The 57,214-nt window shown below is 72.7% G+C and carries 51 protein-coding genes and 1 rRNA gene (1 of these 52 cut by a window edge); 15 read left to right on the top strand and 37 right to left on the bottom strand.

Annotated features, from left to right (window positions below):
• From ACIBJE_RS27655 to ACIBJE_RS27645, 3 genes are all read left to right on the top strand, one after another.
• Positions 1-357, top strand: partial view of an enoyl-CoA hydratase family protein gene (locus tag ACIBJE_RS27655; RefSeq protein ID WP_396753201.1) — the 3' end only. It extends 435 nt beyond the left edge of the window; the window shows 357 of its 792 coding nt (coding positions 436-792); its start codon lies off the left edge, out of view; the stop codon is at positions 355-357.
• A gap of 157 nt (positions 358-514) precedes the next feature.
• Positions 515-1,369: a hypothetical protein gene (locus tag ACIBJE_RS27650; RefSeq protein ID WP_396753200.1), complete on the top strand. Its 855-nt coding sequence runs from the start codon at positions 515-517 to the stop codon at positions 1,367-1,369.
• Between the two features lie 177 nt (positions 1,370-1,546).
• The gene (locus tag ACIBJE_RS27645; RefSeq protein WP_396753199.1) at positions 1,547-2,449 is read left to right on the top strand and encodes a phytanoyl-CoA dioxygenase family protein; all 903 of its coding nucleotides are present in this window, start codon (positions 1,547-1,549) and stop codon (positions 2,447-2,449) included.
• Positions 2,450-2,528: 79 nt separating this feature from the next.
• On the opposite strand, the gene ACIBJE_RS27640 is transcribed toward ACIBJE_RS27645, so the two are convergent.
• A complete protein-coding gene (locus ACIBJE_RS27640) occupies positions 2,529-3,179 on the bottom strand; it encodes an MOSC domain-containing protein (RefSeq protein ID WP_396753198.1) in 651 nt (216 codons plus the stop codon).
• Positions 3,180-3,307: 128 nt separating this feature from the next.
• On the opposite strand from ACIBJE_RS27640, the gene ACIBJE_RS27635 reads away from it, so the two are divergent.
• Entirely contained in the window at positions 3,308-4,033 is a 726-nt protein-coding gene (locus ACIBJE_RS27635; RefSeq protein ID WP_396753197.1) for a hypothetical protein, read from the top strand.
• 64 nt (positions 4,034-4,097) lie between these two features.
• Here the strand turns inward: ACIBJE_RS27635 and ACIBJE_RS27630 are convergent, their stop codons facing one another.
• The 6 genes from ACIBJE_RS27630 to ACIBJE_RS27605 all read right to left on the bottom strand — a co-directional run bounded on the left by ACIBJE_RS27630 (position 4,098) and on the right by ACIBJE_RS27605 (position 10,612).
• The gene (locus ACIBJE_RS27630; RefSeq protein WP_396753196.1) at positions 4,098-4,943 is read right to left on the bottom strand and encodes a carbohydrate ABC transporter permease; all 846 of its coding nucleotides are present in this window, start codon (positions 4,941-4,943) and stop codon (positions 4,098-4,100) included.
• Positions 4,943-5,926 carry a carbohydrate ABC transporter permease gene (locus ACIBJE_RS27625; protein WP_396753195.1) on the bottom strand — a complete coding sequence of 328 codons (984 nt, stop codon included), beginning with the start codon at positions 5,924-5,926 and terminating at the stop codon, positions 4,943-4,945. The genes ACIBJE_RS27630 and ACIBJE_RS27625 overlap by 1 nt, the downstream gene beginning before the upstream one ends.
• Positions 5,923-7,212 carry a sugar ABC transporter substrate-binding protein gene (locus ACIBJE_RS27620; protein WP_396753194.1) on the bottom strand — a complete coding sequence of 430 codons (1,290 nt, stop codon included), beginning with the start codon at positions 7,210-7,212 and terminating at the stop codon, positions 5,923-5,925. Before ACIBJE_RS27620 ends, ACIBJE_RS27625 begins: the two co-directional genes overlap by 4 nt.
• 157 nt (positions 7,213-7,369) lie before the next feature.
• Complete coding sequence (locus ACIBJE_RS27615) at positions 7,370-7,654, bottom strand: GlsB/YeaQ/YmgE family stress response membrane protein (protein WP_396753193.1); 285 nt, start codon at positions 7,652-7,654, stop codon at positions 7,370-7,372.
• A 315-nt stretch (positions 7,655-7,969) separates the two neighbouring features.
• On the bottom strand, positions 7,970-9,853 hold the full coding sequence (gene lepA, locus ACIBJE_RS27610; RefSeq protein ID WP_396753192.1) for a translation elongation factor 4: 1,884 nt from the start codon (positions 9,851-9,853) through the stop codon (positions 7,970-7,972).
• Between the two features lie 225 nt (positions 9,854-10,078).
• Positions 10,079-10,612 carry a DUF4240 domain-containing protein gene (locus tag ACIBJE_RS27605; RefSeq protein WP_396753191.1) on the bottom strand — a complete coding sequence of 178 codons (534 nt, stop codon included), beginning with the start codon at positions 10,610-10,612 and terminating at the stop codon, positions 10,079-10,081.
• Between the two features lie 216 nt (positions 10,613-10,828).
• On the opposite strand from ACIBJE_RS27605, the gene ACIBJE_RS27600 reads away from it, so the two are divergent.
• Together ACIBJE_RS27600 and rpsT are read left to right on the top strand one after the other, a co-directional pair.
• Positions 10,829-11,842 (top strand): phosphotransferase, encoded by a 1,014-nt coding sequence (locus ACIBJE_RS27600; RefSeq protein WP_396753190.1) that lies wholly within the window; start codon positions 10,829-10,831, stop codon positions 11,840-11,842.
• A 234-nt stretch (positions 11,843-12,076) separates the two neighbouring features.
• The gene (gene rpsT / locus ACIBJE_RS27595) at positions 12,077-12,343 is read left to right on the top strand and encodes a 30S ribosomal protein S20 (protein WP_396753189.1); all 267 of its coding nucleotides are present in this window, start codon (positions 12,077-12,079) and stop codon (positions 12,341-12,343) included.
• Between the two features lie 145 nt (positions 12,344-12,488).
• Here the strand turns inward: rpsT and ACIBJE_RS27590 are convergent, their stop codons facing one another.
• The 10 genes from ACIBJE_RS27590 to pepN form a co-directional block, all read right to left on the bottom strand.
• Positions 12,489-13,052, bottom strand: a complete 564-nt coding sequence (locus ACIBJE_RS27590) for a hypothetical protein (RefSeq protein WP_396753188.1) — start codon at positions 13,050-13,052, stop codon at positions 12,489-12,491.
• On the bottom strand, positions 13,049-14,029 hold the full coding sequence (gene holA, locus ACIBJE_RS27585; RefSeq protein WP_396753187.1) for a DNA polymerase III subunit delta: 981 nt from the start codon (positions 14,027-14,029) through the stop codon (positions 13,049-13,051). Before holA ends, ACIBJE_RS27590 begins: the two co-directional genes overlap by 4 nt.
• A gap of 184 nt (positions 14,030-14,213) precedes the next feature.
• The gene (locus tag ACIBJE_RS27580; protein ID WP_396753186.1) at positions 14,214-16,616 is read right to left on the bottom strand and encodes a ComEC/Rec2 family competence protein; all 2,403 of its coding nucleotides are present in this window, start codon (positions 16,614-16,616) and stop codon (positions 14,214-14,216) included.
• Positions 16,613-17,494, bottom strand: coding sequence for a helix-hairpin-helix domain-containing protein (locus ACIBJE_RS27575; protein ID WP_396753185.1), 882 nt, complete (start codon positions 17,492-17,494; stop codon positions 16,613-16,615). Before ACIBJE_RS27575 ends, ACIBJE_RS27580 begins: the two co-directional genes overlap by 4 nt.
• A gap of 103 nt (positions 17,495-17,597) precedes the next feature.
• Complete coding sequence (locus tag ACIBJE_RS27570; protein WP_396753184.1) at positions 17,598-18,449, bottom strand: DegV family protein; 852 nt, start codon at positions 18,447-18,449, stop codon at positions 17,598-17,600.
• A 136-nt stretch (positions 18,450-18,585) separates the two neighbouring features.
• A complete protein-coding gene (locus tag ACIBJE_RS27565) occupies positions 18,586-19,254 on the bottom strand; it encodes a histidine phosphatase family protein (protein ID WP_396753183.1) in 669 nt (222 codons plus the stop codon).
• Entirely contained in the window at positions 19,251-19,664 is a 414-nt protein-coding gene (gene rsfS / locus ACIBJE_RS27560; protein WP_396753182.1) for a ribosome silencing factor, read from the bottom strand. Before rsfS ends, ACIBJE_RS27565 begins: the two co-directional genes overlap by 4 nt.
• Positions 19,665-19,771: 107 nt before the next feature.
• Positions 19,772-20,371, bottom strand: a complete 600-nt coding sequence (gene nadD, locus ACIBJE_RS27555; protein ID WP_396753181.1) for a nicotinate-nucleotide adenylyltransferase — start codon at positions 20,369-20,371, stop codon at positions 19,772-19,774.
• An 81-nt stretch (positions 20,372-20,452) separates the two neighbouring features.
• The gene (locus tag ACIBJE_RS27550; protein ID WP_396753180.1) at positions 20,453-21,475 is read right to left on the bottom strand and encodes a threonine/serine dehydratase; all 1,023 of its coding nucleotides are present in this window, start codon (positions 21,473-21,475) and stop codon (positions 20,453-20,455) included.
• Entirely contained in the window at positions 21,472-23,985 is a 2,514-nt protein-coding gene (gene pepN / locus ACIBJE_RS27545; RefSeq protein ID WP_396753179.1) for an aminopeptidase N, read from the bottom strand. Before pepN ends, ACIBJE_RS27550 begins: the two co-directional genes overlap by 4 nt.
• 67 nt (positions 23,986-24,052) lie before the next feature.
• On the opposite strand from pepN, the gene ACIBJE_RS27540 reads away from it, so the two are divergent.
• Complete coding sequence (locus tag ACIBJE_RS27540; RefSeq protein WP_067312494.1) at positions 24,053-24,271, top strand: DUF397 domain-containing protein; 219 nt, start codon at positions 24,053-24,055, stop codon at positions 24,269-24,271.
• Between the two features lie 87 nt (positions 24,272-24,358).
• On the opposite strand, the gene ACIBJE_RS27535 is transcribed toward ACIBJE_RS27540, so the two are convergent.
• Complete coding sequence (locus ACIBJE_RS27535) at positions 24,359-24,706, bottom strand: hypothetical protein (protein ID WP_396753178.1); 348 nt, start codon at positions 24,704-24,706, stop codon at positions 24,359-24,361.
• Between the two features lie 346 nt (positions 24,707-25,052).
• On the opposite strand from ACIBJE_RS27535, the gene ACIBJE_RS27530 reads away from it, so the two are divergent.
• Entirely contained in the window at positions 25,053-26,300 is a 1,248-nt protein-coding gene (locus tag ACIBJE_RS27530) for a cytochrome P450 (protein ID WP_396753177.1), read from the top strand.
• A gap of 63 nt (positions 26,301-26,363) precedes the next feature.
• On the opposite strand, the gene ACIBJE_RS27525 is transcribed toward ACIBJE_RS27530, so the two are convergent.
• Both ACIBJE_RS27525 and ACIBJE_RS27520 read right to left on the bottom strand, forming a co-directional pair.
• Complete coding sequence (locus ACIBJE_RS27525) at positions 26,364-27,539, bottom strand: zinc-dependent alcohol dehydrogenase (RefSeq protein WP_396753176.1); 1,176 nt, start codon at positions 27,537-27,539, stop codon at positions 26,364-26,366.
• Positions 27,536-28,186 (bottom strand): cyclase, encoded by a 651-nt coding sequence (locus tag ACIBJE_RS27520; RefSeq protein WP_396753175.1) that lies wholly within the window; start codon positions 28,184-28,186, stop codon positions 27,536-27,538. The genes ACIBJE_RS27525 and ACIBJE_RS27520 overlap by 4 nt, the downstream gene beginning before the upstream one ends.
• A gap of 275 nt (positions 28,187-28,461) precedes the next feature.
• On the opposite strand from ACIBJE_RS27520, the gene ACIBJE_RS27515 reads away from it, so the two are divergent.
• Complete coding sequence (locus ACIBJE_RS27515) at positions 28,462-29,196, top strand: class I SAM-dependent methyltransferase (RefSeq protein ID WP_396753174.1); 735 nt, start codon at positions 28,462-28,464, stop codon at positions 29,194-29,196.
• Complete coding sequence (locus ACIBJE_RS27510) at positions 29,193-30,287, top strand: glycosyltransferase (protein WP_396753173.1); 1,095 nt, start codon at positions 29,193-29,195, stop codon at positions 30,285-30,287. The genes ACIBJE_RS27515 and ACIBJE_RS27510 overlap by 4 nt, the downstream gene beginning before the upstream one ends.
• A 127-nt stretch (positions 30,288-30,414) precedes the next feature.
• Here ACIBJE_RS27510 and ACIBJE_RS27505 read toward each other — a convergent pair whose 3' ends face one another.
• The 10 genes from ACIBJE_RS27505 to ACIBJE_RS27460 form a co-directional block, all read right to left on the bottom strand.
• Positions 30,415-31,098: a DUF3618 domain-containing protein gene (locus tag ACIBJE_RS27505; protein ID WP_396753172.1), complete on the bottom strand. Its 684-nt coding sequence runs from the start codon at positions 31,096-31,098 to the stop codon at positions 30,415-30,417.
• Positions 31,095-31,595 (bottom strand): phage holin family protein, encoded by a 501-nt coding sequence (locus ACIBJE_RS27500; protein WP_396753171.1) that lies wholly within the window; start codon positions 31,593-31,595, stop codon positions 31,095-31,097. The genes ACIBJE_RS27505 and ACIBJE_RS27500 overlap by 4 nt, the downstream gene beginning before the upstream one ends.
• A gap of 70 nt (positions 31,596-31,665) precedes the next feature.
• Entirely contained in the window at positions 31,666-32,532 is an 867-nt protein-coding gene (locus tag ACIBJE_RS27495; RefSeq protein WP_396753170.1) for a hypothetical protein, read from the bottom strand.
• A gap of 235 nt (positions 32,533-32,767) precedes the next feature.
• Entirely contained in the window at positions 32,768-33,217 is a 450-nt protein-coding gene (locus ACIBJE_RS27490; protein ID WP_396753169.1) for a GNAT family N-acetyltransferase, read from the bottom strand.
• 70 nt (positions 33,218-33,287) lie between these two features.
• Positions 33,288-34,793 carry a GTPase ObgE gene (gene obgE / locus ACIBJE_RS27485; RefSeq protein ID WP_396753168.1) on the bottom strand — a complete coding sequence of 502 codons (1,506 nt, stop codon included), beginning with the start codon at positions 34,791-34,793 and terminating at the stop codon, positions 33,288-33,290.
• 102 nt (positions 34,794-34,895) lie between these two features.
• Positions 34,896-35,153, bottom strand: coding sequence for a 50S ribosomal protein L27 (gene rpmA, locus ACIBJE_RS27480; protein ID WP_396753167.1), 258 nt, complete (start codon positions 35,151-35,153; stop codon positions 34,896-34,898).
• Positions 35,154-35,164: 11 nt separating this feature from the next.
• The gene (rplU, locus tag ACIBJE_RS27475) at positions 35,165-35,479 is read right to left on the bottom strand and encodes a 50S ribosomal protein L21 (RefSeq protein WP_088982529.1); all 315 of its coding nucleotides are present in this window, start codon (positions 35,477-35,479) and stop codon (positions 35,165-35,167) included.
• A gap of 281 nt (positions 35,480-35,760) precedes the next feature.
• Positions 35,761-38,733, bottom strand: a complete 2,973-nt coding sequence (locus tag ACIBJE_RS27470; RefSeq protein ID WP_396753166.1) for an Rne/Rng family ribonuclease — start codon at positions 38,731-38,733, stop codon at positions 35,761-35,763.
• Positions 38,734-38,869: 136 nt separating this feature from the next.
• A complete protein-coding gene (locus ACIBJE_RS27465; RefSeq protein ID WP_396753165.1) occupies positions 38,870-39,676 on the bottom strand; it encodes a TIGR03936 family radical SAM-associated protein in 807 nt (268 codons plus the stop codon).
• Positions 39,677-39,772: 96 nt separating this feature from the next.
• A complete protein-coding gene (locus ACIBJE_RS27460; RefSeq protein ID WP_396753164.1) occupies positions 39,773-41,764 on the bottom strand; it encodes a TIGR03960 family B12-binding radical SAM protein in 1,992 nt (663 codons plus the stop codon).
• 101 nt (positions 41,765-41,865) lie between these two features.
• On the opposite strand from ACIBJE_RS27460, the gene ACIBJE_RS27455 reads away from it, so the two are divergent.
• On the top strand, positions 41,866-42,516 hold the full coding sequence (locus tag ACIBJE_RS27455; RefSeq protein ID WP_396753163.1) for a hypothetical protein: 651 nt from the start codon (positions 41,866-41,868) through the stop codon (positions 42,514-42,516).
• Positions 42,517-42,626: 110 nt separating this feature from the next.
• A complete protein-coding gene (locus ACIBJE_RS27450) occupies positions 42,627-44,339 on the top strand; it encodes a hypothetical protein (RefSeq protein ID WP_396753162.1) in 1,713 nt (570 codons plus the stop codon).
• 71 nt (positions 44,340-44,410) lie between these two features.
• Here ACIBJE_RS27450 and ACIBJE_RS27445 read toward each other — a convergent pair whose 3' ends face one another.
• Entirely contained in the window at positions 44,411-45,088 is a 678-nt protein-coding gene (locus ACIBJE_RS27445) for a lysophospholipid acyltransferase family protein (protein ID WP_396753161.1), read from the bottom strand.
• Between the two features lie 162 nt (positions 45,089-45,250).
• Positions 45,251-48,490 (bottom strand): isoleucine--tRNA ligase, encoded by a 3,240-nt coding sequence (gene ileS, locus ACIBJE_RS27440; RefSeq protein WP_396753160.1) that lies wholly within the window; start codon positions 48,488-48,490, stop codon positions 45,251-45,253.
• A 396-nt stretch (positions 48,491-48,886) separates the two neighbouring features.
• Here ileS and ACIBJE_RS27435 point away from each other — a divergent pair, with 396 nt between their 5' ends.
• Positions 48,887-49,327 (top strand): carboxymuconolactone decarboxylase family protein, encoded by a 441-nt coding sequence (locus tag ACIBJE_RS27435; RefSeq protein ID WP_396753159.1) that lies wholly within the window; start codon positions 48,887-48,889, stop codon positions 49,325-49,327.
• Positions 49,328-49,414: 87 nt separating this feature from the next.
• On the opposite strand, the gene ndk is transcribed toward ACIBJE_RS27435, so the two are convergent.
• Positions 49,415-49,840: a nucleoside-diphosphate kinase gene (gene ndk / locus ACIBJE_RS27430; RefSeq protein WP_396753158.1), complete on the bottom strand. Its 426-nt coding sequence runs from the start codon at positions 49,838-49,840 to the stop codon at positions 49,415-49,417.
• A 176-nt stretch (positions 49,841-50,016) separates the two neighbouring features.
• On the opposite strand from ndk, the gene ACIBJE_RS27425 reads away from it, so the two are divergent.
• Positions 50,017-51,675 carry a VOC family protein gene (locus tag ACIBJE_RS27425; protein ID WP_396753157.1) on the top strand — a complete coding sequence of 553 codons (1,659 nt, stop codon included), beginning with the start codon at positions 50,017-50,019 and terminating at the stop codon, positions 51,673-51,675.
• 160 nt (positions 51,676-51,835) lie between these two features.
• On the opposite strand, the gene ACIBJE_RS27420 is transcribed toward ACIBJE_RS27425, so the two are convergent.
• The 3 genes from ACIBJE_RS27420 to ACIBJE_RS27410 all read right to left on the bottom strand — a co-directional run bounded on the left by ACIBJE_RS27420 (position 51,836) and on the right by ACIBJE_RS27410 (position 56,225).
• On the bottom strand, positions 51,836-52,252 hold the full coding sequence (locus ACIBJE_RS27420; RefSeq protein WP_396753156.1) for a DUF4233 domain-containing protein: 417 nt from the start codon (positions 52,250-52,252) through the stop codon (positions 51,836-51,838).
• The gene (locus tag ACIBJE_RS27415; RefSeq protein WP_396753215.1) at positions 52,249-53,520 is read right to left on the bottom strand and encodes a bifunctional folylpolyglutamate synthase/dihydrofolate synthase; all 1,272 of its coding nucleotides are present in this window, start codon (positions 53,518-53,520) and stop codon (positions 52,249-52,251) included. Before ACIBJE_RS27415 ends, ACIBJE_RS27420 begins: the two co-directional genes overlap by 4 nt.
• An 86-nt stretch (positions 53,521-53,606) precedes the next feature.
• Complete coding sequence (locus ACIBJE_RS27410; protein ID WP_396753155.1) at positions 53,607-56,225, bottom strand: valine--tRNA ligase; 2,619 nt, start codon at positions 56,223-56,225, stop codon at positions 53,607-53,609.
• A 69-nt stretch (positions 56,226-56,294) separates the two neighbouring features.
• On the opposite strand from ACIBJE_RS27410, the gene ACIBJE_RS27405 reads away from it, so the two are divergent.
• Complete coding sequence (locus tag ACIBJE_RS27405; RefSeq protein WP_396753154.1) at positions 56,295-56,981, top strand: hypothetical protein; 687 nt, start codon at positions 56,295-56,297, stop codon at positions 56,979-56,981.
• Positions 56,982-57,126: 145 nt separating this feature from the next.
• Here the strand turns inward: ACIBJE_RS27405 and rrf are convergent.
• Positions 57,127-57,214 (bottom strand): 5S ribosomal RNA (gene rrf, locus ACIBJE_RS27400); the annotation flags it as partial.

The following is a 57,214-nucleotide window of genomic DNA, read 5'->3' as shown; positions in this document are numbered from 1 at the left end:
GCGACCGTCCTGCCCCGGCTGACCTCCCGCGCGGCGGCCGAGCTGTACCTGACCGGGGAGACCTTCGACGGCCGCCGGGCCGCCGAGGTCGGTCTGGTCACCACGGCGGTGCCCGCCGCCGAGCTGGACGAGGCGGTGGCCCGCTGGTGCGAGGCACTGGTCAAGGGGGCCCCGGGGGCGCTGGCCGGCGCGAAGGAGCTGCTGCGTCGTACGGCCGAGACGGATCTGCGTCGCGAGCTGGACCACCTGGCCGCCGTCTCCACCGGCTACTTCCTCTCCGAGGAGGGCCGTGAGGGGGTGCTGGCCTTCCGGGAAAAGCGGCCGACGCGGTGGGTGGCCGCCCTCGACGCCGGGTAGGCGGACGCGCAACGGTCCCCGGCCGCGACGACCGCGAACGCCGACGTCCCGGCCGGTCGGACACCGGCGGTGAGATCGGGACACCGCCCGCGGAATCGGTCGGGAGCGCGGACCGGTGGCATGCGGGACGTACGCTTGGCTGACTGTCGTTCAGGGGGTGTGGGTGCGAACTCGGGCAATTGTGGCGACCAGCCTCGTCCTCGCCATCATCGCCAGTATCGGGATCTACCTGGCTATCCGGAACGTCGGCGACAACATACGGTTGCCGATCGCAGGACGCAGTTGCACGGTTCGGGCCGACGGGCACGTCCGGCTCAACGCCGAGCAGATGGCGAACGCGGCGACCATCGCGGCGATCGGCATCCAGCGCAAGATGCCCGAACAGGCGGTCGTGGTCGCGCTCGCCACCGCGTTCCAGGAGTCCGGGCTGGAGAACCTGGCCGGCGGCGACCGGGACTCGATCGGGCTGTTCCAGCAGCGACCCAGCCAGGGCTGGGGCACGCCGGAACAGATCCGCGACCCCCGCTACGCGGCCAACAAGTTCTACGCCGGGCTCAAGAAGGTCCGGGGCTGGCAGGAGATGCGGGTGACCGACGCCGCCCAGGCGGTCCAGCGGTCGGCGTTCCCCGAGGCGTACCAGAAGTGGGCCGACGAGTCGGAGGTCCTCACCCGGGCGCTGCTCGGCGACGCCACCGCCGCGGTCGCCTGCACCGTCGGTCGCACGCCGGTGATGCGCGGCGCCGCCGCAACGGCCGCGCTCACCCAGAACCTCACCCTGGACTGGGGGCTGCCGGGCGCGGTCAGTCCGGCCGAGCTGACCGTTCCCGCCGCCGACCCGCGCGACGGCTGGCGGTACGCCCACTGGCTGGTCTCGCACGCCCACGACCACGGAGTCAGGCGGGTCCGCTTCGCCGACCTGGAGTGGACGGCCGACCGGGGCACCTGGTCCCGGGTCTCCGACCGGGAGCGGCAGGACGCCCGAGTGGTCGCCGAGGTCTTCGACGAGGCGTGACCTCCGTCTCTCTCCGTGACGACCTACGGGTCCGTCCGCACCGCCCAGTCGCTGGGACGTCCGCCATCAGGCCAGTTCCCGGTGGTCGGGTGTCGGACGCCGGCCTTGGCGACGGCGCGTTACCATCGGCGATCTGTGCCAGAAATGGCGGATTCCTTTCGGGGAGGGGTGACAGCGGTGTTCGACTACGGTGGCCGGACCGGTTACGAGCCGATCAGCGATGTTGATCGCAAAGAGTTCCACGAGCAGGGTTTCCTTCTGCTGCGCAACGTACTGACGGAGGATCACCGGGCCGCCCTGGAGGCCGCGGTCGACCGCGTCTACGAGGAGGAGAAGGCCAAGGGCAAGACCACCAAGGACGGGACCCTGCACCTGCTGGGTTTCCTGGAGCGGGACGAGCTCTTCGGTGACCTGCTCACCCACCCGATCGCCTTCCCGTACATGTGGGGGCTGGCCGGGTGGAACATCTACACGCACCACAACCACCTGGACGTGACCCCGCCGGCGCTCGAGCCGGAGAAGCCGTACTGGGGTTGGCACCAGGACGGGTACCGCCAGAACTCCGACCCGGAGACGATGGACCCGAACGTGCCCCGGCCGATGTTCTCGCTGAAGGTCGCCTACGTGCTCTCCGACCTGTCGGAGAAGGGCCGCGGCGCGACCAAGGTCATCCCGGGCAGCCACCTGTGGAACTCGCTGCCCCGGCCGGACGACCTGACCGTGCACAACCCGGACCCGGATGGCACGGTGGAGATCACCGCCAACCCGGGTGACGCCTTCATCTTCGACCGCCGCCAGTGGCACTCCCGGTCGACGAACCTGTCCACCATCACCCGCAAGATGCTCTTCGTCGGCTACACCTACCGGTGGATCCGCCCGCTGGACGAGCTGCACATCGACCCCGACGGCGAGTGGTGGGCCAACCGCACGCCGGTGCAGCGCCAGCTCTGCGGTGAGGGCACCCACACCGCAAACTACTGGGGCATCAACTGGAACGGGTACATCGACGACGAGATCCCGCTGCGCAAGGAGCTGAAGGAGCGCGGTCTGCTGGACCGCAACATCCCCTGGCTCCGCTGACCGCCGGCCGCCCCACCGGCCACGGGTGACTGCAGGGGCCCCCTGTTACCGCTTTCTGCGTAACAGGGGGCCCCTGCAGTCACCTCGGGTCGGGGGTGGTGCCCAGCCGGCGGCGGACCTTCTCCCGGATCGGCTCGGGCAGGTCCGGCACGTCGAGCAGCCGGGGCAGTAGCTCCGGCTCCCGGTGCAGGGCCCGGAACACCTCGCCGATGGTGACCCCGTGCGCCGGGCGGTCCCGCACCTCGACCGGGTCGTCGGCGCCGAACTCGCCCTCCCGGAGCACCCGGAGGTACGCCCCGGGGGTCGCCCGCGCCGCGAACCGCTTGATCAGATCCGGTACGCCCCAGAAGCCGGCGAACGTCCGGCAGGGCGTGCGCGGCTTGGTGACCTGGAGCAGCGCGGACCCGATCGCCCACTGCTCCCCGATCACCGCGCCGGTCACGTCCACCCCGCCGGTGGTGAGGTTCTCCCCGAAGCGTCCCGGTGGCACGGCCCGGTCAAGCTCCGCCGCCCACCACTCGGCGTCCTCGGTGGCGTACGCGTAGACCGCCTGTTCCGGGCCGCCGTGGTGGGCCCGTTCGGCGATGAAGTCACCGACCACCCCGTCGACCCGGACGGGCACCCGCCCGGCCGCCGGTCGCTTGTCGATGCCACTGCGGCCGCTGGCGTCACCGGCCCACGCCGCCTCGGTGACCACCGCGAGGTTCACCGAGATCACTCTCCCCGTCATACCGGCCAGCCTACGACCGGACACCGGGCGGCTGGCGAGTCGTCTCCGGCGTCGGGCTCCGCGTGGCCGAGAATGCGCACGTGGCGATGTCCCGTACCGAAGGCGACGGAGCGGCAGACCGACCGTCGGTGTCCGTCCGACGGCCCCGGCCCACTGCGCCGGCGTTGGACTACTACCTGGTCGATCCCCGACCGACGGGCGACCGGTGGGACGCGCCGCCCGAGGGCATCGTCGTCGAGGAGTTCCTGTTCGGCGTGGACCACACGGTGCTCCGGGTGGACAGCGCCGCGTGGACGCCGGGCGAGCCGGGTTGGTGGACGTCACCCGCGCTGAGCAGGAACATCCGGGCCGACCCCGAGCTGCGCGGACGGGTCGTCGGGGTGCCTCGCCACCGGGCCGAGGTCGTCTACCGCCAGCTCGGCGGGGCCGCGCTCCCGGACGAGGCGACCCTACGCGGTCACCTGCGCGCGGGCGACACCCGCGCGGCGTCGGCTCCGCTGCTGCTGTCCCCGGAGCGGGTCACCCCTGGCTTCCACAGCACCCGGACCTACCGGGTGCTGTTCGCCAACGAGCTGGCACCGGACGACCTCGTCCAGCTGGCGGCGGTGTGGCCGATGACCTGCCCCGATCCGAGCCGCTCGGACGGGGTGATCGGCACCGCCCGCCGTCGGGTCGGGGCCGACGCCTTCCGCTGGGACCTGCGCCGCATCGGCATGGTCGGGGCGTACTGCCTGGACCTGACCGTTGACCTCGCGACCGGACGGGACGACGGCGTACGGCCGGTGCTGCGCGAGCTGACCACGACGCTGCGCCTGCGGGGCCTGATCCCGGTCACGGTCGAGCGCTTCTCCTGAGACCCTGGGCGGTTCACCGGGCGGCCCGTAACAAGGCTCCCCTGCTACCACCGACCACCGAACCTCAGCCCTTGACGGCGCCCACGACCAGGCCGGAGACCATCCGGCGCTGGACCACCAGGAAGAAGATGATCACCGGCAGGGTGAAGATCGTGGAGGCGGCCATCACCGGACCCCACGCCGTGTCGTCCCGGCCGAAGAAGAACGTCATCGCCACCGGGAGGGTGTACCTGTCCTGGTCGTTGATGAAGGTCAACGCGAAGATCAGTTCGTTCCAGGCGGTGATGAAGGAGAAGATGCTCGTCGCCACCAGGCCGGGGGCGACCAGCGGGAAGAGGATCTTCCGGAAGATCTGTGCCCGGGTGGCCCCGTCGATCGCCGCCGCCTCCTCCAGCTCCTTCGGCACGGCCGCCACGAAGCCGCGCAGCATCCAGACCGCGAACGGCAGCGAGAAGCCGAGGTAGGTGAGGATCAGGCTGGGCAGCGTGTTGTACAGGCCGAGCCGCTGGATCATCAGGAACAGCGGGATGACCAGCGCCTCCAGCGGGATCATCTGGACGATCAGCAGCATGATCAGGAAGCTGGTCCGCAGCTTGAACCGGAACCGGGCCACCGCCGTCGCGGCGAGCAGCGCCACCAGGCCGCTGAGCAGCACGGTCGCCCCGGCCACCAGGACACTGTTGAGAAAGAAGTCCGCGAAGCTGACGCCGGGGATCAGGTTGCCGGTGAGGATGCTCTTGTAGTGGGCGAGCGTGGGCTCGGTCGGCACCGGTCGCGGGGTCGAGGAGAAGATCTCCCGGTTCGGCTTCAGCGACGTCGCGATCATCCAGTAGACGGGGAAGGCCGCGAAGAGCGCCACCAGCAGCCCGGCGCCGTTGAGGGCGATCCGCTTCACGAGCGTGCCGCGCATCACTCCTCCTCCTGCTTGAGCACCATGCGGACGTAGAGGCCGGTCACCACGAGCAGGATCAGGGTGAGGATCACCGCGATCGCCGCGCCGAGGCCGTACTTCGGCGGCGGCGAGAACGCCTCCGCGTACGAGTAGATGGAGAGCATGAACGTCGGCCGGTCCTGGGTGCCGCCGGCCAGCACGAACTGCTGGGTGAAGACCTTGAAGTCCCAGATGGTGGAGAGCACGATCAGGATGCCGAAGACCGGGCGCAGCAGCGGGAAGGTGACCTTCCAGAAGACCCGCCACGGACCGGCGCCGTCCACCCGGGCCGCCTCGTGCAGTTCACTCGGCACGCTCTTCAGCCCGGCGAGCACGCTGACCGCGATGAACGGGAACGAGTGCCAGACCACCACCAGGGTGAGGATGGCGAAGAAGAGCAGCGGCGAGTTGAACCAGCCGTAGCCGGTCCAGTCGGTGCGGCCGAAGAGCGCCTGGGACAGCCCGTCCGGCAGCGCGTTGAACAGCCAGGTGACCAGGCCACTGGTGTCGTCGAAGATCCACTTCCAGACGATGGTGCCGGTCAGTGCCGGGGTCGCCCAGGCGAGCATCACGCAGCTGCCGACGAAGGTCGCCATCCGCTTGCTGAGCCGGTTGAGCAGGAGCCCGACCAGGGTGCCCAGGATCATCGTCAGCGCCACGTTGGCCACCGCGAAGAGCACGGTGTTGCGCAGCACCGTCCGGAAGAAGGGATCGCTGAGGATCTGGACGTAGTTCTCCAGCCCGATCCACGGCCACTCCCGGTCGCCGCGCAGCTGGCGGACGTTGTTCAGCTTGTGGAACGACATCCATACCACCTGGCCGAGCGGCCAGAGCAGCAGCACGGCGATGATCACCAGGCTGGGCAGGAGCAGCAGGTACGGTAGGCGGTCCACCCGGGGCCGCCGCCGGGCGGGGTTCTCCCGCCCGGCGGCGGCCTTCGGTGCGTCGGTCACGGTGCTCACTTGGCGTTGAGGATGCTTTCCATCTCGGCCGCCGCGTCGGCGGTGGCCTTCTCCACCGTCTTCTGGCCCTTCATCACCGAGCTGTTCATCGCCTGGGTCGTCGTCTTGGTCCGGCTGACCTCCACCCACTTCGGGGTGAGCGGCGTGAGCTTGGTGTTCTGGAGGGTGGTGGCGAACGCGGCCATGATCTTGTCGTTGGCGTACTCACCGCCGCTGATCAGGTCCTGGTAGACCGGGAAGAAGCCCAGGCTCTCGGCGAAGGTCTTGGAGTTCTTCTTGTTCAGCAGCACGGTGAGGTAGTCCCAGGCGAGGTCCTTGCGCTCGCTGTCCTCCCAGATGCCCAGGTCGGAGCCGCCCGCGAAGGCCGGGGCCGGCTTGCCGTCCGGGCCGGGGATGGGGAAGGTGCCCCAGACCTTCTCGATCTCGGGGTTGTCCTTCTTGATCGCGCCCTGCTGCCAGCTGCCGGCGAACGCCATCGCCGCCTTGCCCGTGGCGAACTGGGTCCGGGCGTCGATCTCGTTCCACCCGGCGGCGGCCGGCGGGGCCACCTTGTGCACGGTCACCATGTCGGTCCAGAACTTGACCGCCTTCTGGGCCTCCGGGGTGTTGTAGCCGGACTTCCAGGTGTCGCCCTGCTTGGTGGCGATCTCCGCCCCGGCGCTCCAGAGGAACGAGTAGAAGGGCAGCTCGGAGTTGCCGGGCAGGGCGATGCCGTAGCTGCCCGGCTTCTTGGCCTGGACCGCCTTGGCGGCGGCGACCAACTGGTCCCAGGTCGTCGGCGGCTGCACGCCGGCCTCGGCGAACCAGTCGGTGCGGTAGTACATCGCCCGCACGCCCGCGTACCAGGGCAGGCCGTACTGCTTGCCGTCGAGCTGCGCGTTCTTCACCAGGTCGGGAAGGATGTCCTTGCCGTCGGCCCAGCCGTCCATCCGGCCGCTGAGGTCGGCCAGCGCCTCCTGCGCGGCCCAGCCCTGCGTCTCGGTGTTGCCCAGCTCGGTGATGTCCGGGCCTTCGCCGCCGGCGAGTGCGGCCTGGAACTTCTTCGGCGCCTCGAGCCACGGGATGTACTGGACCACCACGTCGGTCTCGGGGTGCTTCTTCTTGAACTCGGCCTCGACGCCGTCGAGGAAGGCGGTCTGCGCCTCGCTTCCCTCGCCCATCATCCAGACCGTCAACTTGCTGTTATCAGCTGACTCACCCTCGTCGGAGCCACCGCAGCCGGCGATCAACATCGCGGCCGAGGCCACGACGGCGGTGACCGGAGCCAGCCGTTTCCACCTGTTCACGCCACTTCTCCCTCGCGCCGTCTGGCACAAACCTTCTCCGCCGCACCATAGTCGGTAAAATTCCTTTACGACAGGGGTGACAGCGGAGCGAACGTACAACAGACGGAAGGGGCACCCGGCCAGCGGCCGGGTGCCCCTTCGCGGTACGTGGCGGTGTTTACCGGTGCGTGACGTGGCGACGACGGCCGACGCCGGAGACGAGCGCGACGCCGATGGCGGCGAAGGCGACCTGGAACAGCAGTTCCCGCCAGTCGACACCCGCGGTGTCAGCGACACCGATGGCGCGGGCCACGATCGTGCCGAGCAGCGCGGCACCGACACCGATCAGCATGTGCAGCCAGATCGGCATGTTCTGCCGGCCCGGGACGACCAGACGGCCGAGCGCGCCGACGATGAGACCAACGATGAGCGCAGTGATGATTCCCCAGACGGTGAGCTCCACGGTCGCCCTCCTCCAATGTGTTGTCACAAGGTGTGTCGTTCCTGTCGTGACCGCTAAGTTCCCGGGGCGCCGAAATCTCAAACCGGCACAACCGGACATCCGGCACCGAGTTCCGCCCGGGGACAACCTGAGAGCCACCTGGAAGGTCCACAAAACACCAGGTCAGACATAGGGAAGGCCGCCCGACCCCGCGTCGTCCGCCGACCGGAAAATTCCTTCCGGTACGCGGACCGCAGGGCCGAGCGGCCTGTGGGAACGCTCAGTGCGGGTCGACTCGACCCGCCAATTCGATACGGAGAGTGACCGCCGTCGGCGCTACTTCTTCCCTGCGCCCTTGCCGTCGCCACCGCCGCTGTCGGACGAGAGAGCGGCGATGAACGCCTCCTGGGGGACCTCCACCCGGCCGACCATCTTCATCCGCTTCTTGCCCTCCTTCTGCTTCTCCAGCAGCTTGCGCTTCCGGCTGATGTCACCGCCGTAGCACTTGGCGAGCACGTCCTTGCGGATCGCCCGGATGGTCTCCCGGGCGATGACCCGGCTGCCGATGGCCGCCTGGATCGGCACCTCGAACTGCTGGCGCGGGATGAGGGTGCGCAGCTTCGCGGCGATCGTGGTGCCGTAGTTGTACGCCTTGTCCTTGTGCACGATCGCGCTGAACGCGTCGACCGGCTCGCCGTGCAGGAGGATGTCCACCTTGACCAGGTCGGACGACTGCTCGCCGGAGGGCTCGTAGTCCAGCGAGGCGTACCCCTTGGTCCGGCTCTTGAGCTGGTCGAAGAAATCGAAAATGATCTCCGCGAGGGGCAGCGTGTAGCGCAGCTCCACCCGGTCGGCGGAGAGGTAGTCCATGCCGAGCAGGCTGCCCCGCCGACCCTGGCACAGCTCCATCACCGCGCCGACGTAGTCGTTCGGGGTGAGCACGGTGGCCCGCACCGTCGGCTCGTACACCTCGGCGATCTTGCCGGTCGGGTACTCGCTCGGGTTGGTGACCACCACCTCCTCGCCATCCTCCTGGATGGCCCGGTAGACCACGTTCGGCGCGGTGGAGATGAGGTCGAGGTTGAACTCCCGCTCCAGCCGCTCCCGGATGATCTCCAGGTGCAGCAGGCCGAGGAAGCCGCAGCGGAAGCCGAAGCCGAGCGCGCCCGAGGTCTCCGGCTCGTACGTCAGCGCGGCGTCGTTGAGCTTGAGCTTGTCCAGGGCGTCCCGCAGGTTCGGGTAGTCCGAGCCGTCGATCGGGTAGAGACCCGAGTAGACCATCGGCTTCGGGTCCTTGTAGCCGCCGAGCGCCTCGGACGCCGGCCGGGAGTTGATGGTGACCGTGTCACCCACCCGGGACTGGCGGACGTCCTTCACACCGGTGATCAGGTAACCCACCTCGCCGACGCCGAGCGCGCCGGCCTTCTGCATCTCCGGGGAGATCACCCCGATCTCGAGCAGTTCGTGCACCGCGCCGGTCGACATCATCTTGATCCGGTCGCGGGCGCTGATCCGCCCGTCGATCACCCGGACGTAGGTGACCACGCCCCGGTAGACGTCGTACACCGAGTCGAAGATCATCGCCCGGGCGGGGGCCTCGGCCACGCCGACCGGCGGCGTGAACTGCCGGACGATCTCGTCCAGCAGGTACGGCACGCCCTCGCCGGTCTTGCCGGAGACCCGGATGCAGTCCTCCGGCCGGCAGCCGATCAGGTGGGCCAGTTCCTCGGCGTACTTCTCCGGCTGGGCGGCCGGCAGGTCGATCTTGTTGAGCACCGGGATGACGTGCAGGTCGTTCTCGAGCGCGAGGTAGAGGTTCGCCAGGGTCTGTGCCTCGATGCCCTGCGCGGCGTCGACCAGCAGCACCGCACCCTCGCAGGCGGCGAGGGACCGGGACACCTCGTACGTGAAGTCGACGTGCCCGGGGGTGTCGATCATGTTCAGGACGGCGTGCTCGCCCTTGCGCTCGCCCTCCCGGACGGTCCACGGCATCCGGACCGCCTGGCTCTTGATGGTGATGCCGCGTTCCCGCTCGATGTCCATCCGGTCGAGGTACTGCGCGCGCATCTGCCGGGGATCCACCACCTCGGTGAGCTGGAGCATCCGGTCGGCCAGGGTCGACTTCCCGTGGTCGATGTGGGCGATGATGCAGAAGTTCCTGATGCGCCCCGGGTCGGTGGCACCAGGAGCGTTCGCGCCGGAGTCGAGCATCGGTGGCACAGCGGTCCGTTCTGGTCGGCGTGACGTGAGCAGGCCGGCGTGACGCCGGCCCCCCTCTATGCTCCCACGTCTCCCCGGACACGGTCGGAGCGCTCCTCCACGCTCTCCCCTCGCGTGGTAGCAGGGGTCCCCTGCTACCGCCTCGTGATGAGCAGGGGTCCCCTGCTACCACCGCAGCGCGGAGCCGGGGCAGGTGTGGGCGCACGGGCCGGGAAGACGGGTCGGTCACTCGGCGGGGGGTTCCGTGAAGAGGGCGGCCAGCCGGGGCAGCCGCCGCCGGGCCTCCTCCTCGTCGTCGAAGTCCCAGAAATCGTTCAGGTCGGGCGGCACGACCGGGTCCCGGTCCGCCGGCAGCTCCGTCGCGGTGGCCTTCCGGTACGCCTCCCAGGGCACCGCCAGCATGTCCTCGCACTCGAACTCCTCGCCGCTGAGCGCGGCGGCCCGCACCCGGGGCAGTTCGGCCAGCGAGTCCGGGTCGGTGACCGCCCGGGCGAACACCGCCCGCCCCTGGGTCATCAGCCAACCCCGGAAGTACTCGAACCCGTCGTCCGAGGCACCACCGTTGATCAGGTACGCCGCGCCCCAGAGGTCGACCCGGTACGACGCGCTCAGCACCCGCCGCTGGTGGCGCGCGTACCCGACGATCTCCTCCGGGTCCCGCTCGGCGAGCAGCGCGACCGCCCGGGCGGCGACCGCCCCGGGCTCCCCGGCACCCGCCCGTGCCCGGTCGATCAGCTGCCAGAAGTCCTCGGTCCTCATGGAGTGGCAGTCTGACAGAGCCGCGCCGTCACCTGCCGGTCACCGGGAACAGCTCGGCGAGGCGGGGATACCGGCGGGCGAACTCGGCCGGGCCGCTCGTCGGGCTGCCCGGTGACCGTGGCGGAGCCCTCGACCAGGGCCCAGAAGTCGTCGACGTCCGACACGGGGGCAGTGTGCGGGTGCGGTACGACACGATCGCGCGGCACCATGGACGCCATGCGCGCCGTCTCGCTGCCCCCGGTGTCGTACGCGGTCACCGCCGAACGTCCGTCCTGGGAGGATCTGCCGGCCGGGCTGCGCGACGCGGTGGCCGCGCGGCTCGGCGCGCCGGTGCGGTCGGTCCGGGTCGCGTCGGCCGGCTTCACCCGGGGCTTCGCGGGGGTGCTGGAGACCGCCGACGGCGGGCGGGTCTTCGTCAAGGCGGCGTCGGCGGCCGACCAGCCCCACCTGGTCACCTGGTACGCCCGGGAGACCGCCATCCTCGACCGGCTCCCGGCCGGGCTGCCGGTGCCCCGGCCCCGGTGGACGCTGGAAGCGGCCGGCTGGTTCGCGATGGGGCTGACCGCGGTGGACGGGCGGGTACCGGAGTTGCCCTGGTCCGCCGCGGACCTCACCGCCACCCTGGCGGGGTACGCGGAGGTCGCCGCCGCACTCGCCGCCCGCCCGGCCGACCTGGTCGCGGTGGGCCTGCCCCGCCTCGCCGACCTGGCCTACGACGACCTCACCTGGTGGCGCGAGGTGGCCACCGGGCGGGAGCCCCGACCGGGGCCACCCCCGACCGCCGGCGGCTGGGAGGACATCCTGCCCGAGCTGGTCCGGCTGGAGTCGCTGCTACCCGGGTACGCACTGACCGGCGGGCTGGCCCACGGCGACCTGCGCCTGGACAACGTGCTGATCGACCACTCCGGCCGGGCGTGGTTCTGTGACTGGACCTGGCTCTGCCAGGGACCGGCCTGGTTCGATCTGGCCGGGCTGCTGCTCACCGCGTACGGCAGCGGCCTGGACGCCGACGCTCTCTTCGCCGGGCACCCGGTGACGGCCGGGGCGCCGCCGGACGCGCTGGACGCCACCCTGGCGGCCCTGTCCGGCTACTACCTCACCGGCGCCGACACGGCTCCGGGCACCGCCTCGCCGCAAATCCGGGCGCACCGCCTCTTCAGCGGTGGTCTCGCTCTCGACTGGCTCGCCGACCGGCGCGGCTGGCCCCGGGCGTCCCGGCCCGCCCGTTGACCCCCGCACCGGCCGGGACGGGGAGGAGCGGTCCGGGCCACGGCCACCCTGCTGCCCCCGACCGCGCAGCCGAACAGGCGTCGCCCGCACCGGTCCGGGGTCGACGGGCGGGATCGGGTGCCCGTTTTGGCGCGTCCCGATGGACCTGGTAACCTGGCTTTTCACGCAGCGATGACGCATGCTCGTCGCGCGTAAAGCAGACCGAAATCCGAGCTATCAAGACGAGGCTGTCGCGTGGCGAACATCAAGTCCCAGATCAAGCGCAACCGGCAGAACGAGAAGCGCCGGCTGCGTAACAAGTCGGTCAAGTCGTCGCTGAAGACCGCCATCCGTAAGTTCAACGAGGCTGTCGCGGCCGGTGACAGCGAGAAGGCCACCGTGCTCATGCGCGACGCCTCCCGCAAGCTGGACAAGGCCGCCAGCAAGGGTGTGATCCACGCCAACCAGGCCGCGAACCGCAAGTCCGCGATCGCCCAGCGCGTGGGCTCGCTCTCCGCCTGATCCGGCGAGCGTCGATCTGACCGGGAACCCCCCGGGCCATCCGGCCCCGGGGGTTCCGGCTTGTCCGGGGACGCCGACACCGCCCATGGGCTCCCCTGTCGCGGTCGAGCCTGCTCCCCCATCGCGGTGACGATCGGGCCCCGACTCAGGGCCGGTTCGGGCGGCGGTTCGGTTTCGCGTGCCACCGGTCGGGTTCGATCGCCTGCCGGTTCGGGTCGCTTTTCGCCCGGACGACGTCGGCACTCGCGCCTTCCTGCTCGGCACGGTGGACCGACACCACCTCCGCGGGGATCCAGGATGCCCGGCCGGTGACCGGGTCGACAGGGTGTCCGGCCGGAGCCCTGTCCCGACGGTCCGCCGCGCGGGCGGGCACCGGTGCCCGCCCCACCGCCGGTTCCATCTGCCGCCGGAACCGGTCGCGCTCCTGCTCGGGGACGAGGGAGGCGGTGTGGACCACCGAGGCGGCGACGATGTCGTTCAGCTTGACCATCACCGCCACGGCGGCCGGCAGCAGCAGCACCGCCCACCAACTGACCAGCTCGGCCAGGGCGAGCAGGGCGGCCAGCGCCACCGCGCCCTCGAAGAAGAGGAAGCAGAGCACCCCGCCGGGGTTGACGAACCGCAGTCCGAGGACCCGCGCGTACAGGGGACGGTACCGCTCCTCGTCCGCCGCGAGGGTGGCCCATCCGGTCCGCGTCGGCCCGGTCACCGGGTACTGCCCTGCCGGGCCGCCGCCACCGAGAAGACCGCTCGTTCCAGTGCGTACGCCCGGTCGTCCGCACCGCCCTTGACCGCCGCGTTGCACTCGGCGGCCGCCTGCATCGCGCGTACCAGCCCCTCCGGCGTCCAGCCCCGGGCCCGCTGCTGGGCGGTCCTGATCTTCCAGGCGGGCATGCCGAGGGTGCTGGCGAGCTGGTACGGGTCTCCGCGACCGGCCGAGGCGACCCGGGCCACCGTCCGCACCCCGTCGGCGAGCGCGTCGGCGATCGGGACCGGGTCGACGCCGACGTGCAGGGCCCAGCGCAGGGCCTCCAGGGCGGCGGGCACGTCACCGACCATCGCGGCGTCGGCCACGGTGAAGCCGCTCACCTCGGCCCGCCCCCGGTAGTAGCGGGCCACCGTGTCGGCCCCGATCTTGCCGTCGGTGTCCGCCATCAGCTGGGAGCAGGCGGCGGCCAGCTCGCGCAGGTCGTTGCCGACGGCGGCGAGCAACGCGTGGGCGGCGTCGTCGGTGCACCGACCCCCGGCACGCCGGATCTCGTCGCGGACGAAGGCCACCCGGTCGCGGTCGCCCTTCAGCTTCGCCGCCGGGACGACCGTGGCCCCCGCGGCCCGCAGCCCGTCGGCGAACGCCTTGCCCTTGGCTCCGCCCACGTGCAGCACGACCAGGCAGACGTCCGGGTCCGGATCCTTCGCATATGCCAGCAACGCGGCCACCAGGTCCTTGCGGGCGTCCTGGCCGGCGCGGAGGATCAGCACCCGCCGCCCGCCGAAGAGCGAGGGGCTGAGCATCTCGGCGATCTCGCCGACGGTGAGGCTGCCGGCCTGGTACTCCCGGACGTCCACGTTGGGGTCGACGGCGCGGGTGTCGGCGACGGCCTGGGAAACGGCGCGCGTGGCGAGCAGTTCCTCGTCGCCGAGGACGAGCAGAATGGAAGCGAGGCTGGCGGGGGTCACGCCGCCCATATTCGCACGCTCCGGAAGCACATCGTGCCTGCTCGCTGCCGCCGCGACGGCGGAGCCCGCACTCAGTGCAAATCCAGACATATAACTCGTTCCTTGCTTTATGCGGGCGAAGTAATGACCTTCCGGGTAGGTCGCGAAGCAGGTGCCGGCCGAAACGGGTCGGAGCAGCGCACGGGCGTACCTGCTAGCGGTGGCGGCCCGGTTCCACCCCTCGGGTCACCACCGCCAACTGTCCGTCGACGGTCACCACCGCCAGATCCCCCTCGGTGTCGGTCCGCAGCACGCGGGCACCGCCACGGGCCAGCCTCGACAGCACGGCCGGATTCGGATGCCCGTAGTGGTTGTCGACGCCGACCGGCACCAGCGCCACCGCCGGCCGGGTCGCGTCGAGGAAAGCCGGATCCTGGTAGGCGGACCCGTGGTGGGCCACCTTCAGCACGTCGACCCGGAGCGTTCCGGACGGTGTCCGGTCCAGCATCGCCCGCTGCTCCTCGGTCTCGGCGTCCCCCGCGAGCAGGATCCGCACCCCGTCCACCCGGGCGAGCAGCACCACCGAGTTGTTGTTCGGGTCGGACCGGGTGCCCCGGATCGGGTACGGCGGGCCGAGTAGGCCCAGCTCCACCCGGCCCTCCCGGAACGTCCATCCGTCACCGATCGGCACCACCGGTGCCCCGCCCACCGTTGCCGCGGACCGGACGAGTTCCCGCCCGGCCGCCGGCTCCGGCCAGCGCGGGGTCACCACCGCCGCCACCCGCCGTGACCGGAACACCCCGTCGACACCGGCGGTGTGGTCGGCATGGAAGTGACTGACCACGAGCAGCGACACCTGCCGTACGCCCAGCCGCCGCAGGCAGCCGTCGGCGGCGGCCGGATCGGGACCGGCGTCCACCACCACGGCCCGCCCCGGCGCGACCGGGAGCACGACCAGGTCACCCTGGCCGACCGCGCACACCGCGACCACCCAGCCCGCCGGTGGCCACCCGCTCGCCACCAGGCGGACCGGCAACGCGCCCAGCACGGCGGCTACCCCCACCACGGCGACCGTCCGCCGGACCACCGGCCGCCGGGCGGCCACCAGCAACGTCACGGTCAGCGCCGCCAGCAGCAGCCCTCCGGCGACCCCGCCCGGCCAGGGCAGCGTGCCCGCCGGCAGCCGTGCGCCGTACCGGGCGACGCTGACCAGCCACCACGCCGGCCAGCTCGCCAGCCAGGCGACGAACTCGGCAGCCGCCGGCCAGACCGGGGAGAGCACGGCGGCCACCACCCCGAGCACCGTGGCCGGCGCGATCGCCGGCACCGCGAGCAGGTTCGCCGGGACCGCCACCAGGCTGACCGTGCCGGAGAGCCCCGCGACCACCGGGCCGCAGGCGAGCTGGGCGGCGGCCGGCACGGCGAGCGCCTCGGCCAGACCGGCCGGTACGCCACGTCGACGCAGCCCGTCGCGCCACCGTGGGGCGAGCAGCAGCAGCCCGCCGGTGGCCAGGACGGAGAGGGCGAACCCGGGGTCACCGGCCAGCTCCGGGTCGACCAGCACGAGCACGGTGACGGCGGCGGCCAGGGCGGGCAGCGCGGCCCGGGACCGTCCGGCGGCGAGCGCGGCCAGTCCGATCGCGCCCATGGTGGCCGCCCGCACGACGCTCGGGGACGGGCGGACCAGGATGACGAAGCCGACCAGGGCGAGCCCACAGAGCACGACGGCCAGCCGGGGACCGGCCCGCGCCCAGCGGGCGAGCAGCAGCACCGCGCCCACCACGATCGCGACGTTGGACCCGGAGACGGCGTTCAGGTGGGTCATGCCGGTGGCCTGGAAGTCCTCCTCCACCGCCGGTGGCAGCCGGCTGGTGTCGCCGACCACCAGGCCGGGCAGCAGCCCACCCGGGTCGTCGGGCAGCGGGGCACAGGCCCGTTGCAGCCCGGCGCGGAGGGTGCCGGCGACCCGCTGCGCCCGGCTGGGCTCACCGTGCGGCGTCGGTGGGCCGCCGGCGGTGAGCACCGCCCCGGTCAGGTCCCCACCGCGCGGCTCGGCGAGTCGCCCCTCGACGGTCAGCCGCTGACCGGGCAGGAGCGGACGCCAGGCCGGGTCGGTGGCGAGCACCAGGACGCGGACCGGGGCGTCGATCCGTCGTCCGTCCGGCCCGGTCACGGTGACCAGGTCGGCCGGGACCAGCAGCATGGCCGGTCGACCGGCCGCGCCCCGGACGGGACGCGGATCGTCCCGGACGACCACATCCGCGGTGACCGGGGCACGGGTGTGGGTCAGGGCTCGGATGACGGCCGCGTCCCGGGCGGTCAACCGGGCACTGGTGGCCGCTCCGCCGCAGACCACGCCGAGCAACACGGCGACGGCGATCCACCCGTACCGCCGGGCGGGTTCGCGCGGTCGCCCGAGCCACCCGAGCAGGTGGGCGGCGAGCGTGCCGGCGAGCCCGGCCGCCACCACGGCCAGCAGCGCACCGGTCGGGGCGGAGAGGTGCAGTCCGGCGAGAGCGGTCAGCCAGGTCGCCACGGCAAGCCCGGCCAGCCGCAGGTCAGGGGCCGGATCGCCGGCCGGGTGCGTCGAGCCGGGTGCGGTGTCGTGGCGGGTCACACCGTCACCAGGTCCTTGAGCTGCTCGTAGCGAGCGTCCCCGATGCCCTCGACCTGGCGCAGGTCGCCGACCGACCGGAAACCACCCTGCCGGTCGCGGTGGTCGACGATCCGTTCAGCGAGCACCGGGCCGACCCCGGGCAGCGTGTCGAGCTGCGCCACGGTGGCCGTGTTCAGGTTGACCTTCCCGGCCGCCGCAGGCCCGGCCGGGCCGGGTGCCGCTCCGGCCGTGGGCGGACCGGCACCCGGCGGCGGGGTCACCCCGACGACGATCAGCTCGCCGTCGGTGACCCGGCGGGCCGGGTTGAGCAGGGCGACGTCCACGCCCGGCTGCGCGCCACCGGCCGCCTCGATCGCGTCGGCGACCCGGGCACCGGCGGGCAGCCGAACCAACCCGGGACGACGTACCCGGCCGGCGACCGCCACCACCAGCTCGGCCGCGCCGCTGCCCGACGGCGGCTCGGTGACGGCGTCGACAGGCGGCGCGGCCGACGCGGACGGCGCCGCCACCGGCTCGACCTGCGGCCGGGACCGCCACGCCCAGAGTCCGGCGCCGAGCACCACCACGGCCGCGACCACGGCGAGCACCCGCACGCCCCGCCGCCCCGGGTCGAAGGCTCCCGGACCGGGCAGCGGTGCCGGCGGCACCACGGCCGCTGTCGACGCGGCCGCATGGTCGGGTGACGTCGACCGGGACGGTCCGGGCCCGCTGGTGTCCTCCCGGGGCGGGTCGGCATCCCGCAGGGACGGACGGCCGACGCCCGGGGACGGGCGGGACGGTCGAGCCGGTGCGACGAACGGCTCGGCCACCCGGTCGCTGCGTACGGGAAGCAGCCGCCGCAGCCGCCGGCCCGCCTCGGTCTCCTGGTCGTCGGACACGGCGCGACGGTAGGCCGGCGGACCCCGGGAACGTGGCCCGCGCCGGGTCACCTGTGGACGGGCGAGCCACCTGTGGACAACGCCCTGATCATGCCCGGATGTGCTAGTGCCTCGGCCGCCGGTACACCACCACCGACGCCAGTCCCGGTCCGGCGTGGGCGGCGACCACCGCCCCCGCCTCGGTGAGGTACGTGTCGTACAGCCGCTCGCCGAGCCGGGCGCGCAACGCGTCGAGCAGCTGCTCGGCCCGTTGCGGGGCGGCCAGGTGGTGCACGGCCAGGTCCACCTGGTCGTCACCGGCCGCCTCGACGGCGAGCTCCACCAGGCGGGCCACCCCCCGGCTGGCGGTACGGACCTTGTCCCGCAGCACGATCGCCCCGTCGACCATGTGCATGATCGGCTTGACCGAGAGCGCCGTGCCGAGCAGCGCCTCGGCGGCGTTGATCCGGCCGCCCCGGCGCAGGAACTCCAACGTGTCGACGTAGAACAGGACGCGGGTGCGGTCCACCGCGGCCAGCGCCGCGTCGCGTACCCCGGCGAGGTCGGCGCCGCTCTCGGCAGCCCGGACGGCGGCGAGCACCGGGAATCCGATGCCCATCCCGGCGGACCGGCTGTCCACGACGGCGACCCGGTCGTCGAGGTCGGCGGCGGCGCGGGCCCCCTCGACGGTGCCGGAGAGTTCGGCGGAGAGGTGCACGGAGACCACCCCGTCGGCCCCCTCGTCCAGCAGCCGGCGGTACGTCCGCCCGAACTGCTCGGGAGCCGGCCGGGACGTGCTCACCGACACCCGGCGCGCGCCGAGCGCCCGGGTGGCGTCGTCGGGGCGGGTCTCGACCCCTTCCAGGCCCTCCGCGCCGTTGAGCACGACGGTCAGCGGCACCACGGTCAGCCGGTGCGTGCGCACCAGCTCGGGTGGGAGGTAGGCGGTGGAGTCGGTGACGACCGCGACGGGCATGCCCGCACGCTAGTCGAAGTCGGGGCGGGTCGCCGACCTCCCGTCGGCCGGACCGGCTCCGTCAGCATCGCGCCGGCCGGGGCGGGTCGTCGACCTCCCGTCGGCCGGGGCGGTCCGGCCCGGCCGACGGTGCGGGTCAGACCGCCTCGGTGGACGCGGAAAAGCCCGGCCCGGCGCTGCCGGCCCCGGCGGGGACGCCGACGGCCGGCGCCCCGACGTTGTGGGCCCGAAGCTGCCAGCCCCGGACCTCGTCGTGCCGCAGCTCGGTCCAGTGGCAGTTGGCCAGGGAGATGACGGTGGCCAGCACGTCCTGGCCCCAGCCGAGCAGGTGGCCGCAGCCCTGCCGGGCCCCGCCACCGTGGGTGGCGACCACCACGGTGCCACCGAGTACGGCGTCGACGGCGGCCTGGAAACCGGTGCCGACCCGCTTGCCGAGGTCGTCGAGGCTCTCCAGCCCCGCGCCGGGATCGGGGTCCCCGGAGCGCCAGCGGGCGTACTCGGCGGGGAACCGCCTCGTCACCTCGTCGATCAGCAGCCCCTGCCACTGCCCGAAGTGGCGTTCCCGCAGGCGCGGGTCGGTGTGGACCGGCAGCCCGGTGAGCGCGGCCAGCGCGGTCGCGGTGTCCGCCGCGCGGCTCAGGTCGCTGGAGACGATCGCGTCCGGACGGAGTGCGGCGAGCAGCGGCGCGGCGGCCAGCGCCTGCTCGCGACCCCGCTCGTTGAGGGGCACGTCGGTCTGCCCCTGCACCCGCCGGGCGTTGTTCCAGTCGGTGTTGCCGTGCCGCCAGACGATCAGTCGGGTCATTCGGCGGGGGCCGAGGATCCGGCGGTGGCGTCGGCCTCGACCAGGTCCCGGTCGACGAACGGGACGGTCGGGCAGTCCTTCCAGAGCCGGTCGAGGGCGTAGAACTCGCGCTCCTCGGTGTGCTGGACGTGGACCACGATGTCGACGTAGTCGAGCAGCACCCAGCGTCCGCCCCGCTCGCCCTCCCGCCGGACCGGCTTCGCCTTCTCCGGCAGTTCCAGCAGGCGTTCCTCGATCGCGTCCACGATGGCGAGCACCTGACGCTCGTTCGGGGCCGAGGCGAGCAGGAAGGCGTCGGTGATGGCGAGCTGGTCGCCCACGTCGATGATGACGATGTCCTGCGCCTTCTTGTCGGCTGCGGCCTGGGCGGCCGTGGTCGCCAGCTCGTGGGCGCGGTCGGAAACTGTCACCGTTCTCCTTCGATCAACCGTGCGATTCTCCTAGCGTCTCACACGTGGCGCGGGAGTGACGCGTGAGTTCCGGTCGACTACCGGACTTGTCGGGACGAATCAGACGGCTAGTGGTCCTGGTAGAGGCCCCGCTTGGCGATGTACTGCACCACACCGTCGGGAACCAGATACCAGACCGGTTCGCCCCGGGCCACCCTCGCCCGGCAGTCGGTCGACGAGATCGCCATCGCCGGCACCTGCACCAGGCTCACCGTGGCGGCGGGCAGGTGCGCGTCGGAGAGTTCGAACCCCGGCCGGGTGACGGCGATGAAGTGGGCCAGCTCGAAGATCTCGTCCAGGTCCTTCCAGGAGAGGATCCGGGCCAGCGCGTCCGCTCCGGTGATGAAGTAGAGCTGCACCTTCGGGCCGTACTCGGCGTGCAGGTCGCGCAGCGTGTCGACGGTGTAGGTGGGGCCGCCCCGGTCGATGTCGACCCGGCTGACCTGGAAGCGGGGGTTGGAGGCGGTGGCGACCACCGTCATCAGGTAACGGTCCTCGGCCGGGCTGACCGCCTCCTCGGCCTTCTGCCACGGCTGCCCGGTGGGGACGAAGACCACCTCGTCCAGCCCGAACCGGTCGGCGACCTCACTGGCTGCGACGAGGTGGCCGTGGTGGATCGGGTCGAAGGTGCCCCCCATGATCCCGATCCGCCGGATGTCTTCCTCCATCCGGAGATCGTATGCCCGCCGGGAGGCGGCTGACCTGCCCTGCTCTGCGGGTGCGGCAGCGGTCACAGCGACCGCCGCCGCTCACCCCAGGTCGGCCGGGTCGGTGTTCGCGCCGCAGAGCACCACGGCGACCCGTTCCCCCGGCTCCGGACGGTAGGCGCCCGCGGTCAGCGCCGCCAGGGCCGCCGCCGCGCCGTGCTCCACCACCAGCCGGTGGCGGTCCCACAGCCAGCGGCGTGCCGCCACCAGGTCGTCGTCGCCGACCAGCAGGGACCGGACGCCGCAGTCGACCGCCACGTCGAAGGCGATCCGGCCGAGCCGGCGCGCGCCGAGCGAGTCGGCGGCCACCCCGGACACCGGGACGTCCGTCGGTCGTCGGGCCGCCAGGGCGGCGTGCAGGGTGGGCGCGCCGGCCGGCTCCACCCCGACCACCCGGGCCAGCCCGTCGAGGGCGGCGGCCACCCCGGCCATCAGGCCACCGCCGCCCACGGCCACCAGCACGGTGTCCACCCCGCCGGTCTGCTCCCACAACTCCACCCCGAGGGTGCCGGCCCCCGCCACCATGGCCGGCTGGTCGTACGCGTGGCAGAACGCGGCCCCGGTCTCGGCGGCGCGGGCGGTGGCGGCCTGGTACGCCTCGGCGTACTCCCGCCCGACCTGCACCACGGTCGCGCCGAGGGCGTGCAACCGGCGGACCTTCGCCGGCGCGGAGATGGTCGGCACGAAGATCTCCGCCGGTACCCCGAGCCGGGCGGCGGCGTACGCCACCGCGACCCCGGCGTTGCCCCCGGACGCGGTGACCACCCCGGCGGCGGTCAGTTCGCCGTCCTCGGCGGCCGACCGGATCCGGTTGACCGCGCCCCGGGCCTTGAAGGTGCCGGTCTGCTGGAGCTGTTCGAGCTTGAACCAGAGCGCGCCGACCGCGTCCCGCGTGTCCCCGACCGCCTCCGCCGGGTCGACGGCGAGCACCGGCGTGCATCGCACGTACCCGGCGATCCGGCCGGCGGCGGCGTCCACGTCGGCCCGGGTGACAGCGGGATCTCCGTCGGACCGCGCGCCGGCACCGTCGGACGGTGCCGGCGGCGGTCCCGCCGGTCGGGTCATGCCGCCACGACGCGGGCCGTCCGGGCCACCAGGGCCCGCCGCAGATCGTCGTCGGCGTCGGTGACCACCCGGCGCAGGCCGGGGGTGAGGTCCGCACGTTCCAGCAGCGCCGAGGCCAGGTCCCGGGTCGACGCCGCGACGGCGTAGCGGGGGTAGGCCAGCTTCGCGACCTGCTCGGCCACCCACGGGGTACGCAGCGTCGCCGCCGCCGGCATCTCGGCGAAGTACCGTGTCACGTACGGATCGGTCAGTTCGGCCTGCTCCGGCTGCCAGAAGCTTCCGGCTGCCGCCTCGACCAGCCGGTTCGACAGGCCGGTGTCCCGGGTGACGATCTCCCAGGCCCGCCGCTTGGCCTCCGGGTCGGGCAGCGCGGCCCGGCACCCGGCCGCCTCCACCGCACCGGTCGCGCTCGGATCGGCGGTCGCCTCGGCGGCGATCTCCGCCTCGCCGGCCGCGCCGAGCACCACCAGCCGGCGCAGCAGCGACCAGCGCAGGTCGGCGTCGACGGTCAGCCCGTCGGGCACTCCGGAGCCGGCCAGCCAGCCGCCGAGCAGCGCGGTGTCGGTGCTGGACGCGATCAGCCCCTGGGCTGCGGCGAGTTGGAGCGAGCCACCGGCCGGCGCGGCGGCCAGCAGTCGCCGGCAGGCCCCGGTCACCTCGACCAGGGCCGCGTCCCGGGCCGCCGGTTCGAGGTACCGGTCGATCAGTGGCCGGATCAGCGCCAGCACGTCCTCGACGATGATCACCTCGGTCTCGGCGGGGAGCGCCGCCGAGATCAGCTCGACCACGGCCGTCACCGGCCGTTCCCCGTCGATCGCCGCGTGCAGCGACTCGCCCCAGAGCAACGCCCGGGCCAACGGGTCGGCCAGACCCGGCAGCACCAGCGGCACGGTGTCCGCCGAGGCCGGGTCGAGGCGCACCTTGGCGAAGGTCAGATCGCCGTCGTTGGGCAGCAGCAGTCGGGCCGCAGGCTCACCGGCCAGCTCGGGCAGGACGGTGCGGCCCCCGTCGGTGTCCGGGTCGAGGTCGACCTCCCGCCGCTGGACCGTGCCGTCGGCCGAGTAGACCCCGACCCCGATCCGGTGCGGACGCAGCACCGGGTGGGTCTCCGGGGCGGTCTGGGTGATCGCCACCTCGGTGTACCGGCCGTCGGCGTCCAGGCTCACCTCGGCCCGCAGGGTGTTCACCTGCGGGCGGCGCAGCCAGCGCTCCGCCCAGGCGTCGAGGTCCCGCCCGCTGGCGGCGCTCAGGCTGGCCAGCAGGTCGGCAAGGGTGGCGTTGCCGAACCGGTGCGCGGCGAAGTGCGCGTTCAGGCCGGCGAGGAACGCCTCGTCGCCGAGCCAGGCGACGAGTTGCCGCAGGACGCTGGCGCCCTTGGCGTACGAGATGCCGTCGAAGTTGAGCAGGCCCTCGGCGGCGTCGGCGACCTCCTCCGGGGCGACCGGGTGGGTCGAGGGGCGCTGGTCGGCGGCGTACCCCCAGGCCTTGCGCCGCAGTGCGAAGGTGGTCCACGCCCGGTCGAAGCGGGTGGCCTCGGCGGTGACCCGGACCCCGAGGTACTCGGCGAAGGACTCGTTCAGCCACAGGTCGTCCCACCAGCGCATGGTGACCAGGTCACCGAACCACATGTGGGCCATCTCGTGGGCGATCGTGGTGGCGCGCAGCTCGCGCTGCGAGTCGGTGACCGCCGACCGGAAGACGTAGTCGTCGCGGATGGTGACCAGGCCCGGATTCTCCATGGCGCCGGCGTTGAACTCCGGCACGAACGCCTGGTCGTACTTCCCGAACGGGTAACGCTCGGCGAAGAGCTCGTGGAACCGGTCGAAGCACTGCCGGGTGACGGTGAAGATCTCCTCGGCGTCGGCGTCCAGGTGCACGGCGAGGGAGCGCCGGCAGTACAGGCCGAGCGGGATGCCGTCATGCTCGGTCCGCCGGACGTGGTAGGGCCCGGCGATCAGGCTGAAGAAGTACGTGGCCAGCGGCGCGGTCGGGGCGAACTCCCAGCGTCCGGGCCGGGGCGTGGCGGCGATCGGCCCGTTGGCGGCGACCGTCCACTCCGGTGGCGCGGTGACCGAGAGGGTCACCGGGGCCTTCAGGTCGGGCTGGTCGAAGGCGGCGAAGATGCGCTGCACGTCGTCCAGGAAGGACATGGCGTAGAGATAGGTCTCGCCGTCGACCGGGTCGACGAACCGGTGCATGCCCTCACCGGTGTTCGAGTACGCCATCTGCGCCTCGACGGTCAGCGTGTTCGCGGCGGCCAGGCCGGTCAGCGGCAGGCGGTCGTCGACCAGCAGCCCCGGGTCGAGGTCTCGGTCGTTGAGGCGGACCCCGACCAGTTGGGCGGGTTTGACCTCGACGAAGGTCTCCGCTCCGGGGGTGGCCCGGAAGGTGATGGTGACGTGGGAGTGGAAGCGGTCACCGTCGCCGGTCAGGTCAAGGTCCACCTGATAGGACTCGACGGTAATCGACGCGCCACGCGCAGTCGCCTCTACACGGCTCAGGCTCGGCATCCGCTTATCCTGCCCGATGAGGGAACGGACAGCGTTCCCATTACTCCCGGCACTGGAGGAAGCAACAATGGGTCAGCACCCCAAGGGCGATTTCGACCTGTCGCGGGCCGTCTGGCAGCGCGCCGAGGGGGACACCTCCGACAGCGCGGTCGAGGTCGCCTTCGTCGACGACCTGATCGGCATGCGCAACTCGGCCGAGCCGGACGGCCCGGTCCTGGTCTTCACCCAGGCCGAGTGGGACGCCTTCGTCGCCGGCGCGCAGGACGGCGAGTTCGACCTGGACTGACACCGGCTGCCGCGACCAGGCGCTCGACGACCGGCGACGTGGGAGCCCGGCACCCGGGACACCCACGTCGACCCGGTCCGGCCCCGGTCAACCGTCGCCGTCGCCCCAGCCGAGGCCACCGAGACCGGGGCCGTGATGGAAGCCGGGATGGCCGGTCACGTCGGCGCAGCGCTCCCCGTCCGGGCCGGCCGCCCCGCAGAACAGCGGCTCCGCCCGGTGCCAGGCACCGGCCGGTGAGCAGGCGGCGCCGCCGAGCGCCACCTCGGGACGGAGCAGGCTGAGCGCCTCGGCGTACTCCACCGCCCGCTCGCGCGCCTCGGTCAGGTGCGTCGCCTCGAAAAGGAGATGCGCGGTGTAGAGCCGGGGCGGTGGCGGAAGCCGCCGCCCATCCCGCCGCCCGTCCACCCGCCACCGGGGTGACCTGTTGTCCCTCATGCCGTTCCCTCCCCGTCATCGGCGCTCCCGGTCGGTCCGCGCCCCGCTCCGACACCTGCCGTCAGACCACGCCACACTCCGACACCCGCCGTCGGACCACGCCGGCCCCGACACCCGCCACCGCTCCGACACCCGTCGTCGGACCGTGCCGCCGGTCCCGTCCAGCCAAGCAGGACCGGGCCCCACGGGGAGGAGCCAGCGGTCCCGGTTGCGGCTGGCCCACATCTCGCCGGCCGGGGAATCATCCGCGCCGCCCCGGGTAGACGCAGCCCGGCCGGTGGCCCTCGCCGGCCGGCCGGCACCGCGTGCGGCGCGCCGGCCCCGCCGCACCCGCGTCGGAGGCGAGTTGTCCCGCATACCCACCGACCAGTGCCCGGAGAGCACCCTGGCCCTCCTGCGGGACGGCTACCGGTTCGTCACCGACCGCTGCGAGCGGTTGGGTAGCGACGTCTTCCAGACCCGATTGCTACTGCGCCGCACCATCTGCCTGCGCGGTCGGGGCGGCGCGGAGCTGTTCTACGACGAGGAGCTGTTGCAGCGGGCCGGAGCCGCGCCGAACAGGGTGCGGCGCACCCTGTTCGGGTCCGGCGGCGTGCAGGGCCTCGACGGGACCGCCCATCGGGAACGCAAGGCGATGCTGATGTCGGTGCTGAACCCGGAGGCCGTCCGCCGGCTCGGGCAACTCTTCGCCGACGAGTGGCGGGCCCGGATCCCGGTCTGGGAGCGGGCCGGACGGGTGGTCCTGTACGACGAGGTCGGCCACCTGCTCACCCGGGCGGTCTGCGCCTGGGCGGGGGTGCCGCTCGCCGACCGCGACGTGGCCCGCCGTACCCGCGACCTGCACCGCATGATCGAGGCGCCGGCGGCCCTCGGGCCCCGGCACTGGCAGGGACGCTGGGCGCGGCTCCGGTCCGAACACTGGCTCGGCGGAGTCGTGGACCGGGAACGGGTCGGCCTGCTGCCCGCCCCCGAGGGCAGCGCGCTGCGGGTCGTCGCCGAGCACCGCGACGCCCGGGACGAGTTGCTCCCCCGGCGGATCGCCGTGGTCGCCCTGCTCAACATCCTGCGGCCGACCGTGGCGGTCGACCGGTTCGTGGTGTTCGCCGCGCTCGCCCTGCACGAGCACCCCGGGTGGCGGGAGCGGGTCCGCGCCGGAACGGCCGAGACGGAACAGTTCGTCCAGGAGGTACGCCGGTTCTACCCGTTCTTCCCGCTGGCCGCCGCCCGGGTCCGCCGTTCCTTCGACTGGCGGGGGCACCACTTCCCGCGCGGCCGGCGGGTGCTGCTCGACCTGTACGGCACCAACCACCACCCGGATCTCTGGCCCGAACCGGGCCGATTCCGGCCGGAACGGTTCGCCGGCTGGCCCGGCGACCCGTACGCGCTCGTTCCTCAGGGCGGTGGGGACCACTGGACCGGGCACCGCTGCGCCGGGGAGTGGCTCACCATCGAGCTGATGAAGCAGGCGGTGACCCTGCTGACCTCGGCGATGCGCTACGACGTGCCCACCCAGAACCTGACGCTCAGCCTGCGCCGGATACCGGCCCTGCCGGCGAACCGGTTCGTGCTCGACGGTGTGCGTCGTACCGCCTGAACCGGCCGCCGGGGGCGACGCCCGCCGGTCCGGTGCCGACCCGACGGCCGGCACCGGACGGGCTCACGCCTGCGGGTGCAGCACGGTGCGCAGGCAGGCGTCCTGCTTCTTCTCGAAGATCTCGTAGCCGCGCACCCCGTCGGCCAAGGGCATCGGGTGGGTGGCCAGGTAGCCGGGGTCCATCTCCCCGGCGGCGATCCGGTCGAGCAGCATGGGGATGTACCGCTGGGCGTGCATCTGCCCCATCCGCAGCACCAGCGCCTTGTTCATTGCCGCGCCGAGCGGGAACTTGTCCACGAAGCCGCCGTAGACGCCGACGATGCTGACCGTGCCGCCCTTGCGGCAGGCCATGATCGCCTGCCGGACCGAGGTGGGTCGGTCGGTCTGCGCGCGGGTGGCCTGCTTAGCCCGGTCGTACGCGTACGCCGGACCGACGTCGTGGGCCTCCATGCCGACCGCCTCGATGCAGGCGTCCGGGCCGCGCCCGGCGGTCATCTCCCGCAGCGCCTCCAGCACGTCCGTCTCGGCGTAGTTGACGGTCTCCACGCCGAGCCGGTCGGCGGCGGTGGCGAGCCGTTCGGGCAGCCGGTCGACCATGATGACCCGTTCGGCGCCGAGTAGCTGCGCGGCGCGGGCGGCCATCTGCCCGACCCCGCCGGCCCCCCAGACGGCGACCACCTCGCCGCCGGTCAGGTGGCAGAAGTCGGCGGCCATCCAGCCGGTCGGCATCGCGTCGGAGGCGAAGACCACCGAGTCGTCCGGCACCCCGTCCGGGACCTTGAACGCCCCGATGTCGCCGAACGGGACGCGGACGTACTCGGCGTGGCTGCCGGAGTAGCCACCGGCCGCGTGCGAGTACCCGATGATGCCCGCCGGGGAGTGCCCCCAGAGCTTCTCGGTGATGACCGGCTGTGGGTTCGAGTTGTCGCAGAGCGAGTACTGCTCGGTGCGGCAGTACCAGCAGCCGCCGCAGGCGACCACGGAACCGACCACCACCCGGTCGCCGACCCGGAGCCGCCGGACGTCGGGACCGGTCTCCACCACCTCGCCGGTGAACTCGTGGCCCAGGACGTCGCCCTCCTGCATCGCCGGGAGGTATCCGTTGATCAGGTGCAGGTCCGAGCCGCAGACACTGCTGGCCCTGACCTTGACGACGATGTCCCCCGCCGCGCGGATCCGCGGTTCCGGCACGTCGCGGACGGCCAGTTTGCCGACGCCTTCCCAGCAGAGAGCCTTCACGGCCGGCCTCCCGCCGTCAGCCTGTCGCGGACCACGTCGGTCACCCGTTCCCGCGCCGGGCTCCGCCCGGACGGGTCGCGGTGCGTGTCGACGACCTGGCCACACTCGATGAGCGACTTCACCCGGCGCAGGGTGGTCCGCAGACGCACGTCCGGATCGTCGCCCCGGGCCAGTCCCAGCGCCCGACGCAGCGGGCCGGCCGAGCGGTAGCGCAGCTCGGCACGGATCTCGGTGCCCCGTCCTTCGGGGGCGGCCACCAGGTCGACGTGCCCCTCCTGGGACACCGGGCCGTCGGTCACCTCCCAGCGCAGCCGTCCCGGACCGGCCACGGTCACGTCCGCCCGCCACTCGGCGCCGCCGTCGCCGGAGGGGTCGCGGGCCACGCACCGCCACCGGTTCGGGCCGAGCTGTTCCAGGGCCGCCCACTCGTCGAGGGCCCGGTCGAGCCGTTCCCGGTCGGTCCAGAAGCCCACGACGGCCTCGACCGGCCGGTCCACCGTGACCCCCCGGCGCACCACGTACCAGCCGTTGACCTTCTCCGGTTGCCGTCGGTGTCGTCGGACGGCCACCGCGCGACCGACGCCGACCGCCCCGCCGGTGGCGACGACGGCGCCGAGCAGCGTCCACCTCGTCCTGTTGCTGGTCATCAACGTCTCCTCCAACCGGGCGTCCAGGGATGGATCGTCCGTGTCCCCGCGCTACCCGGTCAGGTGGCGTCGAAACGGCCCGTCCGCCGGCGACCCGCGCGGGCCGGACCGGGGAGATCGCCGCGCCCCACCGGCACCCGCCCCGCCGCGCACGTTTGGTGATCCGGATTGCGGGCACCTGCCCGGGGCAACCGCCCACCGTCGTCCGGGTTGCCCGCCCGGACGCGCCGCCGCCCGGACACCCGACCGGGTCGCACCGTCGCCCGGGAGTGCCGTTGTCCTTCGACGCCAGCGAGTACGGTCGGCAGGTCGCGGACGTCTACGACGAGGCGTACGCCCACCTCACCGCCGACGACGCGGTGGACCGGCTGGTCACGCTCGCCGAGGGCGGCCCGGTCTGTGAGTTCGGCATCGGCACCGGACGGCTCGCGCTCCCCCTGGTACGGCACGGGCTGACCGTGGCCGGCGTCGAGGGATCCCCGGCGATGGTCGCCGGCCTGCGCGCCAAGCCCGACGGCGACCGGATCGAGGTGGCCGTGGGGGACTTCTCCACCGTCCGCGTAGCCGGTGAGTTCGCGCTGGTGCTGTTGGCCTTCAACACGATCTTCGCGCTGCCCGACCAGGCCGCCCAGGTCGCCTGCTTCCGCAACGCCGCCGCGCACCTGCGGCCCGGCGGGAGGTTCGTGGTCGAGGCGTGGGTGCCCGACCCGGGCGCGTTCCGGGCCGGCACGGCCCTGCGACCGGTCCGGGTCGCCGAGGACGAGGTGCTGCTGGAGGCGGCCGTCCTGCACCCGGCGGAACAGCGGATGACCACGACCAAGCTACGGATCACGGACTCCGGGATCCGCCTGCTGCCGGCCAACCACCGCTACGCCTGGCCGGCGGAACTGGACCTCATGGCGGAGCTGGCCGGCATGCGCCGGGAACACCGCTGGGCGGACTGGGCGGACCGGCCGTTCACCGACGAGAGCCGACAGCACGTCTCGGTCTACCGACGGGGGGAGGCGTGAGCGCCCCGCCCCGCCCGGCCCGGCGTCCCGCGACCACGGCCACCCGGCTGCCGCTGTCGTACGTGCTGCCACTGCGCTGGTCCGACGACACCGGACTGGCCGAGCTGACCGGGTACCTGCGACGGCTCGCCGCACGGGTCGAGGTGACCGTCGTCGACGGCTCCCCACCGGAGGTCTTCGCCCGGCACGCCGCGCTCTGGCGTGGCCTGGTGCGGCACGTCCCGCCCGATCCGGCGCTGCGCGGCGCGAACGGAAAGGTGCTCGGGGTGCTCACCGGCGTCCGCCTGGCCGGACACGAGCACGTGGTGATCGCCGACGACGACGTCCGGTACGACGACGCGGGGCTGCGCGCCGTGCACCGGCTGCTGGACCGGGTGGACCTTATCCGCCCGCAGAACTACTTCGACCCGATGCCCTGGCACGCGTACTGGGACACCGGCCGGATCCTGCTCAACCGGGCGTGCGGCGCGGACTACCCGGGCACCCTGGCCGTGCGTCGGAGCACCTTCCTCGCGATGGGCGGCTACGACCCGGACGTGCTCTTCGAGAACCTGGAGCTGATCCGCACCGTGCGGGCGTACGGCGGTACCGAGGCGGCTCCGGCCGGGCTCTACGTCCGCCGGCTGCCCCCGGCCACCCGGCACTTCCTCGGTCAACGGGTCCGGCAGGCGTACGACGACCTGGCCCAGCCGGTGCGGCTGGCGACCTTCCTCGCGGTGCTGCCGGCCGTCGGCGCGGCCGTCGTCGCGCGTCGGCCCGGCCCGGTCCTCGGCGCGCTGGCGGCCACGGTGGCGCTGGCCGAGACGGGCCGCCGTCGGGCCGGTGGCGCCCGGATCTTTCCACCGGCGACCGCGCTGACCGCGCCGCTCTGGGTGCTCGAACGCGCCACCTGTTCCTGGCTGGCGCTGGGACAGCGGGTGCTCTTCGGCGGCGTGCGCTACGCCGGCACCCGCCTCCGGCTCGCCGCCAACTCGCCCCGCGCCCTGCGGGCCCACGCCCACCCCGGCCCACTCCCCTCCCCGTCCCATCTGACCCGAGCCCCGGCCTGCTGGGGTGGTTGCAGGGGCCCCCTGCTCGGCAAAAAGCGGTAACAAGGGACCCCTGCTACCAACCACGTGCGGGTCAGCGGACCGGTGCGCACGCAACGGCTCGCGGCCACCCCCGGCGGGTGGTGCCGGGGGTGGCCGCGAGTCGCGGCGTACGGGTCCGTACGGCTGGTCAGTGCCGCACCTGTTCGCGCGCGTGCTGAGCCTGGTCCCGTACGTCGTACGCGGCGGACCGGGTGTCGTCCTTGACCGTCTGCACGGCCTCCTGGGCGGTCGACTTCACCGACTCGGTGGCGTGCTGCGCCGGCTCACGCAGCTGCTCCTTCATCTCGCCGGCGACCTCGCCCAGCTTGTCGGTGACCAGGTGGGAGTGCTCGCGGGCCTTCTCCTTGACCTGGGTGGCGGCCCGCTGCTCCCGATCGGTGGCGGGCAGCAGCGACGACGCCAGCCAGCCCACGCCGAAGGCGATCAGGCCGGCGGCGAGCGGGTTCCCCTGGGACTTGCGCCGCAGCGTCTGCGGCGCCTGGTGCGCCGCGTCCCCCACGGAGGAGGCGGCGGAGTGCGCCGCGCCGCTGACCGAGGAGGCGGCCGAGTGCGCGGCGTGGCCGACGCTGGACGCCGCCGAGGAGGCGCGGTCGCCGACCGAGTGGGCAGCGTGCCCGCCGGCGTGGCCGAGGTCCGACGCGGTTCCCATCACCTTGTCCCTCACATTCTGCAGGGCGCCACGCGCCCGCTGCTTACGGTCGTCAACGATGCGGCTCGGGCTGACCTTGTACGCCAACGCGTCCACATCGGAGCTCAGGTTGTTGCGGGTGGCTTCGATCTCGCGGCGGATCTGGTCGGGATCGGTGCTCATCGGGTGACTCCCTCCGGGTGGGGCTTCAGGGCGTCCGGGATCCGGTGCACCGTGTCGTTGGTGCGCTTGAGCCCCCGGACGCGCTCGGCGTTCTTCTTGCCCATCGAGTAGAGGACGGCGGCGGCCACGCCCCAGAGGACGGCGACGATCAGTGCCGCCCAGCCGGCGTCCATCACGTTCGACAGCCCGGCCCAGAGGGCGATCGAGAGGAACAGCGCCACCATGTAGCCGCCGAAGCCGGCTCCCCCGAAGAATCCGGCGGCCTTGCCGGCCTTCTTCCCCTCCTCACGGATCTCGGCCTTGGCCAGCTCCACCTCCTGCCGCATGAGCGTGGAGAGGTCGGTGGTGACCTGCCGCATCAGGTCGCCGACGGAACGCCCGGTGACCTCCTCGGCGGTGTGCGGGTGAGAGTGCCCGTTCAGGTTCGTGTGCTGCCCGTTGAGGTTCGTGGTGGGCTGGTACGCGGGGTCGTACCCCTGGTGCGTCGGCATGCTCACGCCGCCGTCTCCTTTCCGTACGCGCCGGTCGTCCGCACCCGCAGGCGGGCGCACCGGCTGGTCAGCGGCTTCACGGACGGGTGACCCCGCTCGACGGGACGCCCGGCAGCGGGTCGGTCTGGTCGACCGGCGGCAGCGGGTGGCCGGTGCCGGTCGGCGGCAGCGACTCGGCGTAGCCACCGGGGGTCTGGGCGACGTAACCGCCGCCGGGCGGCGTGGCGTAGCCACCCGGACGCGGGGGCTGGGTGTAGCCGCCGGCCTGCGGGTCGGCGTAGCCCGGGTCGGGCGTCGCGTACGCGGCCTCCGTCGGCAGCACCGCCGTACGGTCCGGGTCCGCGAGCGGCTGGTACGTACCCGGCTGCTGGTCGTCGCCGGTGGCGGCGATGTTCCTGGTCAGCCTGCCGGCGAGGACGCCGAGCAGGGCCGCGCCCACCAGGAAGGTGCCGGGGTTGCGGCGGGCGTAGTCGCGCACCTCGTGCATCAGGTCGCCCGGCTGGCGCTCGTCGAGCCAGCCGGCGACGCCGTGCACCCGGTCGGCGGCCTGGTGGGCCAGTTCGGTCACCGGGCCGCCCTGCCCGCCCTGCTGCGCCATGGAGCGCATCTCCTCGGCCAGCGACCGCAGCCCGCTGGCGGCACGTCGCTGCTGGTCGGCGGCCTGGTTGGCGAGCTGACTGCGGGTCTCGCCGTAGACGTTGCGGGCCTGCCGGGTGGCCTCACCGATGACCTCCCGGCCCTGATCCTTGGCCGTCTGGGCGACCGCGCCACCCGCGTGGGCGGCCTCCGCGCCGACCTGCTTGGCCTGCTCACGCACGCCGTTGTCCGAGGTGGACGGGCCGTTGTGCGACTCGTAGGTAGCAGTGTGCGAGCCGTACGAGCCGGTCGGCTCGTAGCCGTAGGCGGTACCGTTCGAGGACGTGGTTGCCGGATCGTAAGTCATGGTTTGCCTTCCGTCCGCTGGAGAAACTCGTCGCGGTTGAACTGGGGGGATGTCGCCGGCTCTCTCGTCGGCTGACTATTGACCTACCCCCAGCTCACGGGTCCATGCCTGTTTTCTTTCCGGTCCGTCCACACCCGGCATGACGCCGATCGCAGACCATGCGCGCCGCCGGCACCCCCCACGACAACGCCGCCGACGCACCGGTGGCGGCGGAGGCGACGCAGGCGGAGGCGGGTCAGGCGGCCAGCGGGAGCCGCTTGGCGAAGCAGACGCTGTACGGGTTGTCGACGTACTCGCCGTACACCGGGATCGGGGCGTACCCGCAGGAGGTGTAGAGGGCGATCGCGGCCGGCAGGTAGCTGCCGGTCTCCAGGCAGACGGTGTGGCGCCCCTGTTGGAAGGCCAGTTCTTCGAGGGCGACCAGCAACTGCCGGCCGATGCCCCTCCCCCGGAACGCCGGGCGGACGTACATCCGTTTGATCTCGCCGGTGCCGCTGTCCAGGGCCTGCACCCCGCCGCAGGCCACCGCCCGCTCGTTGAGCACGACCGCCAGGTAGTGGATATCGTCCCGGGCCACGGTGGCCTGCCCGGCCAGTCCCCCGTCGGCTTCCCGCAGCTCCCGCTGCTGCGCCGTGACCAGGGCGGCGATCTCGGGGTCGCTGGCCGGGCGCGTCTCGATCCGCATCCCGCCACGGTAGGTCGGCCGGATTTCCCCCAGGTTTCCGCCGGTCGACCCGGTCACGGAGCGCAGCCGGCTATTCGGCGTCGTCGCCCGCGTCGTCCCCGGCCTCGACCTCAACCCCGACCCTGGCTCCGGCTCCGGTCTCAACCCCGGCCCCGGCCTCGATCTCGTCCGCCGGGCGCTGCCGGCGGGCCTTGCGCGCGGCGAGCCGGTCGGCCGCCGAGAGCCGGGTCGACTTCTCCTCCAGCCGCACGTCGGTGCCCCGGTTGCCGGGGACGAAGTCGACCCCGGCGTAGAGGGTGGGCTGCCAGTCGAACTCGCGCTCCCCGATCCGCACCAGGTCGCCGGGCTGCGCGCCGGCCTTGGCCAGCTTCTCCTCGACGCCGAGTCGGGCCAGCCGGTCGGCGAGGTAGCCGACCGCCTCGTCGTTGTCGAAGTTCGTCTGCCGCACCCAGCGCTCGGGGCGGGTGCCGCGCACCACGTACGAGCCGTCGGACTGCGCCTCGATGGTGAAGCCGGCGTCGTCGACCGCGGTCGGCCGGATGACGATCCGGGTCGGCTCGGCCGGCGGTGCGGCCTGCCGGGCCTGGTCGACCAGCTCCGCCATCGCGTACGTCAGCTCCCGCAGCCCCTCCCGGGTCGCTGCGGAGACCTCGAAGATCGGCCAGCCACGGGCCTCCAGGTCGGGCCGGACGATCTCGGCGAGGTCCCGTCCGTCCGGCACGTCGACCTTGTTCAGCACGATCAGTCGGGGCCGGTCCTCCAGCCCTCCGTACGCGGTCAGCTCCGCCTCGATGGTGTCGATGTCGGCGGCCGGATCCCGACCCGGCTCCAGGGTGGCGGTGTCGATCACGTGCACCAGCACCGAACAGCGCTCGATGTGCCGGAGGAACTCCAGCCCCAGTCCCTTGCCGGTGGCCGCGCCGGGAATCAGGCCCGGCACGTCGGCGACGGTGAAGGTGCGCTCGCCGGCCTGGACCACGCCGAGGTTGGGCACCAGCGTGGTGAACGGGTAGTCGGCGATCTTCGGCTTGGCTGCGGAGATCACCGAGATCAGCGACGACTTGCCGGCCGACGGGAAGCCGACCAGCCCGACGTCGGCGACGCTCTTCAGCTCCAGGACGACGTCGAGCTGGTCGCCGGGCTCGCCCAGTTCGGCGAAGCCGGGTGCCTTGCGCCGGGCGTTGGCCAGCGAGGCGTTGCCCCGGCCGCCCCGGCCGCCCCGGGCCGCCTCGAAGGTGGTGCCCGCACCGACCAGGTCGGCGAGCACGGTGCCGTCGGGGGTCTGCACCACGGTGCCGTTGGGCACCTTGATCACCAGGTCGCGGCCGTTGGCCCCGTCCCGGTTCGAGCCCGCGCCGCCCTTGCCGTTGTCGGCCTTGATGTGCGGACGGAAGTGGAAGTCGAGCAGGGTGTGCACCTGCGGGTCGACGACCAGCGAGACGCTGCCGCCGTGTCCGCCGTTACCGCCGTCGGGGCCACCGAAGGGCTTGAACTTCTCCCGGTGGATCGAGACACAGCCGTGCCCGCCGTCGCCGGCCCGCAGATGCAGGACGACCCGGTCCACGAACATCGTCACGTCGTCAATCCTCCCCGCGGGATACCCGCGACTACCCACCTGATGCACGAAAAAGACGAAGCGGGCCGGGACACCAGGTCCCCGGCCCGCTTCGTCGGAAGACTACTGCCCCGCCGGTACGATGCTGACGGTCTTGCGACCGCGCTTGGTGCCGAACTGGACCGAGCCGGCGGACAGCGCGAAGAGCGTGTCGTCTCCGCCACGGCCGACCAGGTCACCGGGGTGGAACTTGGTGCCACGCTGCCGGACGATGATCTCGCCGGCGCTGACGACCTGACCACCGAAGCGCTTCACGCCGAGCCGCTGGGCCGCGGAGTCGCGACCGTTACGCGAGCTGGACGCACCCTTTTTGTGAGCCATTGGAGGACGACCTACTTCCCGCTGGAGATGCCGGTCACCTTGACCTGGGTCAACGGCTGGCGGTGACCCTGGCGCTTGTGGTAGCCGGTCTTGTTCTTGAACTTGTGGATCCGGATCTTCGGGCCCTTGGTGTGCGCGGCGATCTCGCCGGACACCGCGACCTCGGCAAGCTTCGCCGCGTCGGTCACCAGGTCGTCACCGTCGACGAGGAGCACCGCGGTGAGCTTCACCGCGTCGCCGGGGGCACCGGCGAGCTTCTCGACCTCGATCACGTCGCCCTCGGCGACCTTGTACTGCTTGCCGCCGGTCTTGACGATCGCGTACATCGGAGGCGGACTCCCTGTCGTTGAGGCTGCTGGCGGTCGTTCCCGCGGCGGCTCACCGGGCGTGGAAGGCGCGGCGGCTCGGGCAGCGAGAACTCGGCGCACCAAAGTACGCCGCAGGCAAGAGTACGCCATGGGCCGGGACAGTCCCAAACCGGGGCTGCACCCCGGGGACACCGGCTGTCCCGTGGCGGCCGGGCACCCGGCACGGCACAGGGCCCCGCCCACCGGCGCGTACCGGGTGGGCGGGGCCCTGTGCCACGTACGGGCTGCTCAGCGGCCGGTCACGGCCGGGTACGCCGCCGCGCGCCACTCCGCCGGGACCGGCGGCGACCGCCGCCCGCCTCGGCGAGTTCGTCGTCGCCGTCCCCATCGCCCAGGGCGTCCGGGTCGTCGGCGGCGGCGAGCCGGGCCGACTCACCGCGCTGGGCGTCGGCCACCGCCGGGGCGGCCTCCGTGTCGGCCTCGTACCGGGACAGGTCGTAGCCCATGGTGTCCTGGTACGCGTCGGTCGGGGTCTCGGTGACCTCGACCTCGACCGTGCTCCGCTCCGGCGCGGCCGACTTGCGCCCCCGCCGCCGCGTCGACGTGCCGTTCTGCTCGGCAGGCGCCGGGGTGGCCGGAGCCGACGCGGCGACCGCCTTGGTCTTCTCCGGCGTGCCGCCGCCGGTACGCGGCTTCTCCGGCACCGGCTCGGTGTGCATGATCAGGCCCCGGCCCTTGCAGCACTCGCAGGTCTCGCTGAACGCCTCCAACAGGCCGGCGGCGATCCGCTTCCGGGTCATCTGCACCAGGCCCAGCGAGGTGATCTCGGTGACCTGGTGCTTGGTCCGGTCCCGGCCGAGGCACTCGGTGAGCCGGCGCAGCACCAGCTCGCGGTTCGACTCCAGCACCATGTCGATGAAGTCGATGACCACGATGCCGCCGATGTCCCGCAGCCGGAGCTGGCGGACGATCTCCTCGGCCGCCTCCAGGTTGTTCCGGGTGACCGTCTCCTCCAGGTTGCCGCCGGCACCGGTGTACTTGCCGGTGTTGACGTCCACCACGGTCATCGCCTCGGTGCGGTCGATGACCAGGTGACCGCCGGAGGGGAGGAAGACCTTCCGGTCCAGCCCCTTGAGGATCTGCTCGTCGATGCGGTAGGTGGCGAAGACGTCGGCGGTACCGGTGTGCCGGCGCAGCCGCTCGACCAGGTCCGGCGAGACGTGCGACAGGTACGACTCGACCATGTCGTACGCCCCGTCACCCTCGATCACCAACTCGCGGAAGTCCTCGTTGAACAGGTCCCGCACCACCCGGATGACCAGGTCGGGCTCCTCGTAGAGCAGCACCGGGGCACCACCCTCGGCCGCCTTGGCCTGGATGTCCTCCCACTGCGCCTGGAGCCGCTTGACGTCCCGGGCCAGCTCGTCCTCGCTGGCCCCCTCGGCGGCCGTCCGGACGATCACGCCCGCGCCGTCCGGCACCAGCTTCTTCAGCACGTCCCGCAGCCGCTTGCGCTCGGTGTCCGGCAGCTTCCGGCTGATGCCCGAGGCGTTGCCGTTCGGCACGTAGACCAGGTGCCGGCCGGAGAGCGCGATGTGGCTGGTCAGTCGGGCGCCCTTGTGCCCGATCGGGTCCTTGGTGACCTGCACCAGCACCGAGTCGCCGGACCTGAGCGCCTGCTCGATCGACCGGGCCCGCCCCTCCAGGCCGGTGGTGTCCCAGTTGACCTCACCGGCGTACAGGACCGCGTTGCGACCACGCCCGACGTCGACGAAGGCCGCCTCCATGCTGGGCAGGACGTTCTGGACCTTGCCCAGGTAGACGTTGCCGGCCATGGTGCCGGACGAGTTGCGGGTGACGTAGTGCTCGACCAGGACGCCGTCCTCCAGGACGCCGATCTGGGTGCGGTCGCCGCGCTGGCGGACCACCATCACCCGGTCGACCGCCTCCCGGCGGGCGAGGAACTCCGACTCGCTGAGGATCGGCGGGCGGGTACGCCGCTGCTCCCGGCCGTCGCGGCGGCGCTGGCGCTTCGCCTCCAGCCGGGTCGAGCCGGAGACGCCCTGCACCTCGTCGACGGTCTTGCGCGGCTCACGGATCTTGACCACCGTCGGGACACCGTCGTCCGCGGTCGTCTCGACGTCGCCCGCGCCACGACGACGGCGGCGACGGCGGCGACGGGTCAGCCCGTCGGCGCTCTCGTCGTCCTCCTCGTCCGTCTCGGCCTCGGCCTCCGTCTCGGCCTCTTCCTCGGCCTGGGCCGACTCCTCGGCCTCCTCGTCCTCGGCCTCGTCGGCTCCGCCCCGGCCCCGGCCGCGACCCCGGCGACCCCGGCGGCGACGACGCCGCCCGCCGGCGGTCTCGTCGTCCTCGTCCTCGTCCTCGTCCTCGGCGGTCTCGTCCTCGACCTCGGCGGTGGGCTCCTCCTCGACCTCCACCTCCACCTCGACCGGCTCGGCCTCGCGGCGAGCCCGGCGACGGCGGCGGGAGGTCTCGGTCGTCTCCTCGGCGGCGGGCTCCTCGACCGGCAGGGTCACCCGGACGGGCGCCGCCTCGGGCTCGGGAGCCATGAAGAGCACGGCCGGCGGGGTGAGCGCGGCCCGGCGACGGCGGGTCGGCTTCTCCTCCACGGGCGCGGCCGGCGGCTCGGCCGGGGCGGACACCGCCACCCCCGGCGGGACCTCACCGGAACGGTTCTCCGCACCGCTGGGCGCGGCCGGCGCCCCGGCCGGGCCGATGCCCTCCCCGGCGTCCACCGCCGGGGCCGCGTCCGTCTCCCCCGCCTGCGCCGGGGCCGGCGGGGTCACCACCGGCGGCACGTTCTCGGCCGGCGGGGCGGCCGGCTCGACCGGCGACGCGGGGACGGCCTCGGCGGCCGGGCTCTCGGCGGCCTTCCGGCGCCGCGTCCGGGTCACCTTGACCGGCGGTACGACCTCCGCGCCGGCCTCCGCCACCTCGGCGGCGACGACCGGCTCCTCGGCGGCCTTCGGGCTGGCCGCCTTGCGACGGCGACGGGTCTTCGGGGCCGCCTCCAGGTCACCGGCGATCGGGGCGAGCACCTCCGCCTGGGGGGCCTCGGGGCTGGTCGAGGCGGTGCCGGTGGCCGCGTCGACCGGTGCCTCGGTCTGTTCCGGCTGGTTGAGCGGCGCGGCCCGGCGCCGGGTGGTCCGCCGTCGCGTCGGGGTGACGGCGGGGGCGTCAGTGGTCTCGGCGGTCTCGCCGGCCGGCTGTGTGCCGGTCCGTTCGCCGCCCTCGGGCTCGTTCTCGAGCATGGACGTTCTCCAGTTCTGGCTGCCCCGGGCGCGGGTGAGCGCTGCCACGCAGGGTTGCCGCAAAATTTTTTTCCGCGGGCACGCGAGGTGCACGCCCGTCGAAGTCTGCCTGCCTGAGAACCGACCGGATGTCCGGTCAGCGCTCACCGATGGTTGCCCTGTCGCGGTCCGCCTCCAACGGATCCGCGATCGCACCCTGCGCGGTCAACGTGCCCTGCGCCAGCCGGGTCACCCGTGGCGACACCGGCGGCTCCAGGTCGGCCACCACGCGGAGGCCGGAAAGGACGTCATCGGGTCGAACGGACGGGGTGACCTGCCGGACGACCAGTTCGAGTATCGCACACGGCACGCCGGTGACCTCGGAAGGCGTCTCCGCCGGCTCACGGACCCCGATCCGGAGTACGGCGGCGCGGGCGTCGAACGTGCGCCGTCCCTGTTTCGTCATCCGCTCGACCAGCACCTCCTCGGCGGCGGTGAACGCGTCGACGGCCCGGTGCAGCGTGACCGGATCGACACCGGGCAGCTCGATCCACCAGTGGGACGCCTCGATCCGGTCGGCGAGGCTCCCGCCGTCGGCCACCACCGCGTCGAGCACGTCGAGACCGGGCGAGAGCGCGGCGTCCAACGCGGCGCGCAGCTCGTTCGGTTCGACCGGGGCGCGCAGGCCGATTTCCAGGTACTCCGCCTCGCTGGCCACCCCGGTCGGGGCGGCGCTGGCATAGGAGATCTTCGGGTGCGGGGTGAAGCCCTGGGAAAAGGCGATCGGCACCCCGGCCCGCCGCAGCGCCCGTTCGAAGGCCCGCGCGAAGTCCCGGTGCGAGGTGAACCGCAGCGGTCCCCGCTTGGCGTACCGGATGCGGACGCGCTGGACGACCGGCGCCTGCCCACCTTCCGGTTGTGGTTTCTTGTTGATCGTCGTGCTCCTCGGAGTGTCAGTACCCATCGATCATGGAGTCATTGTCGGTGACACGCATCGTGACGACAACTCCATGATCAGCCCGGACCGGTCCCGACGCACGGCGAGCGCGCCGGACGGTCGCTACTGGGCGGCCGGGGTGGGTACCCGCAGGCCGGTACCGGTGATCGGGGTGAGCGGAAGCAGCTTCCGCCCGGTCGGGCCGATCTGGATCTCGGTGTCCATGGACGGGCAGACGCCACAGTCGAAGCAGGGCGTCCACCGGCAGTCGTCCTGCTCGTACTCGCTGAGCGCGTCCTGCCAGTCCTGCCAGAGCCAGTCCTTGTCCAGGCCGGAGTCGAGGTGGTCCCAGGGCAGGACCTCCAGTTCCTCGCGGTCCCGGGTGGTGTACCAGTCCAGGTCGACGCCGAACGTCGGAAGCACCTCGGCGGCGGCGTCCACCCAGCGCTGGAAGGAGAAGTGCTCGCTCCAACCGTCGAACCGGCCGCCGTTCTCCCAGACCCGGCGGATGACCGCGCCGACCCGCCGGTCACCCCGGCTGAGCAGGCCCTCGATCAGCGACGGCTCGCCGTCGTGGTACCGGAAGCCGATCGCCCGGCCCAAGGAGCGGTCGGCGTTGATCGCCTGCTTGAGCAGCTTGAGCCGGTTGTCGATGACCTCCGGGCGCTCCATCGGCGACCACTGGAACGGGGTGTGCGGCTTCGGCACGAACCCGCCGATGGAGACCGTGCAGCGGATGTCCTTCGAGCCGGTCGCCGCCCGACCGGCCCTGATCACCTCGTGCGCCATGTCCGCGATCTCCAGGACGTCGGCGTCGGTCTCGGTGGGCAGGCCGCACATGAAGTACAGCTTCACCTGCCGCCAGCCGTTGGTGTACGCGGTGACCACGGTGCGGATCAGGTCTTCCTTGGAGACCATCTTGTTGATGACGCGCCGGATCCGCTCCGACCCGCCTTCGGGGGCGAAGGTCAGGCCGGTCCGTCGGCCGTTGCGGGACAGCTCCTGGGCCAGGTCGATGTTGAACGCGTCGACCCGCGTCGACGGCAGCGAGAGCGACACGTTCGTGCCCTCGTACTGCTGGGCGAGGCCGGAGCACATGTCGCCGATCTCGGAGTGGTCGGCCGAGGAGAGCGAGAGCAGGCCCACCTCGTGGAAGCCGGAGAACTCCAGCCCCTGCTGCACCATCTGCCCGACCGTGGTGATCGACCGCTCCCGGACCGGACGGGTGATCATGCCGGCCTGGCAGAACCGGCAGCCCCGGGTGCAGCCCCGGAAGATCTCCACCGCGTACCGCTCGTGCACCGTCTCGGCGAGCGGCACCAGTGGCTTCTTCGGGTACGGCCAGGCGTCCAGGTCCATCGTCGTGCGCTTGTGCACCCGGAACGGCACGTCCGCCCGGTTCGGCACGACGCGCTGGATCCGGCCGTCCGGGAGGTAGTCCACGTCGTAGAAGCGCGGTACGTAGACGCTCTCGGTGCGGGCCAGCCGCAGGAGCAGCTCGTCCCGGCCGCCGGGCGAGCCCTCGGCCTTCCACTCCCGGACGATCGCGGTGATCTCCAGCACCGCCTCCTCGCCGTCACCGAGCACGGCGGCGTCGACGAAGTCGGCGATCGGCTCCGGGTTGAACGCCGCGTGCCCACCGGCCACGATCACCGGGTCGGCGTCGGTCCGGTCGGCGGCGAGCAGCGGGATGCCGGCCAGGTCGATCGCGTTGAGCAGGTTGGTGTAGCCCAGCTCGGTGGAGAACGAGACGCCGAACACGTCGAAGTCGCGCACCGAGCGGTGCGCGTCGACGGTGAACTGCGGGACGCCCTGCGCCCGCATCAGTCGCTCCAGGTCCGGCCAGACCGCGTACGTCCGCTCGGCGAGCACGTCGGGCAGCTCGTTGAGCACCTCGTAGAGGATCTGCACGCCCTGGTTTGGCAGACCCACCTCGTACGCGTCGGGGTACATCAGCGCCCAGCGGACCGTCGCGGCGTCCCAGTCCTTGACCACCGCCCCCAACTCACCACCGACGTACTGGATGGGTTTGGTCACCTGGGGCAGCAACGGCTCCAGCAGGGACCAGACGGAGTTCGCCACGGCAGGGCGCGGCGTGGTGGACGGGACGCTCATGACGCCCAAGGGTACGCGCCCGCCCGTCCCGCTCCACCGGACCCGGTCCACCGACCCGAACGGACGATGTGCGGTCGATCGGCCCCGATCACAATCCCTCGGTGATCAAGAGCGTGCCCGCCCGCCGTCCCGGCCCCCTGTTTGCCCTGGCCCTGGCCGGCTGCGCGAGCGCGACCCTGGCCGGCTGCACCGCCGGGGCCAGCAACGAGCCCGTGCCGCAGGTGGCTGCCGCAGACACCCGTCGGGTGGACCGGACCCTCTGCGACGGGATCGACTACCAGCTGGCCAGCGCGGTGTTCGGCGAGAGGATGTCCGCCATCGCCGAGTCCGACGAGGGCTCGGTGATGATGGACGAGCCGAACCACCTCCGGTGTGGGGAGATGTTCCTGGGCCGGCCCGGCCTGTCCGGCGGCACCGCCGCCGTCGACGTGTCGACCTTCCCCTCCGGGCGGCTCGCCCGCGAAGAGTACGAGAAACCGAAGGTGGACTTCCGGCAGCTTTCCGGGCTGGCCTCGCCGCTTGCCGCCGCCTTCCCCGCGACCCTCGACGAACCCGCCGACGACGTGCGGCTGTGGCAGACCGACAACCAGACCATCGTCGAGATCTTGTACGGCAACCTGGTGGTCACGGTGGAACTGTCACCCGTGGGGGAGAACACGTCGCTCGGCCGGGCCGCCGCTGATCTGCCCACCACCGCCGTCGCGCTCGCGGACCAGGCCTTCGCAGCCGTCCGGCAGGCTGCCGGTGCCTAGCCACGGCCTGACGCCCGGCCAGGCACCCGACATCGGGGTACGGGGGCGCGAATGGCCCCGGTTGGCGTACCGGTACTAACCTCGCAACGGCGCGAGAGGAGATTACCGCGATGCCGGAACCGCAGCCGGGAGCAGAAGGACCGGCCGCCGGGAACACGCCGGCCCCACCACCGTCCGTGACGGAGGCCCGGGACCAGGTGGTTCCCGGCGAGCCCGACCCCTCCGCCGTCCCCACCGGGCGGACGCTCGAGAACGTCGGCTCGTCGGGTGAACCGGCGACCGAGGAGAGCCCGCCCGGCCCGGACCGGACCGCCGTGGACCTGCCCCGTCCGGAGACGGTCTCCACCGCGCAGGAGACCACCACCCCACCGTCGCGGGGGGCCACAGCGACCGCCAAGGTACCCGTCCCGGCAGAGCGGAAAGTCGCGCCCGACCCGACCCGGATCGACCCGATCCCGGCCGATCCGACCGCACCGGAGCAGGGCACCCCCGACGCCACCCGCGTCGACCGCGCCGGCCCCGATCCGACGAAGCTCGACTCGGCCCCCGCCGTCCCGCCCGCGCCCCGCTGGAGCGGTTCCGCTGCGGTGCCGCCACCCAAGCCCAAGAAGCGCGGTTGGGGCCACTCCGCCGAGCCGACTCCGCCTCCCGTGCCGCCGCCCACCCCGCCGGAGAGCCTGGCGCCGGTCGATCCGTGGGCCGGGGCCGACACCGGCAGCTGGGACCTGAACGCGGGTTACGAGCCGCTGCCGCCCACCCGGATGTACCCGACACCGACGGACTCCCCGGGCTGGGCGCCGCCGGACCCGCCGGCCCCGGCCTGGGCGCCGCCGCCGGCCGCCCCACAGCGACCACCGGTGACGCCGGTCTCCGGGCAGCCGGTGCCCCCGCCGGTCGCGCGTCCCGTGTCGCCGCCCCCGCAGGTGCACTCCGTCCCACCGGCGCGTCCCGTGTCCACGCCGCCGGTGGCCCGGCCGGTGTCGCCACCGTCGTTCCCGCCACCGCCGGTCTCGGCTCCGCAGGCACGCCCGGTGCCCCCACCCCGCTCCCGACCGGTCTCCTCGCCGCCACCGGCACCGGCCCGACCGGTCTCCTCGCCGCCACCGGCACCGGCACGGCCCGTCTCCTCGCCGCCACCGGCACCGGCACGGCCCGTCTCGCCACCGGTGGCCCCGCCCCCGCAGCGTCGCAACCCGACGCCGCCCCCGGTCGGTCCGCCGCCCAACTGGCAGGCCCCGCAGGGATACGCTCCGCCCCCACCCCGCAAGAAGCGGCGCTGGCCGGCCCGCATGTTGATCATGACCTTCCTCTCGATCGTCTGCTGCTGCGGTTGCCCGGCCTGGTTCGGCAAGCCGATGTGGGACCAGTACCCGGCCAGCGCGGTCCTGCCGCCGCAGGTGGCCGACCTGCGGCTCCAGAGCGACGCGCGCAGCGAACGAACCGCCAACGAGCTGCGCGGCGAGGTGGAGACCGAACACACGCTGGCCGAGGAGGTCTTCGCCGGGGTCTACAGCACTCCGCAGGGCAAGACCGTCACCGTCTTCGGCAGCATCGGCTTCCGGTTCACCCCCGAGTCGGACGCCGAGGACGAGCTGACCCGGCTGACCCCGAAGTACGACCTGGGTACGCAGCAGGTGGTCGAGACCGACGTCCGCGGCGAGCACCAGCGCTGCGCGGTCGGCCGATCGAACAACGTGGACGTGGTGGTCTGCACCTGGGCCGACCACGGCAGCATCGCCAGCGGGGTCTTCACCCGGCTCTCGCTGGCCGACAGTGCCACCCTGCTCGGCACCCTCCGGGAACGGATCGTGACTCGACAGTGACGTGACGTGGCACCCGGGTCACCCCGGGGCCACGTCCGTCGACGGTCGCCCCGCGACGCGGATGACCGGGGTCAGCCGGCGGGCTGGTTGCGGGGCGGGGCGTAGCGGGAGACGTATTCCTGGCCGGTGAGCTTCTGGATCTCGCTCATCAGCTCGTCGGTCATCGCCCGCAGCGACGTACGGTCGTCGGACCGTCCGGTAAAGTCCAGCGGCTTGCCGAACCGGACCGTGATCTTCCCCGCGCCGAGGCGGGGCATCCGGGCGCCGATCGGCTGCACCTTCTCGGTGCCGATCATGCCCACCGGAACGATCGGCACGCCGGCCGAGACGGCGAGCCGGGCCGCGCCGGTACGGCCCCGGTAGAGCCGGCCGTCCGGCGACCGGGTCCCCTCCGGGTAGACGACGACCAGGTCGCCGCCGCGCAGCGCCGGGATCGCCGCGTCGAACGCGGAGAGCGCGGCCCGCCCACCGGCCCGTTCCACCGGGATCGCGCCCAGCCCGGTCAGCACCGACTTGGTCAGCCTCCCCCGGAACCCGGTGCCCTTGAAGTACTCCGACTTGGCCCAGAAGGCGAGGTGCCGGGGGATCGTCGCGCCGAGGAACAACTCGTCGGCGACGGAGAGGTGGTTGCCGGCGAGGATCGCGCCGCCCTGCTCCGGTACGTGCTCCAGCCCCTCCACGGTCGGGCGCCATCCCCACCGCAGCAGGTTCCCCACGGTGTACTGGCCGATGGTGTAGAGCAGCGGCACGGGTCCTCCGGCGGTCGTACGGGTTCAGGCGGTGTCACGTTAGCCGACGGCCCACCGGTGTCCGGCGACCCCCGCCAGGTCAGCCGACGGGCGGGACCGGAGTCGGCGGGGAGGGCCGCCACCTGCGGATACGGCCCTCCCCGGCGACCGGCGTCGCGTTGCTCACACCCGGCGTACGGCCACCGTCACCCGGTCGCCCTCGCCGACCTCGCCGGTGAACCCGTCGACCGCGTCGGTGAAGTCCACGGACTCCGCCAGCACCTCCCGGGCGACGAAGTCGCGGTACGCCGACACCGCCGCCCGCACCTCGTCCGAGGCGGACAGCACCAGCGTGATCCGGTCCGACACGTCCAGGTCGGCGTCCCGACGGGCCTGCTGCACCACCCGGACGACGTCCCGGGCCAGCCCCTCGGCGGCCAGTTCCGGGGTGACGGCGGTGTCCAGCACCACCACCCCCTCACCGGCGGGCAGCGGCGCGGAGTGCTCCGCGTCGGCGGCGACCAGGCGCAGTTCGTACTCGCCCTCGGCGAGGGTGACGCCGGCCGCGACCGGGGCGCCGTCCACCAGCTCCCACTCCCCCGCCTTGACCGCCTTGATCACCTGCTGCACCTGCTTGCCGACCCGGGGGCCGAGCGTCCGGGGCACCACGGTCAGCACCTGCTGGCAGTAGGTGGCCACCGCGTCGGTGAACTCCACCGCCTTGACGTTGACCTCGTCGGCGACCAGGTCGCCGAAGGGACGCAGCGCGGCGGCGGCCGGCGACGCGACGGTGAGCCTCGCCAGCGGCAGCCGGACCCGCAGCCCCTTGGCCTTGCGCAGCGACAGCGCCGCCGAGCAGACCTCCCGGGTGGCGTCCATCGCCGCGACCAGGTCGTGGTCGGCCGGGAACTCGTCGGCCGACGGCCAGTCGGTCAGGTGCACCGACCGCTCGCCGGTCAGCCCGCGCCAGATCTCCTCCGCGGTCAACGGGGCCAGCGGCGCGACCACCCGGCAGAGCGTCTCCAGCACCGTCCACAGGGTGTCGAAGGCGTCGGCGTCACCGGACCAGAACCGGTCCCGCGAGCGCCGCACGTACCAGTTGGTCAGCGCGTCCAGGTACGACCGCACGGTGGCGCAGGCCCCCGAGATGTCGTACGCGTCCATCTGGGCGCCGACCGTGGCGACCAGCTCGTTCGTCTTCGCCAGCACGTACCGGTCGAGCAGGTTGCCGGCGGCTTCGCCGCCACCGGCCGGCGCGGCGTCGGTCTTCCGCTTCGCCTGGTGCCCGGCGGCGTTGGCGTAGAGCGAGAAGAAGTACCAGACGTTCCAGAGCGGCAGCAGCACCTGCCGGACGGCGTCCCGGATGCCCGCCTCGGTGACCGCCATGTCCCCGCCGCGCAGCACCGGTGAGGACATCAGCATCCAGCGCATCGCGTCCGACCCGTACGCGTCGAAGACGTGGTAGACGTCCGGGTAGTTGCGCAGGCTCTTGGACATCTTCCGGCCGTCCGAGCCGAGCAGGATGCCGTGGCTGAGGCAGTTGCGGAACGCCGGCCGGTCGAACAGCGCGGTGGCCAGCACGTGCATGGTGTAGAACCAGCCGCGGGTCTGTCCGATGTACTCGACGATGAAGTCGCCCGGGTAGTGGCTCTCGAACCAGTCCCGGTTCTCGAACGGGTAGTGCACCTGGGCGAACGGCATCGACCCGGACTCGAACCAGCAGTCCAGCACCTCCGGCACCCGGCGCATCATGGACTTCCCGGTCGGGTCGTCCGGGTTGGGGCGGACCAGCTCGTCCACCGCCGGCCGGTGCAGGTCGGTCAGGCGTACGCCGAAGTCCCGTTCGATCTCCTCCAGCGAGCCGTACACGTCGACCCGGGGGTAGTTCGGGTCGTCGGACTTCCACACCGGGATCGGCGAGCCCCAGAACCGGTTCCGGCTGATCGACCAGTCCCGGGCGTTGGCCAGCCACTTGCCGAACGAGCCGTCCTTGATGTGCCCCGGGGTCCAGTTGATCTGCTGGTTCAGCTCGACCATCCGGTCCTTGAACTTCGTCACCGCGACGAACCAGGACGACACGGCCTTGTAGACCAGCGGGGTGTCGCAGCGCCAGCAGTGCGGGTACGAGTGGGTGTAGGTGTCCTGCCTCAACACCACCCCCCGCTCCTTCAGCTCCCGGATCACCGGCTTGTTGACGTCGAAGACCTGCTCACCCTGGTACGGCGGGACCAGCGCGGTGAACCGGGTGTGGTCGTCCACGGTGACGACGGTCGGGATGCCCGCCGCGTTGCAGGAGTTCTGGTCGTCCTCGCCGAAGGCCGGGGCCAGGTGCACGATCCCGGTGCCGTCCTCGGTGGTGACGAACTCCGCGCCGAGGACCTGGTACGCGTTCGGCCCGGCCTGCTCGACCAGGAAGTCGTAGAGCGGGGTGTAGCGCCGCCCGACCAGGTCCGCGCCGCGCACCGTGCCGACCTGCTCGTACCCCTCCAGCTCCTTGGCGTACGCGCCGAGCCGCGCCGCCCCCACCAGGTAGCGCTCACCACTGCGCCCGCTGTCGGGGGAACCCCGGTGCTCGAGCACCGCGTACTCGATGTCCGGGCCGACGGCGAGGGCGAGGTTCGACGGCAGGGTCCACGGCGTGGTGGTCCAGACGCCCAGCCGCACCGGCCCGCGCACCAGCTCCGGGGCGCTCTCGTCGGGGGTCAGCGCGAACCAGACCGACAGGGTCGGGTCGTGCCGGTCCCGGTAGACGTCGTCCATCCGGGTCTCGGTGTTCGACAGCGGCGTCTCGCACCGCCAGCAGTACGCCAGCACCCGGAAGCCCTCGTAGACCAGGCCCTTGTCGTTCAGGGTCTTGAAGGCCCACATGACGCTTTCCATGTAGTCCAGGTCGAGGGTCTTGTAGTCGTTGGCGAAGTCGACCCAGCGGGCCTGCCGGGTGACGTACCGCTCCCAGTCGTGGGTGAACTCCAGCACCGAGGTGCGGCACGCCTCGTTGAACCGGGCCACGCCCAGGTCGAGGATCTCCGCCTTGCTCGTGATGCCGAGCTGCTTCTCGGCGACCACCTCGGCGGGCAGGCCGTGGCAGTCCCAGCCGAACCGCCGCTCCACCCGCCGTCCGCGCATGGTCTGGTAGCGCGGCACCACGTCCTTGACGTACCCGGTGAAGAGGTGGCCGTAGTGCGGCAGACCGTTGGCGAACGGCGGCCCGTCGTAGAAGACGTACTCGTTGTCGGCGGCTCCGCCGCCGGAAGCGGTGTCGGCCGTCATGTCCGGCTGCCGGCCGGAGGCCGGCCTGGCCTCGACGGACGCCTCGAAGGTCTTGTCAGCCGTCCAGTGCTCCAGGACCCGGCGCTCGACCGCGGGCAGGTCCGGGCTCGCCGGGACACCGGCGGCGGTCGGGTCGTGCAACGGATAGGCCATCGGGGGTGACTCCTCAGCAGCAGCTCACGGTTCGTGTGGGTCTGCGAGGACGAGCGTTTCGGGTACGCCGGAAGGGCGTCGCCCGAGCGGCCCGCGGTACCACCCCGCTTGGCGGCCGAGAATCGACCACCCGCTCGTTGGCCGGCTGTGACGGGCCGAACCCGTCCGGTTCTACTCGGGCGCGGTGCGCCCTTTCTTCCGGAGGCTCACCGGTGATGGCCGGGTCGTCGCCTGTGCCGACAAGCGTACTCGACCGGGTACGCCGACCGCCGCCGAGTAACCGCCCCCGTCCGGCCGCCCCGACGGCCCGGCGTGACGGGGCTCTCACCCGGTGCCGGTCACACCCGGGCGGCCCGGCCCGTCAGGTCGGTGCAGGACACGGACGAGGGAGGACCCATGCAGGCACGGATGAACGTGGCCCAGGTCGCGCCGGAGGCGTACCGGGCGGTGCTCGGGCTGGAGAAGTACGTCCGGGCGAACGTCGAGCACCGGGTGTTGGAGTTGGTGAAGCTGCGCGCGTCGATGGTGAACGGCTGCGCCTTCTGCGTCGACATGCACAGCCGGGACGCGCTCGACGCGGGCGAGTCCAGCCGTCGGCTGTTCGCGGTCGCCGCCTGGCACGACGCGCCCTTCTTCGACGAGCGGGAACGGGCCGCGCTGGCGCTCACCGACGCGGTCACCCGGCTCGGTGAGCACGGCGTACCGGACGAGGTGTGGAACGCGGCGACCCGGGTCTTCTCCGAGAAGGAGGTGGCCGACCTGGTCATGGCCATCGCCACCATCAACGTCTGGAACCGGATCTCGGTGACCACCCGCACCCAGCCGCCCACCGAATGAAACCGGCCTGAGGTGGTACGAGGGGTCCCTGTTACCGCTTTTTGCGTAACAGGGGACCCCTGCAGGCACCAAGAAGAACCGGGACGCTCAGCCGAGCTCGGGGAACCAGAGGGCGATCTCCCGCTTGGCGCTGTCCACGGAGTCGGAGGCGTGCACCAGGTTCTCCCGGTTCGACAGGGAGAGGTCGCCCCGGATCGTGCCGGCCGCGGCCCGACGCCCGTCGGTCGCGCCGATCAGCCCGCGCACCACGTCGATCACCTGGTCGCCGGAGAGCACCAGGGCGACCAGCGGACCGCCGGTCATGAAGTCCTTCAGCGGCGGGTAGAACGGCTTGTCGACGTGCTCGGCATAGTGCTCGTCGGCCAGTGCCGCGTCCATCGTCCGCGACACCAGGGCCTCGATCCGCAGGCCCTTGCGCTCGAAACGGGAGAGGATCTCGCCAACCAGGCCGCGCCGGACCGCGTCAGGCTTGATCAGTACGAGCGTGCGCTCGTCCGGGCTGATGCTGGACACGCTGGTTTCCTCCTGTGCGCGGAATTCGGTACGGCTCGGTACGGTCAGCCTAGCGACCCGGCCCCGGCACCGGCTCGGCGGATGCTCCTTCCTTCCGCCGCTGTTCCGGCCTAGCCTGGCCCTTGACCCCTGGGAGGTCCACAGTGGCGAATGGCGGGAACCGGTCGATCGCGCCGGTGCGGAAGCTGATCGCGGCGGTGCTGGGCACCGTGGCGACCTTCGTGGTCCTGTTCGGGCTGGGCATGACGAGTTGGTCGATCGTCGCCCTGGGCGTGGCGCTGGTGGCCCTGGCGATCGCGCTGGCCACCTTCAAGACGGGCGGCCGGGCCTGGGTCATCGGCGTCGGACACGTGCACAGCGCCTCCGAGCCACCCACCACGTATTCCTTCGGCCGCTGCGAGTTGCAGCTCGTCATCGACGCCCCGGGGCTACCGCCCCGGTCCAAGAAGATCATCGAGCCGCGGGTGCCCGTCGCCAAGTGGCCCGCGATCGGGCAGACACTGCCCATCCGGGTCGCCCTCGACGACCAGCGCCGGATCCGGGTGCTCTGGGACGAGGTCCCGACCCACGCCGAGACGGCCGCGACCATGGCCGACCTGCCGCCGGAGTACGCCGGCGCGGACCCGCTCGACGAGGTCCTCATCCAGCAGGACGCGCCGCCGTGGGCCGAGCGCGGCCCCGACGACGACTACCGCGACGCACCCGGCGGGGACCCGCTCCTCGACGACCTCGGCGACGACCGGGAAGCGGTGGTGGTCCACCAGCGTCCGGGCGGCCCGGTGGTGCTGGAGGGCACCCTCGTGGAGTCGGCGGCCCCGCTGCCGCGTCGGGCCACCCCCGCCCCGCGCCCGCCCGCCGAGGACGCCCCGACGATGGCGTACGGCGACCCGTACGCGGGCCCGCCCGACGACCCGTACGCCACCCGGCCACTGAGCCCGTACCGGGACCCGTACGACGACCTGCCCGGCGACCCGGACCTCGACCGGCCCGCCTCCCCGTTCCGCGACCCGTACGGCGAGGCCCCCGGCAGCCCGGACACCGACCGTCCCGTCGCCCCGTACCGCGACCCGTACGACGAGCCCCTCGGCGACCCCGACACGGCCCGCCCCGTGTCCGTCCAGCACGACCCGTCCGGCGAGCCCCCGCCGGAGCGGGTCGAGCCGGTCGCGACGAACGAACCGACCGAGCCGGTCGGGCGGGACGAGACGGACGAGGCGACCGAGCGGGTCGAGTTCATCGAGTCGCCCCAGCCGGTCCAGCCGACCGAGGAGATCAAGCCGACCGGGCAGGGCACGTCGGCCGGGGCATCGGTCGGCACCCCGGTCGTCCCCGTCCGGCAGCGTATCGACGAACCGATCGTCGATCCGGTCGACGTACCCCTGGACGCTCCGGACGACGGGCCCGCCCCCGACGACCTGGACGGGGCGATCTTCGGGTACGACGCGGGGGCCGCCGCCACCCCGATCAGCGGCGTCGGGATCACCGTGCTGGTCACCGACCTGGACAGGTCGATGGAGTTCTACCGGGACACCCTCGGCTTCACGGAGGTCGACCGCGGCCCGGGCAACGCCGTTCTCGCCTCCGGCAGCACCCGGCTGGTGCTGCGCGAGGTCAGCGAGGCCGCGCCGATCAGCCGTCGGCTCGTCCACGTCAACCTGGAGGTGGACGACATCCAGGCTGCGTACGACCGGCTCCGCGAGTCCGGTGTCCGCTTCACCTACGCCCCCCGGGTGGTCAACCGGGGCGCGAAGCTCGACGTCTGGGCCGCCGCCTTCCGGGACCCGGACGGCCACGGCATCGCGCTCACCCAGTGGCGCACCCGGGCCGACGCCTGACCCGGCCGCTCGAGACCCGACCCGGGCCACGACCTCTGCCGGACCGGCGTGAGGCGGCGGGCCGTCGCCGCGCCCCGGCGACCAATGCGGCCGGGCCGACGTGGGGGCCGGCGACCAGCCGGCGACCTGGTCCACCCCGGGCCGGGTCCGGCGGGACGGCTCAGCCCAGGATCACCCGACGGACGTGCAACGCGTACGCCCACACCAGGCCGAAGATGACGCCGAGCGCCGCCAGCGACAGGTGCAGGAACCCGCCGAGCGCGAGCACGACCTGGAGCAGGGTGCCCAGGTGCCACGCCCAGCGGCGGCCCATCATGCCGGCGAGCAGCACCGCCAGGACGGCCAGGCCGACGATCAGGCCGATCGCGGCTCCACTGAGCTGGCCGCCGAGCACCCGGATCGGTTGGATCGCCAGCAGCAGCACCAGCGCTTCCAGGGCCAGCACGGCGGCGCCCAGCCCGCGTACCGCGCGCTCCGGGTTGCGCAGCCCGGACCGGCGGCCGGTCGACGGCGGCGCGTCCGACTCCGCCGGGTCGTGCGCGGGTTCCCGGCGGGCGACCGGGTCGGGGCCGCTCACCGCTTCAGCAGCCGACGGGCATCGGCCACCGTCACCACCGACCCCGTGATCAGCACACCCACGCCGCTCAGCTCTCCCGGCACGTCGGACTCGGCGAGCGCGACGGCCGCCTCGATCGCGTCGGGCATCTCCTCGGCGCTCTCCACCCGGTCCGGGCCGAAGACCTCGGCGGCCAGCGCGGCCAGTTCCGCCACGGGCATCGCCCGGGGTGAGCTGTTGCCGGTCACCACCAGCTGGTCGACCACCGGTTCCAGCAGCTCCAGCAGGCTCGCCGCGTCCTTGTCGGCGAGCACCGCGACCACGGCGACCAGCTTGCTGAACGCGAACTCCTCCTGCAACGCGGTGACCGTGGCGGTCATCCCGTGCGGGTTGTGCGCGCCGTCCAGCAGCACCGTCGGGGCCGTCCGGACCCGCTCCAGCCGGCCTGGCGAGCTGGCCGTGGCGAAGCCCTCCCGGACGGTCTCCACGTCGAGCTGGCGCTTCGCGCCCGCGCCGAGGAAAGCCTCGACCGCCGCGAGCGCCACCGCCGCGTTCTGCGCCTGGTGCGCCCCGTGCAGCGGGACGAAGACCTCGTCGTACACGCCGCCGAGGCCCTGCAACGTCAGCACCTGCCCGCCGACCGCCACCGACCGCCGCAGGACGCCGAACTCGGCCCCCTCCCGGGCGATGGTCGCACCCACCTCGGCGCAGCGCTCCAGGATCGGCCGGGCAGCCTCCTCCTCTTGCGCGGCGGAGATCACCGTCGCGCCCTTGTGGATGATGCCCGCCTTCGCCAGGGCGATGTCCTCGATCGTGTCGCCGAGCCACTCGGTGTGGTCCAGGCCGACCGGGGTCAGCACGCACACCCCGGCCTGGATGACGTTGGTCGCGTCCTCCGCCCCACCCAGACCGACCTCCACCACCGCGACGTCGACCGGGGCGTCGGCGAACGTGGCGAACGCCAGCGCGGTGGTCATGTCGAAGTAGGTCAGCGGCTCGGCGGACCGCTGGTCGACCAGCGCGGCCAGCGGCGCGATCTCGCGGTACGCACCGACGAAGCGGTCCTCGCCGACCGGCTCCCCGTCCAGGCTGATCCGCTCCCGGACGGTCTCCAGGTGCGGGCTGGTGTACCGGCCGGTGTGCAGCCCGAACGCCCGCAGCAGCGAGTCGATCATCCGGGCGGTCGAGGTCTTGCCGTTGGTGCCGGTCAGGTGGATCGACGGGTACGCCCGCTGCGGGCTGCCGAGCAGGTCCAGCAGCATCTCGATACGGTCGAGCTCGAAGACCATGCGGGTGAAGCCACGGCCGGCGAGTTCCGCCTCGACGGCGGCGAACCCGGTCCGGTCGGAACTGTCGGTGCGGTCGGTACGGTCGGTCACGAGAGCAACGCCTCCAGGGCAGCGTCGATCCGGACGAGGTCGGCCTCGGCCGCCGCGAGCCGGTCACGAATCTTGTTGACCACCGGCTCGGGGGCCTTGCCGACGAAGGCCGGGTTGTCGAGCTTCGCCCGCGCCTGCGCGACCTCCTTCTCGGCCGCCGTTCGGTCCTTGGTCAGCCGGGCCCGCTCGGCGGCCACGTCGATGGAGCCTCGGGTGTCCAGGGCGACCACCACCTCACCGGGCAGGGTCAGGGTGGCGCTGGCCTGGAACTCCTCCCCGGCCGCGTCGAGCCGGACCAACGAGCGGATCAGCCGCTCGTGCGCGGCCACGCCCGCTCCGGCAAGCCCGTCGAGCCGGGCGACCACCCGCTGGGTCGGCCGCAGCCCCTGGTCGGAGCGGAAGCGGCGGATCTCGGTCACCACCCGCTGGACGGTGCCGACCTCGCCTTCCGCGGCGTCGTCGACCAGCGTACGGTCGGGGACCGGCCAGGAAGCCGCCAGAAGCGTCTCGCCGCCGGTCAGCGCGGTCCACAGCTCGTCGGTGACGAACGGGATGACCGGGTGCAGCAGTCGCAGCAGCTGGTCGAGCACATGGCCGAGCACCCGGCGCGTGGCGTCGGCCGCCGCGCCGCCCTCGGCGAGCACCGGCTTGCTCAGCTCCACGTACCAGTCGCAGACGTCGTCCCAGGCGAAGTGGTACAGCAGGTCGCAGACCTTCGCGAACTCGTACGCCTCGAACTGCGCGTCCACCTCGGCGGTGACGTGCGCCAGCCGGGACAGGATCCACCGGTCGACCGTCGACAGGTCGGCGGCGGCCGGCAGCGACCCGGTGGTGTGCGCGCCGTTCATCAGCGCGAACCGGGTGGCGTTCCAGAGCTTGTTGCAGAAGTTCCGCGAGCCCTGGCACCAGTCCTCGCTGACCGGCACGTCCCCGCCCGGGTTCGCGCCACGGGCCAGGGTGAACCGGGTGGCGTCCGCGCCGTACCGGTCGATCCAGTCCAGCGGGTCGACCACGTTGCCGAACGACTTCGACATCTTCTTGCCGAACTCGTCGCGGACCATGCCGTGCAGGGCCACCACGTCGAACGGCGGCTTACCGTCCATGGCGTAGAGGCCGAACATCATCATCCGGGCGACCCAGAAGAAGAGGATGTCGTAGCCGGTGACCAGCACGCTGGTCGGGTAGAACTTCGCCAGGTCCGGGGTCTGCTCCGGCCAACCCAGCGTGGAGAACGGCCACAGGCCGCTGGAGAACCAGGTGTCCAGGACGTCCTCGTCCTGCCGCCAGCCCTCGCCGGTGGGCGGCTTCTCGTCCGGGCCGACGCAGACCACCTCGCCGTCCGGGCCGTACCAGACCGGGATGCGGTGCCCCCACCAGAGCTGCCGCGAGATGCACCAGTCGTGCATGTTGTCGACCCAGGCGAAGTACCGCTTGGACAGCTCCGCCGGCTCGATCCGCACCCGGCCGTCGCGCACCGCGTCGCCGGCCGCCTGGGCCAGCGGGGTGGTGTTGACGAACCACTGCAACGACAGTCGCGGCTCCACCGTCGTCTGGCACCGCGAGCAGTGCCCGACCGCGTGCACGTACGGCCGCTTCTCCGCGACGATCCGGCCCTGCTCGCGCAGCGCCGCCACGATCGCCGGACGGGCCTCGAACCGGTCCAGCCCCTGGAACGGGCCGTGCGCGGTGATCACACCACGCTCGTCCATCACCGTCAGGGCCGGCAGGTCGTGCCGCTGGCCGATCTCGAAGTCGTTCGGGTCGTGGGCCGGGGTCACCTTGACCATGCCGGTCCCGAAGGACGGGTCGACGTGCTCGTCCCCCACGATCGGGATGCGCCGTCCGGTCAGCGGCACCTCCACCTCGGTGCCGATGAGGTGTTTGTAGCGCTCGTCGTCGGGGTGCACCGCCACCGCGGTGTCACCGAGCATCGTCTCGGCCCGGGTGGTGGCCACCACCACGTCGTCGCTGTACCGGATGGAGACCAGCTCACCGTCGTCGTCGGTGTGCTCCACCTCGATGTCGGAGAGCGCGGTCAGGCAGCGCGGGCACCAGTTGATGATGCGGTTGGCCCGGTAGATCAGCCCGTCGTCGTACAGCTTCTTGAAGATCGTCTGGACCGCCCGGGACAGTCCCTCGTCCATGGTGAAGCGCTCACGGTCCCAGTCGACCGAGTCGCCGAGTCGGCGCATCTGGCCGAGGATCGCGCCGCCCGACTCCGCCTTCCACTGCCAGACCCGCTCGACGAACTTCTCCCGGCCGAGGTCGTGTCGGGAGAGCCCCTGCGCGGCGAGCTGCCGCTCCACCACGTTCTGGGTGGCGATGCCCGCGTGGTCCATGCCGGGCAGCCAGAGTGCCTCGAAGCCCTGCATCCGCTTGCGCCGCACCAGCGCGTCCTGGACGGTGTGGTCGAGGGCGTGCCCCATGTGCAGCGAGCCGGTGACGTTCGGCGGCGGGATGACGATGGTGAACGGGGGCTTGTCACTCTCCGCCGACGCCCGGAAGTGGCCGCCGGTTACCCACTGCTCGTACCGTCGCTGCTCGACCTCGCCCGGCTGGTACTGAGCGGGCAGTTCGGGGGCGTCGGGGCGTCGGGCGTCCAGTCTCTCGGTCACCCTGAAAGTCTACGGAGCGCTTCGGCGGACCTGACGTGCGCCACCGGTGGTTCGCGTACGGTGGCGGACATGTCCGACGCACACCTGTCCGAGCGTTCGCTTCCCGACCGGTCAGAGCCGGTCGACCTCACCATGGAACCGATCCGGCTCGGCCACCCCGCTCCGGACGACGAGGAGAGCACGCCGCACGCACCCCGCTCGCGGCGCTGGAAGGTCGCCATGGGCGCCGGCCTCGCCGTCGGGCTGCTCGGGGCCGCCGTGTTCGGCACCCTCGGCTGGCGCGTGGCACAGCAGAAGGACACCGAGCTCACCGTACGCCCCGAGGTCGCCGGCCTCCGGCAGGACGACAGCGAGCGGGCACGCAGCACGGCGGACTACCTGCGCAGCGGATTCGCGGCCAGCATCGCGCTGGACCGGAGCTTCGGCGCGGTCTACCAGGATCCCGCGGACACGCGGAAGTCCGTGCTCGTCTTCGGCGGCACCACCCTGCTCTGGCAGCCGGAGCGTGAGCTGGACACCCTGTTCGGGATGATGACCGACGAGACCGGAGCGGTGGAAGGGCTACGCGAGGTGCCGGCCGGACGCCTCGGCGGGGTGATGAAGTGTGGCACGACCAGCGGCGAGGGCGGCGACTTCGCGGTCTGCGGTTGGGCCGACCACGGCAGCGTCGCGATGGGGATGTTCCCGGGTCGGCCGGTCGACGCGGCGGGTTCGCTGTTCCGTCAGATCCGCGAGGACATCCAGACCCGGCCCTGACCCCGTCCAGGGGGCACCAATAGGTCCGCCGGCCGGCTCCGGTCCCCCAGAGCAGGCCGGCGGACGAGCCTCGGTACGGCGCCGCGAATCAGTCGGGAAATACAACGAGGGCCACCCTGTTGCCAGGGTGGCCCTCGTAAAAGAAGTCCGGCGGTGTCCTACTCTCCCACACCCTCCCGAGTGCAGTACCATCGGCGCTGGAGGGCTTAGCTTCCGGGTTCGGAATGTAACCG

This window comes from Micromonospora sp. NPDC050187 (genome assembly GCF_044459745.1).
Taxonomy (GTDB): Bacteria; Actinomycetota; Actinomycetes; order Mycobacteriales; family Micromonosporaceae; genus Micromonospora.
The sequence above is the reverse complement of the archived record's forward strand: the minus strand, read 5'-3'. Positions and strand labels throughout refer to the sequence as shown.

Excerpts from the sequence above, each read along its gene's own strand:
- ACIBJE_RS27640 (WP_396753198.1), bottom strand. The coding sequence starts at position 3,179 with ATGACGGGGAGAGTGATCTCGGTGAACCTCGCGGTGGTCACCGAGGCG.
- ACIBJE_RS27630 (WP_396753196.1), bottom strand. The coding sequence starts at position 4,943 with ATGCGCGGCACGCTCGTGAAGCGGATCGCCCTCAACGGCGCCGGGCTG.
- ACIBJE_RS27605 (WP_396753191.1), bottom strand. The coding sequence starts at position 10,612 with ATGAGGACCGAGGACTTCTGGCAGCTGATCGACCGGGCACGGGCGGGT.
- ACIBJE_RS27600 (WP_396753190.1), top strand. The coding sequence starts at position 10,829 with ATGCGCGCCGTCTCGCTGCCCCCGGTGTCGTACGCGGTCACCGCCGAA.
- holA (WP_396753187.1), bottom strand. The coding sequence starts at position 14,029 with ATGGGCGGCGTGACCCCCGCCAGCCTCGCTTCCATTCTGCTCGTCCTC.
- ACIBJE_RS27570 (WP_396753184.1), bottom strand. The coding sequence starts at position 18,449 with ATGCCCGTCGCGGTCGTCACCGACTCCACCGCCTACCTCCCACCCGAG.
- ACIBJE_RS27565 (WP_396753183.1), bottom strand. The coding sequence starts at position 19,254 with ATGACCCGACTGATCGTCTGGCGGCACGGCAACACCGACTGGAACAAC.
- nadD (WP_396753181.1), bottom strand. The coding sequence starts at position 20,371 with ATGGAGGAAGACATCCGGCGGATCGGGATCATGGGGGGCACCTTCGAC.
- ACIBJE_RS27550 (WP_396753180.1), bottom strand. The coding sequence starts at position 21,475 with ATGACCCGACCGGCGGGACCGCCGCCGGCACCGTCCGACGGTGCCGGC.
- pepN (WP_396753179.1), bottom strand. The coding sequence starts at position 23,985 with ATGCCGAGCCTGAGCCGTGTAGAGGCGACTGCGCGTGGCGCGTCGATT.
- ACIBJE_RS27540 (WP_067312494.1), top strand. The coding sequence starts at position 24,053 with ATGGGTCAGCACCCCAAGGGCGATTTCGACCTGTCGCGGGCCGTCTGG.
- ACIBJE_RS27535 (WP_396753178.1), bottom strand. The coding sequence starts at position 24,706 with ATGAGGGACAACAGGTCACCCCGGTGGCGGGTGGACGGGCGGCGGGAT.
- ACIBJE_RS27520 (WP_396753175.1), bottom strand. The coding sequence starts at position 28,186 with ATGACCAGCAACAGGACGAGGTGGACGCTGCTCGGCGCCGTCGTCGCC.
- ACIBJE_RS27505 (WP_396753172.1), bottom strand. The coding sequence starts at position 31,098 with ATGAGCACCGATCCCGACCAGATCCGCCGCGAGATCGAAGCCACCCGC.
- ACIBJE_RS27495 (WP_396753170.1), bottom strand. The coding sequence starts at position 32,532 with ATGACTTACGATCCGGCAACCACGTCCTCGAACGGTACCGCCTACGGC.
- ACIBJE_RS27490 (WP_396753169.1), bottom strand. The coding sequence starts at position 33,217 with ATGCGGATCGAGACGCGCCCGGCCAGCGACCCCGAGATCGCCGCCCTG.
- rpmA (WP_396753167.1), bottom strand. The coding sequence starts at position 35,153 with ATGGCTCACAAAAAGGGTGCGTCCAGCTCGCGTAACGGTCGCGACTCC.
- rplU (WP_088982529.1), bottom strand. The coding sequence starts at position 35,479 with ATGTACGCGATCGTCAAGACCGGCGGCAAGCAGTACAAGGTCGCCGAG.
- ACIBJE_RS27470 (WP_396753166.1), bottom strand. The coding sequence starts at position 38,733 with ATGCTCGAGAACGAGCCCGAGGGCGGCGAACGGACCGGCACACAGCCG.
- ACIBJE_RS27465 (WP_396753165.1), bottom strand. The coding sequence starts at position 39,676 with ATGGGTACTGACACTCCGAGGAGCACGACGATCAACAAGAAACCACAA.
- ACIBJE_RS27460 (WP_396753164.1), bottom strand. The coding sequence starts at position 41,764 with ATGAGCGTCCCGTCCACCACGCCGCGCCCTGCCGTGGCGAACTCCGTC.
- ACIBJE_RS27450 (WP_396753162.1), top strand. The coding sequence starts at position 42,627 with ATGCCGGAACCGCAGCCGGGAGCAGAAGGACCGGCCGCCGGGAACACG.
- ileS (WP_396753160.1), bottom strand. The coding sequence starts at position 48,490 with ATGGCCTATCCGTTGCACGACCCGACCGCCGCCGGTGTCCCGGCGAGC.
- ACIBJE_RS27435 (WP_396753159.1), top strand. The coding sequence starts at position 48,887 with ATGCAGGCACGGATGAACGTGGCCCAGGTCGCGCCGGAGGCGTACCGG.
- ACIBJE_RS27415 (WP_396753215.1), bottom strand. The coding sequence starts at position 53,520 with ATGGTCTTCGAGCTCGACCGTATCGAGATGCTGCTGGACCTGCTCGGC.
- ACIBJE_RS27405 (WP_396753154.1), top strand. The coding sequence starts at position 56,295 with ATGTCCGACGCACACCTGTCCGAGCGTTCGCTTCCCGACCGGTCAGAG.